Here is a 57,486-nt window from a genome sequence, read left to right as displayed (position 1 = left end):
GCGGCGTTGGTTATTGGCTTGATCGCCTTGATTTGGGCCTCGGCGTGGAAGGATGCGGTTCTCGCTGGAAATCAGGCCGGCGGGGTCGTGTTCTGCCTCTTGGCGCTGTTCTTCGTGTACCTCCCCGCAGGCAATCAGATCATGCAGATCGGTGATGGCTACGCGGCACTGATCGCATGGGTGCTGATCTGGCTCGCGTATAAGCTATTCATTGGGGTTGGGGTGCCAGTTCGACCCCGCTGACAGCGACTCCACCTCGCGGCCAAGCGTCGACTATCACCAGCAACATTTTCACGCTGGACCGTCATTCGACGAGACTTCGAAAATCTGCCACAGAGATCTGTATCGACACCAAAACTGCCGCTTAGGCATGGTGCCAACGGGCCTTCGCCGGCTGATCGTTCAAACCGGCTTCGAAGCGATCATCCGAAGCCGAAAACGGAGTGATTTGAAGTAGCGCGCGTGGGCATTTGATTTTGCGCGCTACAGGACCGGCTGTGAATTCCGCTCCGCCCTCGCTCTCACACGAAGTCGAAATCGCTGGCGGTGATGTCGACAGCATTGACGCCGGACAGGATGACGGTATCGCCACCGAAGGTGAGATAAGTCACCGTCCCATATTGGTTTACGGCGATATCGGCGAAGGTCAGTCCGCGGCCTGAAAGGTCGATAAGATCCTGCCCGCCTGCGGGATCGGCATCGAAATCGGTGATGAGATCAACACCCGAACCAGCGACGTCGTAGACGAAGCGGTCGTTGCCGCCGGCGCCGATCAGCACGTCGAAATCCCCTCCGCCGCCGGTCAGCAAATTGTTGCCGCCGGAGCCGGCGATGATGTCGTTGAACGCCGATCCAACGGCGTTCTCAATCGAATTCAGGAAATCCTGGCTCACCCCATCATAGGTTACGTTGCCAGTCAGATCGATCTGCACGCCGCGAACGGCGTTGCCGAGCGTGACCGTGTCGCTGCCGCCAAGTCCATAGAGAAAGTCCGTACCGGCTCCACCTTCGAAAATATTGTCGCCGTTCGTTCCGAAAAGCAGGTCGGTAAAATCGGTGCCGACGACGTTCTCGAACTCGTAAATGCGGTCTCGCGTGCTGCCGACATCCCCCACGCCGCCGAGAAGATCGACAAAGACGCCGGCGACGGCGCCGCCATAGGAGATCGTGTCGATGCCGCCGAGCCCGTTGATGAGGTCGGCACCGCCCAGACCGTTGAAGACGTTGTTGCCGGCCGAGCCGAACAAGGCATCGGCGAACTGCGAGCCGATGGCATTCTCGATCGAGAAGAGCGTGTCCTGCGCCACGCCGTCATAGGCCAATTGGGCCGTCAGATCGACCTGCGCGGTGAAGGGACCGACCGCCAGGGCGGTGAACAGGAAGGAGACCGTATCGGAGCCGCCATAGCCGTTGATGATATCCGCGCCGCCCATGCCGATAAGCACGTTGTCCTCGTTCGATCCGATGAGCAGGTCGGCGAAATTGGAGCCGATCGCGTTCTCGATCGAGATCAGCGTATCGAGGCCAAGGCCGTCGTTCGCAACGCCGCTGAACAGATCGACGACGACGCCTTGATTGGCGGAAATCAGGTAAACGGTATCGGAACCCCGGCCGCCGATCAAAGTGTCGGCACCGGCATTGCCCTGCAAGAGATCGTCCCCCCGCATGCCGAAGAGCGTGTTCTGCCCGGCACTACCCACAAGATAATCTGCGCCGTCGCCGCCGATCGCGTGTTCCACATTGAAGAGCTGCAACTCGATACCGTCGATCGTGCTCACAGCTCCGGTCAACTGAATGGTGGAGTTGGAGATGACCGCCGCCGCGTTCACAACGTCGCTGCCGCCATCGAGATCATTGAAGCTCGTGCGATGGCCCGCCACGCCAGCAAATTGGGAATACTCGCCCGTGAAGATGTAGCGATCGTCATTGGTGGCCGCCCGTCCGTAGAGATTGAGGTCGACGTCGCGGACGGTGAGGACGTCGGCGCTCGAGTCATCGACGATCCGCACGGTCCAGTCGCCGAGGCTCGACTCGCCGCGGAAGGCCTGGCTCTCGAAGGTATAGCGGCCATCAAAGGCGGCGCCGCCGGCCTGGTCATTGATCAGCACATGCTCCACCCCGCCCGGCGAGGTGAGGTAGATATCCATATCGGCGAGAAATGTCGTCGAAAAATCCAGCTCCAGCGTCAGCCGCTCGACGATGATGGCCTGCTCCTCGTTCAGCGTGAACGACGTGCCGGTCAGGTTGCCATCCGGGATCACCACAGGAGCGCCGGCGATCGCGTCCTCCGTCGTCATCACTTGATTGGCGCTTGTTCGCGCGGCATTGAAGAAATTCCAGGTTTCAGCCAACCGCACGGCCGCATGGGCGTCGACCAGCCCGTAGCCGTAATCATTGCTGAAATGCAGGCCGCCGCCGTTCCAGTTGTCGGCCTGGTTGAAGTGCCAGGGGGTGCGTTCGGAACCGGCCGTCGTCATGTCGTCGACGACGCTGCCGACGTGGCGGGCGGAATAGGCGAGGATGTCCTGCACGTCGCGCCAGCCGAGGCCGGCGTTGGCGTCGACCATCAGCGTCACCACGCCGGCCACCATCGGCGCGGCCGACGACGATCCGTTGAAGGTGCTGGTGTAATTGGTGGCGTTATAGCCCGCAGCGCCCGTCCGGTCCGTCGTCACCACCTGACCCGGCGTACCGAAGCCGGAGACCAGGTTGGCTGTGCCAAAGGACGAATAGGAGGAGACGAAGCCGTTCTGATTGACCGCCGCGACGACGATCTGCTGCGTGTTGTTCGTCCAGGGGTCCGAGTTGACGTCGTAGTTGTCCGAGCGGGAATTGCCGGCCGACTTGACGATGCTGGTGCCGAGCCCGCCCCGCCCGGTGCCGACCGCCAGATTGATCGAATTGTCGATCTCGGCGAAACGCAACGCGTTGTAGCCGAATCCGAACTCCGAATTGGCATCGTTGGCGATGCCCTGGCTGATATTGATGACGTCGCCGCCATTGGCCGAAGCGCTGTAAATGGAATCGCGAATGTCCTGCAGCCAGCCATCGTTGATGAACGCAGCGGTCTGGTACCCGACCATGGTCGCACCGTAGGCGATACCGGTGACACCGATACCGTTGTTGCCGACCGCGCCGATGATTCCCATGACGGCCGTGCCGTGGGAATTGTTGTTCAGCCCGAACGGATCGCCGTCGTTGTTGAACCAGTCGTAATCGAAGACGGTGTCGTAATTCGCGGCCAGATCCTCGTGCAGATAGTCGAAAGCATCATCGATCACGAAAACCTTGACGCCGGCGCCGGTGTAATCGTCCCAGAGCGAGTTGAGGCCGTTCGCATTGACGATGTTGAGATCGAGCAGGCCGGGGGTCGTGTTGCGCAGATGCCATTGCTGGCCGAACATCGGGTCGTTGGGGAGGGACATCGATCGGATTCCTTCTTCTGGTTCGGCAGGACGCGCATGACCTGCGGCGCCTGTCCCACTTCAGATCCGCGCGATCAGATCCTGACGGCTGGCGCGTGACCGCTCAAAGTTTCCGCAATTGCTCCGCATAGACGACCGGGCCGCGGCAGGTCGTCATGTTGACGTAATAGCCGGAGATCTCGACGCGCGCGCCCAGGGGCACGTCCGTCGCAACGTAGGAGACGCCGACAAGCTCGCCGTCGTCGGTTCTGATCTTGGGACATTCGACGCCGTCGCCGCGGGTTGCGTAGGTGCCCGTCACCGTCACGCGCTCCTGCGACCCGGCCGGCTTTTCCGCTTCCGCCACGCGGTCTCCCATTCTGTCGGCGCGCAGCCCGTCGATCTCCGCCAAGGGCAAATCTGGCGGAGGGCCACCGTTCTCCACCCCGCAGGCAGACAACATGGCGGCGAGACTAGTCACTGCCGCCGCCGGAATGAAGGCTTGAGAAAGTCGCACTCCATCCCCCTGGTTGATTCGTAAACTGGCAGGCGCGGAACGGGCCAAAGGCAGTTGTTACTATACCGCAGCCAATTTCTTTGAAGTATACCGTGCAAAATTCCATCGGACCGTGCCGCATAACGATGCTAGGGCCAAAACGACGTAGCGTCAAGATTTGCGGAAAAAGCGAGATGCGGGCGGATGAAGGAGGTTTCCGTTCACCAATTGGACTGGCCCTCGCCGGTTCAGCTGACAGTCAGAGGCTTGCAGACGCGGAAGCGGCCTGGGCACTCCTTTCGTAGTCGATCGAGGATCTGTAAGGGCCGATAACAAAACTGGAACGATGGGAACCCATCCGGCCGGCCATTCCGGCATCTCGGCGCCGAAGCGGGGCGGGGCGGATGCGGCGCTTCCGGCCGGACAAGCCCGTAGTGCAGCGCGATCGAACGGGTCGCTGTCGCCGCGGGTCGTATAAATGACGACGTCCGGGATTTCACTCGCGCTCGATGAAGTTGAGGACGTCCATGCGGGCATCGGCCCTGATTGCAGTGGGGTCCCGATCAAGCAGGTCCGCGCCTGACACAATGGCGACGATTAGCGCCCAGCTATACCGCTCCATGAGGCAGCACCCGTATTTGCCCCGGCATTGTCAGTAGGATAGTTGTGCGGGAATGGCTGCTTCCTCCGCTCCGATTCCTCTCACCGCCCCCGACCTCTCCGGCAAAGAGTGCCGATACGTGGCGGAGGCCGTAGCGGCGCGTCAGCTCGCGGGTGACGGCGGTTTCACGAAACGTTGCCATGCGTGGCTGGAACGGGAAACCGGAGCGGCAAAGGCGCTGCTGACCCATTCCTGTACGGCGGCGCTGGAAATGGCGGCGCTGCTGCTCGACATTATGCCGGGCGACGAGGTGATCATGCCGTCCTACACGTTCGTGTCGACGGCCAATGCCTTTGTCCTGCGCGGCGGTGTCCCGGTCTTCGTGGATATTCGGCGCGATACGCTGAATCTCGACGAGAGACTGATCGAAGCGGCGATCACACCCCGGACACGGGCAATCGCCGTCGTCCACTATGCGGGCATCGCCTGCGAGATGGATGCGATCATGGCGGCTGCGGCGCGACACGGTCTCGCGGTCGTCGAAGATGCGGCGCAGGGTTTGCTGGCGACCTATCGCGGGCAGGCGCTCGGGAGCATCGGTGCCCTCGGAGCCCTGAGCTTCCACGAGACCAAGAATGTGGTGTCGGGCGAGGGGGGGGCGTTGCTGGTCAACGACGCGTCGCTGGCGCACCGCGCCGAGATCGTGCGCGAGAAGGGAACCGATCGCAGCCGCTTCCTGCGCGGCGAGACCGACAAGTACACCTGGCAGGACATCGGATCGTCCTTTCTGCCTAGCGAGATCGTGGCGGCATTCCTGTTGGCGCAGCTTGAGGAAGCCCGGGCCATCACCGAGCGCCGCCTCCGGCTCTGGCGGATGTATGATGAACTCCTGGCGCCGCTTGAGGCTTCGGGGGCGCTGTCCCGTCCTGGCGTGCCGGCAGAGTGCACGCCCAACGGCCATATCTATTATGTGATGCTGGCGAGCGATCGGGACCGGCAGGCGGTGATCGATCATCTGGCCGCGGCCGGTGTGCGGTCCGCCTTCCACTATGTGCCGCTGCACAATTCGCCAGCCGGACAGCGCTTCGGTCGAGCGGTCGGGGACCTGCCGGTGACCGCCGAGGCGTCGCGGCAACTGCTGCGGCTGCCGCTTCACGCGGGGCTGGCCGAGACCGACCTTGCGCGGATCGCCGCACTGCTGCGTGAGGCGCTGGATTGATTGCGACGCAGGGGCAAGGGACAGCGCGACCCAGGCCCGCATCCCTCACCCATCGCCATCTGGACTGGATCGCGGCGCTCCTGATCGCTGCTGTCGGGGCGACGCTGGGCGTCCTCACGCTCCGGCAGGCCGGCTATCTTTTCTTCTATCAGAACTTCACGCCCGAGGTCGTCTATGCGGGGTGCGGGCTCGGCTTTGGCCATCCCGGCGCGGTCTCGGATGTGCTCAAGGAGTTCATCCTCGTGCGCGCGAGGGAGTTCGACTGCCAAGCTCTTGGTGCGGCTGCAGCGATAGGGCCGCCGGGCCTGTTCGCGCGCCTGCAGCTCTATCTCGCCTACGCGGTCGGCGCGCTCTGGCATCCGCCGCGATTGACCTATGCCGAGCTGTGGCCGCTGGTGGCCGTTGCGACCGGCGCCTATGCGGCCGGTGCCTTTGTCCTGCTTCGGCTGTTTTTCCCGCTGGTATTGGCGCTGGTAGGCGGCGGCGTGCTTGCCGCCTCGCCAGTGGCCCTGTCGCTGGTTACCTCGTTCCGCGACTATTCCAAGGCGCCCTTCTTCGTCTGGACACTTGTCTTCGTCATCCTGACGATGCGCGCCGGATCGCTGCGCGGGGCACTGGGATGGGGCATGCTCGCCGGCCTGGCGATCGGCATCGGTGTCGGCTTTCGCGGCGATGTCATCATCCTCGCGCCAATCGGTGTGCTGGCGCTCCTCGTGGCCCCAGGGCTGCGGGCCCTGGCGCGTCGCGGCGCGGGGGCGGCGGCGATGGTCGCGATGATGATGCTGTCGGCCTGGCCGATTTTGTCGGTCACGGGTTCGGGAGCAGCCGGGTCGCTGGTGCTCCAGGGCTTGAGCGAGCCGTTCCGATCCTACCTGGCGATCGAACCGGCCGTCTACGGATTGGGCGATCGCTATTCCGACGAGCTGTCGCTGTCCTCGATCGCCGCGGCCGAACGACCGCTTCATCCCGAGTGGGATAATCGCGAATCGCCGCCCTATTACGGTGTCTCGCAAGCCATGCGATACTCCGGAACCAACATGGTCCGGTGGCTGCCGTATTTCCTGGGCGACCTCGCCACACAGGGCCTCAAATCGGCGGCCTGGATCACGGCCTTTCCGGTCCTCGTGGCGACGGACCGCACCGGCCTCGACCCGGGCGGCCCGGTGCGCAACGGTCCAGCGGCGAGCCGCTATCTCGCCTTTTTCTACGATGCGCTGGGTAACGTGTGGCTTGTCCCCCTCGCCATCGCCGGCCTGGCGGTGTTTTTCTGGCGGGAGATGGCGATCCGGCCCAATGAGGCCCTGGGTGTTGCGGTGATCTTCGCGCTGGTTCTGGCCTTCCCGGTGGTGCAGTTCTCGGTCCGGCATGTGTTCCACCTGGAGTTCGTCTGGGTGACCTCGATCCTGGCCCTATTCGCCGCCCCGTCCGATGGGGGCGGTCTGAAGCGCGTCGGCAGGCGATTCGCGGCTTTCGCAGCCGGCGCCGTCGCTTTGGTCGCCATCACTTACGGTGCGCTTCTGCTGTATCAGCAGCAGGCACTGCGCGGCGAGCTGGAGGGGCTGCTGGCCGCGCCACGAGCGCCGGTCGCAGCCGATTGGCGGGTCGAGACGGTCGAAGAGCGGCGTCGGGGAGTCTTCACGGTGCCGGTGCCGCCGCGGCATCGCGACGTGGTTGCGGCGAGGCTGGACAGCATGACCGATGCGATGCCTACCATGGGTCTGCAGTGGGATGTTCGCGCAGCGGCGGATCGGCTCGTTCTCACCCTGCAAAACTGCCCGGCGGGCGACTATGTCGCTCAGGTCGGGTATGCGACGGCCGACAATGTCTGGCAGCCTTTCGACCATGACCTGCGGGCGTCGGTCGCGCGCGGCAGCAAGGGGTCCGTGACGTTTCTGCTGCCGGCCTTCTATCGCCCGACCCAGCACCTTGCCACGATCGCGGTCGATCCACTGCCGCAGGGCTGCGAGGCGACGCTCGAGCGAAGCGAGGGACGTTCGGTTCTGCCGCCGCTGCTGACCGCCTCGCTTCCGACCGGATGGCGCGACATGTGGCTTTTGCGCGGCTTCGGCGGCTTTCCCACCAGTCCCTGAGGGAGTGGAACGCCGTCCCGGGCGCGATCAGCGCAGACTGGCCGCGCCTTGTCATACCGCGCCGCATCCGGCATATGGGGGCGCAGCGTCAGGTATGCGCCGATCTTAACGAAAAGGACTATTGCAGCGCGCGATGACCATCCTTGTCACCGGCGGTGCCGGCTTCATTGGCGCGAATTTCATCCACGATTGGCTGGCCCGGTCTGACGAAGCCGTCGTCAATCTCGACCGGATGACCTATGCGGGCCATCCCGGCAATCTGTCCGCGCTTTCGGGCGATCCGCGCCATCGTTTCATCAAGGGCGACATCCGCGACGGTGAACAGATCGACACGATCCTGCGCGAGCACCGGCCGCGGGCGATCGTGCATTTCGCCGCCGAAAGTCATGTCGACCGGTCGATCGCCGGGCCGGAGGCCTTCGTCTTCACCAATGTCGTGGGGACCTTCAACCTCCTCGAGGCCGCCCGCGCCTACCACGGCACGCTGGCCGACGAGCCGGCCGCCGGCTTCCGCTTTCTGCACGTCTCGACCGACGAGGTCTACGGCGCCCTCCAGGCGGACGACCCCCCGTTCACCGAGGCTTCCATCGTGGCGCCCAACAGTCCCTATTCGGCCTCCAAGGCCGGCTCGGACCATCTTGTGCGGGCCTATTTCCACACCTACGGGTTGCCGGTGCTGACGTCCAACTGCACCAACAATTACGGGCCGCGGCAGTTTCCTGAGAAGTTCATTCCGGTGGTCATCGAGCGTGCCCTCGCGTTCGAGCCGGTGCCGATCTATGCCGATGGCAAGAACGTCCGAGACTGGATCCACGTCGCCGATCACTGTGCCGCGCTGCGCCTCATTCTGGAACGCGGGGAACCTGGAACGGTCTACAATGTCAGCGCCGAATGCGAGCGGCGCAACATCGACCTGGCCACCGCGATCTGCGACTGCGTGGACACGCTTGCTCCCGATCCGCAAGGCCGGATACGCCGGACCTTGCTGACGCGCGTGGCGGATCGGCCGGGGCATGATTTCCGCTACGCGATGAGTGCCGCCCGCCTGCGCGAAACACTGGGCTGGCGGCCGGAGCGGAGCTTCGCGGACGGGTTGCGTCAGACGGTGGCGTGGTATCTCGACAATCGCCAATGGGTCGCCGAGGCGCAGGCCCGGCTGGCTTGCGCACTTGCGGAGACGGCATGAAGCGCGTGGCGATCGTCCAGTCGAACTACATTCCGTGGAAGGGTTACTTCGACCTGATCGCCTCGGTCGACGAATTCGTGCTCTACGACGACGTGCAGTTCACCCGTCGCGACTGGCGCAACCGCAATCTGATCAAGACCCCCCAGGGCGTGCGTTGGCTGACGATTCCGGTCGCGAGCAAGGGGCGATACCATCAGACGATCCGCGAGACGGCGATCGAAGGGGGCGACTGGGCAGCGACGCATTTGCAGTCGCTGCGGTCGAACTACAGGCGGGCGCGCTTCTTTGACCAGGTGTCTGAGCTCGTCGAGCCGCTCTATGCAGCCCCGTCGTCCAGCCTGTCCGACCTCAACCGGGCATTTCTGGACGCAATCTGTAATTAACTCGGCATCACGACGCACTTCACACGTTCCGCCGATTATGAACTCGCAGAGGAACGCACCGAGCGACTGGCGTCCATCTGCTCCCAGGCTGGCGCGGACGTCTATGTCAGCGGCCCCGCCGCGAAGGACTACCTCGACGAGGCAGAATTCCGTCGGCGGGGCATGCGGGTGGAGTGGTTCGACTATTCCCGCTACCCTGAGTATCCGCAGTTGTGGGGAGAGTTTGTCCACGGTGTGACTATGCTCGATCTCCTGTTCAACTGCGGACCGGAGGCGCGTAACTTCATGAAGGCCAGGGGCTGATGCGACTGTCTATCGTTGCCACTCTCTACCGATCCGCAGACTATATCGGCGAGTTTCATCGCCGGGTGACGCAAGCGGCGCATGTATTCGTCGGCGACGACTACGAGATCGTCCTCGTCAACGACGGTTCGCCGGATCACAGCCTGCGGATTGCGTTGGAACTCGCCTACGAAGATCCGCGCGTCTGCGTCGTTGACCTGTCGCGCAACTTCGGCCACCACAAGGCGATGATGACCGGGCTCGCGCACGCCCGGGGCGACCTCGTCTTCCTCATCGACAGCGATCTGGAGGAGCAGCCGGAGTGGCTCGAAAGTTTCTCCCGGAAGCTGTGCGAAGACGGCTGCGATGTCGTCTTCGGCGTCCAGAAGAAGCGTAAGGGCAATATGTTCGAGCGTTGGTCCGGGGACTGGTTCTACCGCATCTTCCGGGCCATTACCGGGGTCGACCTGCCGCATAACATCGTCACGGCGCGGCTCATGCGCCGTATCTACGTGGACGCACTGCTGCAATATGATGAGCGAGAGCTCTTCCTGGCGGGAATTTGGCATATCGTCGGCTTCGACCAGCGGCCGATAAGGATCGACAAGCTCAGCCTGAGCCCGACCACCTATTCGGTAACCCGCAAGTTTCACATCCTGATCGATTCCATCACTTCCTTCAGCAATGCGCCTCTGATCGGGATATTCTACATCGGCCTCGCCATCTCCATGGTGGCAGCAGCCTATATCGTCTATCTCGTGTCGATCTGGGCGATCATCGGAACCATCGCAGACGGCTGGACGTCGGTAATGGCTTCCATCTGGCTGATAGGCGGCATGATCATCTCCTTCATGGGAGTCATCGGGATCTATCTCTCGAAGGTCTATACCGAAGCCAAACGGCGGCCTTACACGCTTGTCCGCAGCGTCCATCGCGGCGGACGGGCTGCGCGTTCCAACGGTCGCGAAGACATGGCGCCGGACTCTTCGTCCAGGGTCGACATGTGCGAGTCGAGGGCCGCCGAATGACGGACAACCTGGATGCCATCGCTCACTACTATGCCGGCAAGCTCGCTGCCCATGGCGAGCGCGCTCAGGGTGTGGACTGGAACGGTGAAACCAGTCAGGCTCTCCGGTTTGGCCAGTTGCTGAAGGTCGTGGACACCGAGGCTGCCTTTTCTCTGAACGATCTTGGCTGCGGCTACGGCGCGCTTCGAGATCAATTGTCGGAAAGCTGTCCCCGCTGCGATTATGCCGGATACGACATCGCACCCGAGATGGTGGCTGCCGCCCGCAATCGTTTCGCCGGGATGCCCGCGACGCGTTTCGAAGTCGCAGCCGTGCCAGACCGGATCGCCGACTTCACCGTTGCCAGCGGTATCTTCAACGTCCGTCTCGATCGGACGAATGAAGCTTGGACGCGCTACGTCGAGACCACGCTTGAACACATGGATCGCACGAGTGCTCGCGGCTTCGCCTTCAATTGCCTCACCTCCTATTCGGACGAGAACCGCAAACGCCCGGATCTCTACTATTGCGATCCCGGAACCGCATTCGACTGGTGCCGCAGCCGCTATTCGCGCAACGTCGCATTGCTGCACGACTACGATCTCTACGAATTCACGATCATCGTACGCAAATCGGGATCAGGGGCACGGTGAAGGATCTCCTCATCTTCGGCACCGGGCAAATCGCAGAGCTTGCCCATTATTACTTCACGAACGATACGCAGCGGCGTGTCGTCGCCTTCACTGTCGACGGCGCGCATATGGACGGCGACACCTTTCAGGGCCTGCCCGTCATTACCTTCGAGGAGATCGAGCAGCGGTTTTCGCCGGAGGACCACGACGCCTTCGTGGCGCTTAGTTATTCGAGACTCAACGCGCTTCGGCGCGAGAAATATCTGGCGTGCAAGGACAAGGGCTATGGCTGTGCGAGCTACATCAGTTCGCGCGCCACGGTGCTGAACGACGGCCGGATCGGCGAAAATTGCTTCGTTCTGGAAAGCAACGTCGTGCAGCCCTTTGTCACGATTGGCAATAACGTGACCTTATGGGGCGGTACTCATGTCGGTCACCATTCCATAGTCGAAAGTCACTGTTTCCTTGCTCCGTACTCAGTCGTGTCTGGCAACGTGTGCATCGGTGAATCCTGCTTTGTCGGCGTGAACGCAACGCTCCGCGACGGCGTCGCCATAGGGGCCAACTGCGTCATCGGGGCTGGGGCGCTGATCCTGGCGGACACCGAACCAGGAGGTGTCTACATGGCGGCGGGAACGGAACGGTCCCGCGTCCCGAGTAGCCGACTTCGGAAGATTTGAGAAAGGCCGTGCGCTGGACCAAACTCGGACGTCTGTTCACGCCGACGTCGCGTCACCCGAAGCTGGCAAGCCATGCCGCCAATCCCGTGGCAATGCACCTCGACGGCGACGTTTTCCGGGTCCTGTACAGCGGGAGGGACGTCAAGAACCGATCCTCCGTCGGCACGGTCGACGTCGATCTCCGCAAGCAACTGGTCGTGCATGCGCCGGACGAACCGCTCTTCGCGCATGGTCCCCCGGATAGCTTCTACGCGGCCGGCGTCAGCGCCGGCTGCGTGTACGAGGCGAACGGCCAGAGTTACATTCTCTTCATGGGCTGGCAGAATCCGCCCGGTGGCCACTGGCGGGGACATCGGGCGCCTCCGGCTGGAGAATGGTGCGTTGTTGCTGGCCGACGATGGTCCGCTGCTGGGGGCGAGCCCGCAGGATCCGATCAGCCTCTCCTATCCGTGGGTCGTCTCGACACGCGATGGCTTCATCATATGGTATGGTTCGACGGTTGCCTGGGACGCAGGCAACGGCGAGATGCTGCATGTCTTCAACCGGGCGACGTCCTCGGACGGCATGGTCTGGGCCCGCGAGGGGCAAGCGGTTACGCACAGCCTGGGCGATGCACAGGCGTTCTCTCGCCCGACCGTACTTCGGCGCGACTCCGGCGAGTGGGATATGTGGTTCTCCTATCGCGCGGCGCCCGGGCGAAGTTACCGGATCGGCCACGCGGCCAGCCGGGATGGCTGCGATTGGACGCTGGATCTTGTGGGTGCCGTCATAGACGTGTTCGAGACCGGTTGGGATTCACAGATGACCTGTTATCCGTTCGTGTTCGACCATGATGGCAAGCGATACATGCTCTACAATGGCAACGGCTATGGGCGGACGGGTTTCGGACTGGCCGTGCTGGACGGATAGAATGGGCTGGACCGATAGAATGGACTTGTGATGCGGATCGGACCTCCGATGCCTGAAACCGCCCTGAACCGGTTGTCCTCGACCGGCGAAATTTGGCGAACGCGGATTGCCGATATCGCATCGAAATTTTTGCGCTACGGTCTCGTCGGCATTGTCGCCAATGGGATCGGATACGGAACCTATCTGGTCATCACGGCGACGGGCCTGGAGCCGAAGCTTGCCATGTCTCTCCTGTATCTTCTGGGTGCGGGCATTGGCTTTCTCGGCAATCGGGCCTGGACGTTCCGGGACCGGGGACGCGTCTGGCCGGCACTTTGGCGTTACGGGGCGGTCCACGGAGTCGGATATGTCACCAACTTCATGCTTCTGTTCATCTTCGTCGATCGCCTGGGCTATCCGCACCAATTCGTGCAGGCGGCGGCGATTCTGATCGTCGCGTTGGTTCTGTTCATTTGCTTCAATCTCTTCGTGTTCCGCGCGCCGAAGGCCGAGGCGGACGCATGATCGCCTGCCCGCGTTGCAAAGCTCTCGGGCAGATGGATGACGGCGCCTGCCCGCAATGCGGATTTACGCCGGAGGTCATCGACGGTTTTCGCGCTTGGGCGCCCGCCATGGCCCGGGCCGGCGGCGGGTTCGAGGCAGAATATTTTGCGCTGCTCGCCGAGCTGGAGGATCGGAATTTCTGGTTCCGTTCCCGCAATCGGCTGCTCGTCTGGGCCTTGAAGACGTATTTTCCCGCCATGACCTCGTTTCTCGAGGTCGGCTGCGGCACGGGATATGTGCTCAGGGGGATCGCCGAAGCCTTTCCCGCGGCCCGGTTGACGGGCAGCGAGATTTTCGTTGACGGCCTCCAGCATGCCGCCGAGCGGGTGCCGCAGGCCGAGTTCGTACAGATGGACGCGCGCGCGATGCCCTATCGCGAGGCCTTCGACGTGGTCGGAGCTTTCGATGTCATCGAGCATATCGACGACGATGAGGGCGTTCTTTCGAACCTTTATAGCGCAGTGAAGCCGGGCGGCGGATTGATGGTGACGGTACCCCAGCATCGTTGGCTGTGGAGCGCCGCCGACGATTATGCCAGGCACGAGCGGCGTTATTCGGCGAGAGAACTTCGCAAGAAGGTGGAGGCGGCGGGCTTTTCGGTGGTGCGAAGTACGTCCTTCGTATCGCTGCTGTTGCCGCTGATGGCGTTGTCGCGCATCAAGCGGCAATCGGTCGAGGCGTATGATCCAACCGCCGAACTGCGGCTGCCGCCAGCCGTCAACCGGGGGCTGGAAGCGTTTCTAACGCTGGAGCGCGCCCTGCTGCGGGCCGGAGTCGATGCGCCGGCCGGAGGTTCGCGACTGATCATCGCACGCCGGCCCGGGTGATGGCTCGGCACGAAAATCCCCGTTTCGGCAGAACCGAGTGGGCTGGAAGGATATGACTCAGTGAAAGCCATCATTCTCGCGGGAGGCCGGGGCTCTCGCCTCTATCCGCTGACCCTCGTCGCCAGCAAGCAGCTGCAGGCCGTCTACGACAAGCCGATGATCTATTACCCGCTGACCGTGCTGATGGCGGCCGGCATACGGGAATTCTGCGTGATCACGACACCAGAGGACCAGCCGCGTTTCCAGGCGCTGCTCGGCGACGGCCGGCAATGGGGCATTTCGATCGAATACCGGGTGCAGGAACGCCCGGCCGGAATCGCCCAGGCGTTCCTCATCGCCGCTGACTTCATCGCCGGCGAGGCGGTGACGCTGGCGCTCGGAGACAACATCTTCGTCGGCGGCGACGCCATTCCGCGGGCGCTCGCGGAGTTTAGCGGCGGTGCCCTGATCTTTGCCTACCGCGTCACCAATCCGCGCGATTACGGCGTGGTGGAGTTCGATGCGGAGGGACGGGTCCTGTCGCTGGAGGAAAAGCCGCGCGAGCCGCGATCCCATTATGCCGTGCCGGGTCTCTACATCTTCGATAGCGATGTCGTCGGGATCGCCCGCGGGCTGAAGCCGTCGGCCCGCGGCGAGCTGGAGATCACCGACGTCAACCGCGCCTACATGGATGCGGGGCGTCTCAAGGTGCGTCGCCTGAGCCGCGGCTTCGCATGGCTCGACGCCGGTACGAGCGCCGCGCTGCAGGAGGCGGCCGCCTTCATCGAGACGGTGGAACGGCGCCAGGGAATCAAGTTCGGCTGTCCGGAGGAGGCGGCGCTGCAGCGGGGGTTCTTGAACCTGGAGGCGTTCGCGGCCCTCACGCAAATGATGCCCGACTGCGAATACCGCCACTATCTGGAGGCCGTCGCGGCCGAAGCGCGAGATCATGCGCTTGTCATGACAAGAGATGCGCCGGGAGAGCGGACAGGATAGGCTGTCGCTTTATCTACCCGCCCGATTTCTTCGGCAGGTCGATGCCGGCGAAGGTCTTGATGACGGCGCTGTCGGCTTCCTTGCCGTAGCCGGCGTTGCTGGCGTTGAGATACATCGCATAGGCGGTCGAAGCGAGCGGCAGCGGGAATTTGAGCGACCGGCCGGTTTCGGTCACCAGCCCCATGTCCTTGACGAAGATGTCGACCGCCGACATCGGCGTGTAATCGCCTTCCACGACGCCCTTCATGCGGTTCTCGAACATCCAGGAATTGCCGGCTGCGTTGGTGACGACGTCGTACATCAGATCGAGCGGGATGCCGGCGCGGGAGGCAAGCGCCATCGCCTCGGCGCCGGCCGCGATATGGACCCCGGCGAGCAGCTGGTGGACGATCTTCACCGTCGCGCCGAGCCCGATCGTCTCGCCGATATTGTAGACCTTGGCCGCGATCGCATCGAGCAACGGCTCCAGCGTGTCGAAGACGTCCTGCGGCCCGGCGGCCATGATCGTCATCTCGCCGGTCTCGGCCTTCGCCGCCCCGCCGGAGACTGGTGCATCCAGCATTTTCAGGCCGGCCGCGCGCAGATCCTCATCGAAGCGGCGGGCATCGTCGGGGGAGATCGTGGCGGACACCATGACCGGCGTTCCGGGTTTGAGCAGCGGCGCGATGCCGTTCGCGCCGAACAGCGCGTCGCGGCATTGGGCGGCGTTGACCACCAGAAGCACGACGGCGTCGAGGTCGCCGGCAAAGGCCGACGCATCCTGACCGACACCGGCGGCTCCCGCCTGTTCGAGCCGCTCTAAGGCGGCGGGGGACAAATCGACGCCGTAGACCGTCAGGCCGGCCCGCAGGGCGGACAGGGCCGCTCCCATCCCCATCGAGCCGAGGCCGATGAAACCTACCTTCATTGCCGCCAACGCGCCCTCCCATCACCTGTTTCATGCGCCTTGGCGGACAACACGTCCCGCCTTCGGCAATTCAGGACTGCCGCCTAACGCTCGCCAGATCCGCCGGCGCGATACGCCGCCATCCAGCCGAGCCCCTCGTCGGTCGAGCCGCGCGGCCGGTATTCCGCGCCGACAAAGCCTTCATAGCCGAGCGCCGCAAGAGCCGGCAGCAGCCGCTCGAAAGCGAGTTCGCCCTCGTCGGGCTCGGCGCGGGACGGGACGGCGGCAATCTGCACATGGCCGATCATGTCCCGGTGGCGCTCGAAGCGGCGGATCAGATCGCCCTGCATGATCTGGGTATGATAGCAGTCGAACATGATCTTCAGCTCGGGCCGGCCAAGACGCGCGACGATCTCCGCCGCCTGCTCGATTTCGAAGAGAAAATAGCCCGGCGCATCGCGGTGGTTGATCGGCTCGATCAGCACCGTCATGTCGTGTTTGGCGGCGCGGTCGCAGGCATAGGCGAGGTTCTTGTCGAACGTCTCGCCCGCTCCATCGACCCCTTGGGTTTTTCCGGCCATGACATGGACGGCCCGGACACCGATCTCGGCGCCGTAATCGAAGGCCTCGTCGATCGCCGCCCGGGCTTCCGTCTCGCGGCCGGGAACGGCGGCAAGCCCGAAATCGGTCGTGCCGCCCTTGCGGGTGTTGAGGCCGAGCATGGTCAGGCCGGTCTCCTCCAGCGCCCGCCGTACGGCTCCGGCGTCCTCGTCATAGGGCCAATGACATTCGACGGCGTCGAAGCCGGCCGATTTGGCGCGGGGGATCGCCGCGGGAAGCGACAGTTCGGTCCACAGGAAGCCGAGATTGGCGGACAGGCGGATCATCAGGACCACTCCACGTCGAAGGCGGTGACGACGCCGGCGATCTGTTCAGGCGTCAGCATACGCGGTTGCAGCCCGCGCGTGAGAAGCGCGAGCCGGGCCGTCTCTTCCAGTTCCTCGACGGCATAAACGGCGGATTCCAGATCCTTGCCGGCGACGACCGGACCGTGATTGGCCAGCATGACCGCCGAGCGGCGCCCCGCGAGGCCGCGGATGGCGTTGCCGATGGCCGCGTCGCCGGGCAAAAAATACGGCAATAGCTGCACCTTGCCGAGCCTTATGATCGAATAGGCGGTGAGGGGGGGCAACATGTTGTCCGGGTCGATGTCCGGCAGCATCGAAAGGGCGACGGAATGGGTCGAATGCAGATGCACCACCGCGCCGGCTGTGGATCGTGTTTCGTAGAAGGCCCGGTGCAGCGGCATCTCCTTAGTCGGCTTGTCGCCCGCGACGAGCGTACCGGCGGCATCGAACCGGCTGAGGCGGGCCGGATCGAGCCGGCCGAAGGAGGAGCCGGTCGGTGTCACCAGCAGGCCGCCATCGGGCATCCGGACCGAGATATTGCCCGAGGCGCCGTGGGTCAGGCCGCGATCGTAGATCGAGCGCGCCAGTTCGCAGACCGTCTCGCGAAGCTGTGCCTCAGCCGTCATGATGCTCGCCTTTCAGGACGCCCAGCGCGGTCTGGAAGAAATCCGCGTCGCCGAAATTGCCCGACTTCAGGGTCAGCCAGAGCGGCCGGTCCGACGCCTTGACGGCCGGAACGCCCGGCGCGATTTCCGGCCCGATAGAAAGGGCAGAGAGGCCGAGCCCCTCGACGACCGCGCCCGACGTCTCGCCGCCCGCCACGACCAACCGGGTAACGCCGGCGGCGCACAATCGGCGGGCAGTTTCGGCGAAGAATTCCTCGAGGCGAGCGGCGAGCTGGTCCCGGCCGAAACGCTGCTGCGCCGCCTTGACCGATTCCGGGTCGGCCGAGGAGTAGATGAGCGGAACACCGTCGGTCTGTTCGAGCGCCCAACCGACCGCGCCGTCAGGCGATTGCTCGCCCACCATCACCTTATCCGGTACGATTTCGAGGGCAGGGGCGGTCTCCGCATAGCGCGCGACCTGCGTCCGCGTCATCGTCGAGCACGAGCCGGACAGGATCGCCGCCGGGCCGTCAGAGCCGGTCCAGGCGGACGGCTCAGACGCCAGCAGATTCTCGGCGCGGAAATTGTCGGGCAGGCCGAGGGCGATGCCCGAGCCGCCGGTCAGAAGCCGCAGATCGCGCGCGGCGTGACCGATCGCAAGGAGATCCTCGTCGCGAATCGCGTCGACCACCACCACCGGACGCCCGGCTTTCGCTTCGCCGTCGATCGCGTCGAGGATCGCCGGGCCACCTTGGAACACCGTGGTCGCGGCGACGTGCCCGACGCCCTGTTTCGTCTGCGGCGCCAGCCAGCGGCGAAGATCGGCGTCGGTCATCGGCGTCAGCGGATGGTGTTCCATGCCGCTTTCGCTGAGCAGCCGGTCGCCGACGAACAGGTGTCCCTGATAGATGCTGCGCCCGGTTGCCGGGAAGGCAGGGCAGACGATGGTTCGATCGGCGCCGAGGCGCTGCATCAGGGCATCGATCACCGGGCCGATATTGCCCGCCGGTGTCGAATCGAAGGTCGAACAGTATTTGAACAGGAACTGCCGGCAACCCTGGCCGACCAGCCAGTCGAGCGCTTTGAGCGACAGCGCCACCGCCTCGGCCGGGGGGATCGTCCGCGATTTAAGCGCGACGATCCCGGCCTCGACGTCCGGCTCGCCGGGTCCGCCCGGCACCCCGCTATATTGCGTCACCCGCATGCCGCCCTTGGCGAGGGTGTTGGCGAGGTCGGACGAGCCGGTGAAGTCATCCCCTATGCAGCCGAGCAGCATCATCCCTCCCTGGGCGCGAATCCCGACAATGTATACCGCGTCGAAGTTTCCTACCGTGTCTTCGAGGTTCGTGCCAAGGCCATCAAGGAAAGAGGAGGCGAAGGTCGGATCGCTCGGCCTTTCCTATTCCGAACGCGGCCTACGGATTCATTGCCCGTAGAAGACATCCACGAGCGACAGCGAGACCGCCGGCACATAGGTCACCAGGATGAGGATCAGGACCAGCACGCCGATGAACGGCAGGTTGGTCTTGGTGGTCTTCCAGATGTCGGTGCGGGCGATCGAACAGGCCGTGACGAGCACGCTGGCGACCGGCGGTGTCTGCTGGCCGAGTGCGATGTTCAGCGTCAACAATATGCCGAACTGGATCGGGTCGATGCCGATCTCGTGGACCAGCGGCATGAAGATCGGCACCGTCAGGATGATCGCCGCCGCGCCGTGCAGGACCATGCCGACGAACAGGAGAAAGACGTTGATGATCATCAGGACTAGGAACTTGTCCGTCGTCAGGGTGGTGATGCTGGCGGCGAGGCGCTGCGGCATCTCGGTCTCGGTCAGATAGAGGCCGAGCACCGCGGATGTCGCGACCAGCAGCATGACGACCGCGGTCTGGATCACTCCGTCGACCAGCGAAAGATAGAGTTTGCGCAGATTGATCTCGCGATAGATGAAGCCGCCGATCAGCAGCGCCGCGACGACGGCGAGGCCCGCGCCTTCGGTCGCCGTGACGAAGCCGCCGAAGATTCCGCCGAGGATGATCACCGGCAGGACCAGCGCCCAGCCCGCGTTCTTCGTCGCCGTCCAGAGGCGGGGGAGGCTGAACGCCTCCTCGCGCGGCAGGTCGTAGCGAACGGCGAAATAATAGGAGAGCGCCATCATCGAAAAGCCGCCGAGCAGCCCCGGCACGATGCCGGCGACGAACAGCCGGACGATCGAGGTGTCCGACAGTGCGCCATAGAGGATCATCGGGATCGATGGCGGGATGATAATGGCCAGCGAGGCGGAGGACGAGGTGATCGCGGCGGCGAAGCGGGGCGAATAGCCCTTCTTCTTCATCGCCGGGATCAGCACCGAGCCGATCGCCGCGACATCGGCGACGGCCGAGCCGGAAATTTCGGCGAAGAACAGCGAGACCCCGACATTCACCATCGCCAGGCCACCGCGCAGAAAGCCGATCAAAGCGGAAACGAAGGTGATCAGGCGCTGCGAGATGCCGCCGGTGTTCATCAACGCGCCGGCCAGGATGAACAGCGGAATGGCGATCAGCGGGAAGCTGGTCGCGCCGTCGAAGATTGATAGCGCGGCGTTCAGGAAGCCAAGATGGCCGTTCAGGATGAACACGCCGACCAGCGCGCTGGCGAGGATTGCGACCGCGATCGGCAGACCGATGGCGATCAGTACGAACATCAACAGGAGTATCAGCGCCTCGGTCATTTCGGCTCTCCCGCGCGCATGGCGTTGAGTTCGGTTTCGGCGCGGGCGATCTCGGTCTCGATTTCGCGCTGCTCCGGATCGAGGCCTTCCTGAACGTCCCGGTAACGTTCGGGGAGGGTCAGGATACGCGCCAGGATGATCAGCCCGGCGCTGACCGGCAGAATCGCCTGCACGAAATCGCGGGGTATGAAACGCACGGAAATCAGCGTCTCATTGCCGAAGATATCGAGGATCGCCCAACCGCCCCAACCGATCACCACGAAGACGACCAGGAAGATCAGCTCGACCAACGCGAACAGGATCGTGCGGCTCGGCCGCGGCAAGGCGAAGAGGAGGCCGCTGAATCCGAGATGCGCATTGCGCATCGTCGCCAGCGCGGCCCCGGAAAAGGTGATCCAGGCGAGCAGCACCGACGCGATCTCGTCGTACCAGATCAGCGAGTTGCCGGAATAGCGGAAGCTTACGCCCAGAAGGACCACCCCCGTAAGGACGATCAGCAGAAACAGCGTCACTGCCTGAAGGGCGATGTCGAGCCAGCGGGCGAGCCGGGACATGGGCGGTTTTTCCAAAAGAAGGCACGTGAGGTGGTTGACGAGCGAAGGACGGGGGCCGGTTCGCCGGCCCCCGAATCCCTCTGGCGGTCTCAGGACCCGTCGGCGAGCGACTGGGCCTTCTCGATCATCTCCTGACCACCGTCCACTTCCGCCGCGAACTTCTCATAGAGCGGCTTGGAAGCGTCGACGAAGGCCTGACGGTCGGCCTCGTTGACCTCCATGCCGCCATCCTTCAGCTTCTGCAGGAGTTCGCCGTCGGCGCTGGCGCCCTGTTCGCGGGCCCATGTCGCGACCTCCCTGGCGGTCTCGGCGAGCACCGTCTGAACCTCCGGGTCGAGCTTTTCGAAGGTCGCGATCCCAACCGTCGGATAGGCCGGCGAATAAACGTGGCCGGACATCGACAGGTATTTCTGCACCTCGTCGAGCTTGCCGGCGGCGATGTTGGTCAGCGGATTTTCCTGACCGTCGATGACGCCGGTCTGCAGCGCAACGAAAACCTCGGAGAAGGACATCGGCGTTGGATTGGCGCCATAGGCCTCGAACATCGCCACCCGCCAGGACGAATTCGGGGTGCGGATCTTCAATCCGTCGAGATCGGCCGGCGTGTTGATCGGCCGGACATTGTTGGTGATCTGACGGAAGCCGTTCTCCCAGATCGCCAGCGGGCGATAGCCCTGGGCCTCGGCGGCGGGCACCAGCACGTCCTTGAACAGGGTTTCGTCGATCCGCGCCAGGTGGTCGCGATCCTTGACCATGAAGGGCAGGTCGAAAATCGCGTATTCCGGCGCGATCTCCGGCATGGTCGAGGACGGCAGCGTCAGGTGCATGGTGCCGAGCTTGATCTTCTGCAGCATGTCCTTGTCCTTGCCGAGCTGCGAGGAGTCGAACACCTTGACCACGGCCTTGTCGCCGAGCTTTTCGTTGGCGCGCTTGGCGAATTCGCTGGCGGTCCGCTCCTGCAGCGAACCATTGGCCGCGCTGATGCCGAAGATGATCTCTTCCTGGGCCTGAGCGGCGGCGCTGGTAGCCAGCAATGCGGCGCCGGCGAGAAGCGCCTTCAACGTGGTGTGCATCATAATCTTTCCTCCCATCTGCGTTGAAAAACTGTCGTTTGGTCTGGTCGTCCGGGGCGCGGCCTTTTCCGGCCGTTCTTGCGCGTGGAATTGGGCCGTGCGTCTCAGGCGGCGGCCGATGGTTCGAGAGCCTGGCGAAAAAGCGCGGCCAGGGTCTGATGCGGCGGCGGTGGATTCTCCTCCGCCTCATTCTTGCGGGCCGCGAGCATCAGCCCGAGCTCGATCGCCTTGCGGCCGGCGCCGGCATTGGCGATGCCTTGGCCGGCGATGTCGTAGGCGGTTCCGTGCGCCGGCGTGACGATCGGAAACGGGTAGCCGGCGATCAGCGTGACACCGCGATCGAAGCCGACCAGCTTCATCGCGATCTGTCCCTGGTCGTGATACATCGTCAGCACGGCGTCGAACTCGCCCTTCAGGGCCCGCACGAACACGGTGTCGGAGGGGATCGGTCCCGTCACCGCCATCTGGTGGGACACTGCCCGCTCGACGGCCGGCAGGATGATCGCGTCGTCCTCGGTGCCGAAATTGCCGCCGTCGCCGGCATGGGGATTGAGCGCCGCGACGCCGATCCGCGGCCGCGCGAACCCGGCTCCTTGCATGGTCTCGACGGTCAGGCGCAGGCTCTCGAAGATGCGCTCTTCGCTCAGCGCGCCGGCAACCTCGGACAGCGGGATATGCGAGGTGCAGCGGGCGTTCCAGACTTCGTCGAGAACGTTGAACTCGCTGCCGTTGCGCGTTGCGTGAATGGTGCGGTTCACGAAGCCGATCTCATCGACGTAATCGGATTCGGCCAGCCGCATGGCGTGCTTGTTGAAGGGCGTGAAGAACACCGCGTCGGCATGGCCGGCATGGGCCGCCAACAGCGCGCAGCGGAAATTCGCCAGTGCCGATCGCCCGCCATCGGCGCTGGCGGTGCCGAGCTCGATGGCGGCGGGGTCGCAGTTTTCGAGATCGACGAAGCACGAGCGCTCGGATCGATGCGTCCCCAACTCCTCCAGCGACAAGATCGGCAGATCGATGGCGACGCCAGCGTGTTCGGCTCCCATCTCCAGAACGCGGCGATCCCCGATGACCAGCATCACGGCCCTGGATGCCACGTCATCGGCGAGCAGCCGCGCGGCGAGTTCAGGACTGATGCCCGAGGGGTCACCAATCGCAAAGGCGATCACCAGATCGTTTCGCATTCGGCCTCCCGCCGGTTCTGGATATTGAATTTTGCATACGATATTTCTTTTGACGCGCGCAAGCGGTTTTTTTGCTATGAGAGGTCGTTGCCACCTGCTGGAGCCCATCGTGACTGAACTGCCGGCTGAAGCCGATATCGCCTATCCGGACGCTCCCCTGATCCAGAGGCAGACCCTGCACGAGCAGGTCGCGGGCCGAATCCGTGACCTCATCATCGAGGGACATCTGAAACCGGGCGCGCGCATCAACGAGGCGGCGCTGGTCGATTCCCTCGGCGTTTCCCGCACGCCGCTCCGCGAGGCGCTCCGCACACTCGCCGGCGAGGGCCTGATCGACATTCGGCCGGCCCGGGGCAGCGTCGTGCGGCGGCTGACCCCCGAGGACGTGTTCTCGATGCTGGAGGTTCTGGCGGAATTGGAAAAACTCGCCGGCCGGCTGGTGTGCGAACGCGCCAGCGACGCGGAGATCGCCGATCTTCTCGCGATCCACGACGAGATGATGGTGTATTACGCGGCGCGGGACCGACTACCCTATTACAAGGCCAATCAGGAGATACACGCGCGGATCGCGCGGCTTTCGGGCAACAACATGCTGAGCGACGTGCAGGCGAACATCCAGTCGCGCCTGAAGCGGATCCGCTTCATCGGCAATCGGCGGCCGGAGGCCTGGGCGAACGCCGTCGCCGAGCACGAGGAAATGGCCGAAGCGCTCCGGATTCGGGATGGCGCGCGCCTCGGCGACGTGCTCGCCCGGCACCTGATGAATACCTGGGACCGGGTCAAGGACGTCGTCTGACCGGTTCGCCCGCCGCACCCGCCGCATGGGAAGCGGGCGCGAAACGGGTCGGCCCGCGCGCTACTCCGCCGCTTCCTGATAGTCCTCGACGGGCGGGCAGGAGCAGACGAGGTGGCGGTCGCCATAGACATTGTCGACGCGGTTGACCGGCGCCCAGTATTTGTCGACGCGGAACGCCCCCGGCGGATAACACGCCTGTTCGCGGGTGTAGGGCCGATCCCATTCGCCGACGAGATCCTCCACCGTGTGCGGCGCGTTCTTCAGCGGATTGTTCTGGGCATCAATGCGACCTTCCTCGATGGCGCGCGCCTCCTCGCGTATCGCCAGCATGGCGTCACAGAAGCGGTCGAGCTCGGCCTTGGTCTCCGATTCCGTCGGCTCGATCATCAGCGTGCCGGCCACCGGCCAGCTCATCGTCGGGGCGTGGAAGCCGCAGTCGATCAGCCGCTTGGCCACATCGTCGACGCTGACGCCCGCGGTTTCCTGCAGGATGCGGGTGTCGACGATGCATTCATGCGCCACCCGGCCGTTCCTGGCCTTGTAGAGCACCGGATAGGCATCTTCGAGACGCTTGGCGATGTAATTGGCGTTGAGGATCGCGACCTTGGTCGCCTGGGTGAGGCCCGCGCCGCCCATCATCAGGCAGTAGCTCCACGAGATCGGCAGGATCGAGGGCGAGCCGAACGGCGCGGCCGAGACCGGTCCCTCGCTTCCCCCCGTCGCCGGATGACCCGGCAGATAGGGCGCCAGATGCGCCTTGACCCCGATCGGCCCCATGCCCGGACCGCCGCCGCCATGGGGGATGCAGAAGGTCTTGTGGAGGTTCAGATGACTGACATCGGCGCCGAAGTCGCCCGGCCGTGCGAGGCCGACGAGGGCGTTCATGTTGGCTCCGTCGAGATAGACCTGGCCGCCATGCTCGTGGACGATGGCGCAGAGTTCGGCGACGCTCGCCTCGAAGACCCCATGCGTCGAGGGATAGGTGATCATGCAGGCGGCGAGATTGGCCGCGTGGGCCTCGGCCTTGGCGCGGAAATCGTCGACATCGATGTCGCCGTTCTCATCCGATTTCACCACGACCACCTTCATTCCCGCCATCTGCGCCGAAGCCGGGTTGGTGCCGTGCGCCGAGGTCGGGATCAGGCAGATGTCGCGGTGATCCTCGCCATTGGCCTGGTGATAGGCGCGGATGGTGAGAAGACCCGCATATTCGCCCTGAGCGCCGGAATTCGGTTGCATGGACACGGCGTCGTAGCCGGTGATCTGGCACAGCTTGTCGGACAGATCGGCAATCAATGCCTTGTAGCCGAGCGCCTGATCCTGCGGCACGAAGGGATGCAGTTCGGCATATTCCGGCCACGTGATCGGCAGCATCTCGGCCGTGGCGTTCAGCTTCATGGTGCAGGAGCCGAGCGGGATCATCGACCGATCCAGCGCGAGATCGCGGTCCGCGAGACGCCGAATGTAACGCGTCATCTCGCTTTCGGCGCGATTCATATGGAAGACCGGATGGGTGAGGTAATCGGTCTTGCGCAGCAGCGGTTCCGGCAGCCGGTATTCGGTATCGAATTCCTCGACCTTGAACTCGCCGCCAAAGGCCCGCCACACCGCCTCGATCGTGACCGGCCGGGTCCGCTCGTCGATGCTGATGCCGATCCGGTCGGTGCCGACCTTGCGCAGATTGACGCCGTCGGCGACGGCCGATTTCAGGATGGCGCCCTGCAGCCGCCCGACCTCGACCGTCATGGTATCGAAGAAGGCATCCGGCTCGACCGTGTAGCCGAGCTTCTTCAGCCCATTGGCCAGAAGAACGGCGCGCCGGTGGACCCGCTGGGCGATGGCCCTGAGCCCTTCCGGCCCGTGGAACACGACGTACATCGCCGCCATGACGGCGAGCAGCACCTGCGCCGTGCAGATGTTCGACGTCGCCTTCTCACGGCGGATGTGCTGTTCGCGGGTCTGCAGCGCCAGACGGTAGGCACGGTTGCCGCGGGCATCGACGGAAACGCCGACGAGCCGGCCGGGCATCGCGCGTTTGTGCGCGTCCTTCACCGCCATATAGGCGGCGTGCGGCCCGCCATAGCCCATCGGCACGCCGAAGCGCTGGGTCGAGCCGACCGCGATGTCGGCGTTCATCTCGCCGGGTGTCTTCAAGAGCGCCAGCGACAGGGGATCGGCCGCCATCACCGCGAGGGCGTTCTCGCCATGCAGCGACGCGATCACCTCGGTGAAGTCGCGGACGTGGCCATAGGTGCCGGGGTACTGGAAGATCGCTCCGAACACCTTCTCCGGCCTCAGATCGGCAAAGGGGTCGCCGATTTCCACCCGCCAGCCGAGCGGCTCGGCGCGGGTCCGGATCACCGCGATCGTCTGGGCGTGGCAGTTCTCGTCGACGAAAAAGACCGTGCGTTTCGACTTCGACAGCCGCTGCGCCATCGCCATCGCCTCGGCCGCCGCGGTCGCTTCATCCAAGAGCGAGGCGTTGGCGACATCGAGGCCGGTGAGGTCCGAGACCATGGTCTGGAAATTCAGCAGCGCTTCCAGCCGACCCTGGCTGATCTCCGGCTGATAGGGCGTGTAGGCGGTGTACCAGGCCGGATTTTCCAGAATGTTGCGCTGGATGACCGGCGGCGTAATGGTGCCGTAATAGCCCTGGCCCAGCAAGGAGACGAGGTTCTGGTTGCGGTTGGCCGTCTCGCGCAGGGCGTCCAGCGCCTGGCGCTCGGTCATCGCCGCCCCCCATTCCAGCGGCTCTTTCTGCCGGATCGACGCGGGGACCGTTTCGTCGATGAAGGCATCCAGGCTATCGGCGCCCAGCAGGGCCAGCATCGCGCCCATCTCGGCCGGCGAGGGGCCGATATGGCGCCGGTTGGCGAAATCGTAAGGGTCGTAGTCGGTAAAATCGAAGCTCATGGGTGACGCCTCATCCGACCAGCGCCTTGTAGGCGTCCTCATCCATCAGGACATCGGCCGCCGACGGATCCTTCAGCTTCATCTTGAAGAACCAGCCGGCATCCATCGGGTCGTTGTTGACGACGGACGGATCGTCGGCGATCGCCGGGTTCACCACGGTGATCTCGCCATCGAGCGGCGCGTAGATTTCGGACGCAGCCTTGACGGATTCGACCACGGCGACGTCGTCGCCCTTGGCGAAGCTCGCGCCGACATCCGGCAATTCGACAAAAACGAGGTCGCCGAGCTGAATCGAGGCGTGGGTGGTGATCCCGACCGTGGCGATATCGCCGTCGAGCCGCAGCCACTCATGGTCTTCGGTGAATTTCAGCATCCAGGCTGTCCTTTAATGACGTTTGAAGTTGGCGGCGACGAACGGAAGCGGCGTGACGACAAGCGGAACACGCTTGCCCCGGACATCGGCGAAGAGCCGCGTTCCGCTCCCAGCGAGTTGCGAAGGGACATAGCCCATGGCGACCGGGCCTTCCATGCTGGGGCCGAAACCGCCGGAGGTCACGGCGCCAACAGGCGAGGCGGCCTGTTCGTCGGCGAACAGCGCCGCGCCGCCGCGGACCGGGGTCCGCGTTTCCGGCCGGAGCCCGACGCGGCGACGCGACGCGCCCTCGGCCAGTTCCGCCAGTATCCTGTCCGCGCCCGGAAAACCGCCGGCCCGCTCGCCGCCCGCGCGGCGCACCTTCTGGATCGCCCATTCGAGCGCGGCTTCCACCGGCGTCGTGGTCGTGTCGATATCGTTGCCATAAAGGCAGAGGCCCGCCTCCAGCCGCAGGGAATCGCGGGCCCCGAGACCGATCGGCTCCACCGCCTCGTCGGCGAGCAGCGCGGTCGCGAGCGCCTCGGCCCGGTCAGTCGGGACGGAGATCTCAAAGCCGTCCTCACCCGTGTAGCCGGAACGCGAAACGATGCATGACGCGCCGCAGAGCGTAACCTCCCTGACGTCCATGAAGCGCATCGCGGTGACATCGCCCGAAAGCGCGCTGAGCGCGGCTTCGGCCTTCGGGCCTTGCAGCGCGACCAGGGCGCGATCGGTCAGCGGCGAGATTTCGCAGCTCTCCGAAAGGGCGGCGCTGAGATGGGCGATGTCCTCGGCCTTGCAAGCCGCATTGACGACCAGGAACAAATGGTCGCCGCGATGGGCAACCATCAGATCGTCCAGAATGCCGCCGGCCGGGTTGGTGAACAGCGCGTAGCGCTGCCGCCCTTCCTTGAGGCCGGCGATGTCCACCGGCACCAGCGTTTCGAGCGCCAGCGCGGCGTCGCGGATGTCGCCCGACCGCGGCCTGATCGTCACCTGCCCCATGTGGGATACGTCGAACAGTCCGGCGGCGGCGCGCGTATGCAGATGCTCATTCATCACGCCGGCCGGATACTGCACCGGCATGTCGTAGCCGGCGAACGGCACCATCCGCGCGCCGAGCGACATGTGCAGGTCGAACAGCGGCGTCTTCAACAACTCTGCCGTCTTACTCAAACGCCTTGCCTCCGGCCCTTGGATCCGATCTCACTATAGTCAGGATCGGCGCCGCGTCACTAGCCGTTTCCTGGCCTTGTGGCGGGGCCGTCCAACCGGAAATGCTCCGTGTCACCGCATGTTGTCGGGGGCCTTGGATGCGGGGTGGGCGCGGGTGATTCATCGCGTGTGAACCGGACCGAAAGGGTGTATCTTAAGCATTATCGGTCTTCACTACGGCGTGAGATGCCGCGTGATCGCGTCTTTTCCCTTTGCGAATGGGCTGTGGCGCGCAATGTTGGCGCCAAAGACATGGCGTCGTCCGCAAATCGGTGGCCGGCGACGTGTCAGTCGTGTGCGTTTGGCAGGCGGCGCGAAAGAGGAGACGGAATGGAAACGGACGGCGGCGCAGGTTGGATATCCACACTCAAGCGCTACCTTCCTCTCGCGATCATCGCGGCCGGACTGCTGCTTGCCTATAGCCTCGGTCTGCATGGCTATCTTTCGCTCGAGTCCTTCCTCGCCAGCCGTGACCTTCTCGGCCGCTTCGTCTCGGAAAATACGGCCGTCGCCTCGGTCGGATATGTGGTCGGCTACGCCGTTCTTGTTGCTTTCGCCTTTCCCGCGGCGGCGATCTTCACCGTCGCAAGCGGCTTCCTGTTCGGGTGGTTGCTCGGCGGAATCCTCACCATCATCGGCGCCACGATCGGCGCGACGGTCATCTTCGTGGCCGCGCGTTACGCATTCGGGGATCTGCTGCGCAAGCGCGCTGGCGGTGCCATTGCGCGCTTCGCCGACGGTTTTCGCGACGACGCCTTCGCCTATCTTCTCGTCCTGCGGCTGACGCCGGTCATGCCCTTCGTCGCTGTCAACGTGGCGCCAGCCTTCTTCGACGTTCCGCTCAGAACCTATGTCATGGCGACGTTGATCGGCATCATCCCAGGTTCGATGGTCTATGCCTTCCTCGGCAGCGGCATCAATCAGGCGCTCGTCAATGTCGGCGAGGGGGATGTCGAGCTCGCCGATCTCTTGACGACGGAGATGACCATCGCATTGCTCGGGCTCGCCGCCTTCGCGATCCTCGGTCTGGTCCTGAAGAAGACCTATTTTCGTGGACGGCGCCCGGCCGCCGCCGAAGCGAAGCCACGCGGAGGCTGAGATGGCCGAGATCCTGACACCCGACATCTGCGTCATCGGAGGCGGGTCGGGCGGCCTGACCACGGCCGCGGCCGCCGCCGCATTCGGGGTGCCGGTCGTTCTCGTCGAGCGCGGCCTGATGGGCGGCGATTGCCTCAACTACGGCTGCGTCCCCTCAAAGGCGCTGCTCGCCGCCGGCAAGCACGCCGCCGCTATTCGCGCCGCGCCGCTGTTCGGCGTGTCGGCCGGCGAGCCGGCGGTCGATTTTGCCGCCGTGAAGGCGCATGTCGACGGGGTGATCGGGGCGATCGCACCCAATGATTCGGTCGAGCGCTTCGAAGGTCTCGGCGTCCGGGTGATCAAGGCCGATGCGCACTTCACCGACCCCAACACCGTCAATGCCGGCGGCCAGCTGATCCGCGCCCGACGCTTCGTCGTCGCCGCCGGTTCGTCGCCGCTGGTTCCGCCCATCGACGGGTTGGCCCAGACGCCGCATCTCACCAATGAGACGATCTTCTCCCTCACCGAGCGGCCGGACCATCTCCTGGTCATCGGAGGCGGCCCGATCGGCATGGAAATGGCGCAGGCGCATCGCCGGCTCGGCGCCAAGGTCACCGTGGTGGAAGGCGAGACCGCGCTTGGCAACGACGATCCGGAACTCGCCGCCGTTGTCCTTGAGGCCTTACGCGCGGAAGGCGTCGTCGTCGAGGAACATACCAAGGTGGTCGGGGTCGAAGGAGGCGGGGAAGTGGTCCGGCTTTCCGTCGGGCGCAAGAACGGCGAGAAAGCGACGATCGAGGGGAGCCATCTCCTGGTCGCGGTCGGCCGGGCGGCGAATGTCGAGGGCCTCGGCCTCGAAGCCGCCGGCATCGAACACGACCGGCGCGGCATCAAGGTCGGCTCCGATCTGCGCAGCTCGAACCGGCGGGTCTACGCCGTCGGCGACATCGCCGGCGGCCCGCAATTCACCCATGTCGCCAATTACCACGCCGGGCTGGTCATAAGAGCCATCCTGTTTCGCCTGCCGATCAAGACGGATCACGACAAGATTCCGCATGTGACCTTCACCGATCCGGAACTCGGCCAGGTCGGCCTGACCGAGGCGCAGGCCACGACGCGCGGGCTCACTGTGGACGTGCTGCGCTGGCCTTTCGAGGAAAACGATCGCGCCCAGACCGAACGGCGCACCCACGGGCTGGCCAAGCTCGTCGTCGGCCGCGGCGGACGGCTGCTCGGGGCCGGTGTCGTCGGCGCCGAGGCGGGCGAACTCACCAATCTGTTCTCGCTGGCGATCGGTCGGGGCCTGAAGATTTCCGATCTGCGCGATTTCGTCTCGCCCTATCCGACGTTTTCCGAAATTGGCAAACGGGCGGCCACCTCCTACTATCATCCCTATACGCGACGTCCGCTGGTGCGCCGCGCTATCGGCTTCTTGAGCCGGTTCGGCTGACCGGGCGCATGGATAGCGTCGAGCCGGTCGAATCCCCAGGCCTCAAGACTGCAACCGAAGGGACGAGCGCCGCATTGCCGCAGGACCCGAAGCGACCCGCCGATCGTCGATCGAAGGATGCCGCGCGCGTGCCGCTCGTCCGCCGGCGTATTTCGACGCGGCTCCTGCTCATCACCATGCTGGCGGTGATGCTCGCCGAGGTGCTCATCTTCGTTCCCTCGATCGCCAATTTCCGCGAGGAGTGGCTGTCGGCCAAGATCGAAACCGCGGCCGTCGCAGGCCTCGCCTCGCGGCAGAACAATCCGCAGGGCGACGCGGTGCTGGGCCCCGACCAGGAGGCGAGCCTGCTCAAGGCCCTCGACGCCAAGCTCGTTGCGATCGTCGAGGACGACGTCTCGCGGCTGCTCGCCCGTGACGACACGCTCGATGTCGTCGATCTGCAGATCGATCTGAGCCGTCAGAACCCGTTCCGGATGGTCACGGGCGCGCTCAACACGCTTCTGTCCGGCGACGACCGGACGATGCGGGTGTTCGGCCCGGTCGGCGACGGATCGCTGGTCGGCGAGGTGGTGATGTCGGAATATCCGTTGCGTCGCGACATGCTGATCTATTCGCGCAACATCCTGTTTCTGTCCCTGGCGATCGCCTCCTTCGCCGCGCTTCTCGTCTACGGCTCGATCAGCGCTTATCTGATCCGCCCGATCCAGGCGATGACGGGCTCGATGATCCGGTTCGGCGAGAAGCCGGCGGATGTCTCCAGAATCATCCGGCCGACCGGGCGCGACGACGAGATCGGCGTGGCGGAGGCTGAGCTGGCCGCCATGCAGACGCGCCTGGCCGATACTTTGCGCGAACAACGCCATCTGGCGGATCTCGGCCTCGCCGTTTCCAAGATCAATCACGACCTGCGCAACATCCTCGCCTCGGCGCAGATGATCTCGGATCGCCTGGCCACCCTCAACGATCCGCGCGTCCAGCGGGTCGCGCCCATGTTGCTGCGGAGCCTCGACCGGGCCCTGAACTACACCCAATCGGTGTTGGCCTACGGGAGCGCGGTCGAAAACGCGCCGGTCAAGCGCAGGGTACGGCTGAAACAGCTGGTCAAGCACGTCTTCGAGATGGTCGCGGTTTCGCCGGAGTCCAAGATCGACTGCGTCAATGCGGTGGGCGGGGGTTTGGAGGTGGAGGTCGATCCGGACCAGTTCCACCGGGTGCTCGTCAATCTTTGCCGCAACGCCGTGCAGGCGCTGGAGGGCAACGAGGCAGAGGAGCCCTCGCTGGTGCGGCGGATCACCATCGCCGCGCGGCAGGAGGCCGATGGCGAGACGCTGATCGTCGTGGAGGATACCGGACCGGGGCTTCCCGAACGGGCCCGGGAAAACCTGTTCAAGGCGTTCACGGGGTCGGTGCGTTCCGGCGGTACCGGCCTCGGCCTCGCCATCGCGGCGGAGATCGTCGAGGCGCATGGCGGCCGCATCGCGCTCGCCGACAGCGCGACGCCGGGAGCCCGCTTCGAAATCCGGCTGCCGGCGGGTTCGTCGCACGGCGCGACCGCAGGGCCGGTTGACTGAGGGTGGGACCTCTGGCTGAAAATTTGCGGCCGATGCCGACTTGCATTCCAAAGCCCGAGCGGCTACCTAGCGGCTCACGAGCGAGCCGCCTTTCCGGACGTCCTCGTATGCGCGCCCGTAGCTCAGCTGGATAGAGCACCAGACTACGAATCTGGGGGTCAGAGGTTCGAATCCTTTCGGGCGCGCCATCTCACATTTTTGCATGGTCAGGCCTCCTAACATATTGAACGGTATAGTGGTTTTTGGTGTTCGAAATCCGCTTTTCCGGTGATACGGCAAACGGTCGGCAAAGGTCAGTTTGAGGGCAGTTCTCTTGTCCTCCAGCCGCTCGGAATTCCAGAGATTCCAAGGGTTTGAGAGAAAGGCCATGGCGAGTTCGAACAAATCCTCAAAGCTCCGCTTCGGCCCGACCCCTCTGGCCAGTTTTTCGGTGGCCAGCAGCTTTGCCTTCTCCAGTTTTGCGATCCGACGCTCATAGGCTGAAACGGCTGTCGCGCTGTCAGAATCGACGATGCGGTCGACCAACTGTTCGATCTGTTTTTCCACCTTGATAATGTCGCGCTGTAGCGTGGTCTTGAGCGTTTCGGCCTGAGCCAGCCGCGCATCCCATGCTTTGCGGAACATGGCTTTGGTGATGTCGAACAGTGTCGGCGACGGTTGCAGGCGGCACAACAGCGACTCAAATTCGCCTTCGAGACGGTCGCGGGGTATCGACTTGCGATGGCTTTCGCAGGCACGGTTGTAGCAGAGGTAATAAGGATGCTTCGCACCCGACTTGCTGGTTGACCAGCAGGCCGTCAACGGTTGCTCGCAATCGCCGCACAGGACAAACCCCCGTAGCGGAAAGTCGGCGTTGATATTCTTTCGTGCCGGCGCCCGCGCGCCGCCTTTGAGACGATCAAGAATCTTCTGGTGCGTTTCGAGGGTGATCAGGCCGTCGTGCCGTCCCTTGCGCAGGGAGATGTCCCATTTGGGCACTTCGAGATAGCCGGCATAGGTGACACGTGTCAGGATGTCGGTGATCCGCTGATTGCGAATTTGGCCATCAGGCAGGTCTTTGGGAAAGTCGGGCTGTGCTTCGAGGAAGCGCTTCACTTCGACCTGCGTGTCGAAGCGTCCGGAGGCATAGCCTTCCAATGCTTCCTGAACAATCGAGGCTAGCGGTTCATTGCGTACAAGCAATTTCCCATGCCCATCAGCCTTCTGGTAGCGGTAGCCGATCGGCGGCTGGAATACCCAATAGCCGTTGAGGCAACGCGATTGCATTCGGTTCAGCGTCTGCTCGGCATTCTTTCGGCTTTGATGCTGGGAGACAGAAGCGAGAATATACTCGTGGAGTTCACCGTCAGCATCGTCGCGTAGTTCGACGGAGGGTGATTCCAGAATGCCGCCGGCCTCAACAATGGCCTGGCGCAGATCAAAATGAATGCGGACATTGCGCGCGAAGCGCGTCAAATCATCGATGATGACAACATGCGGATTTTTGCGGTCGGCTTTGAGAAAGGCGAGCATGGATAGGAGGCCGGGCCGGTCGGCGCGCTGCCCCGTCAGATCGTCAGTGAAGACCCGCACCACATCATAGGCGCGGTATTTCGCGTACTCGCGGCAGCGGGTTTCCTGTGAGTTGAGCCCGTCACCGCGTTTGGTCTGGGCCTTGCTCGACACGCGGCAATAGATGATCGCCTGCGTGACATTATGGCTTGGCCCATTGTCAAATCTCATGCTTTCCTGCCTTTCTGGCCTCTCTCCTTATTATTCATTTGGTCGTTTGCGCCCTCAAATCGCTGACGGAGCGACGAATCCTTCTCCAACCGCAAAACCTGAGCGCCAGGTTCTGACTGGGGTTGGCGGCTGTTGAAGGCATAACTCACGGAGTCGATGCCAAAGCCAAGATCAACGAAGGAGACAACAATATACCATAGCGTTTCTATGAATTCACGCTTTTCATCATCGGTAAGGTCGGACTGATCGAGAGCGTCCGCATATAATTGCCAGTCAACAGAAAGACGCAGTGCTTTTGCATTACTGACGCTGTTGTCCTCTTCGATTTTAGCCATTTTTCGACTTCGCCTTTCTGGATAAATTCGTGTGTATTTGTCAGAATAATTTTCTTGGAACTTTGGAAAATATGAAGAGATAACCTCTGCAAAATCAGCTTCGATGTGGTATGCAAATTGTGCAGTGCAGCTTCAAATATTTCCGATATCCGTTGGTGTTCATGTTCTACCGCTCCGTTTTCGCTGCGGCTGTGCTGGTGAAAAACATGCATATGTGTGCAGCCAGATAGCGGACCATCTTTGGCTCGCGACTCATTCTAGAACCGGTATGCCGGGTCGAAATACGGCGGATCGGCTGGTAGATTGGGTAGAATAGCAGGGGGCAGAATTTGGCGGTGAACTGGCTGAAGGCGTCAATCGGAGAGCGCAAGGCGCTACACCGCGTCACCAGCACGATCCTCAAAACCCAAGGCGTAAGCTGGCAGCAGTTCTTTCTCGAAGAACTCAAGCCGGCGCTGCACGTTGCCGCCACCTATCATCAAAGCAATTTCGCCAAGGGCACCATCGCCAGAGATCGCGCCTTGCGCATCTTTGAATGGATCGTCGCCAACCATCTCGATCTGGCGATCCGGCTTGATCCGGTTCTGTTCGACCCGTCCCTCAAAAGCGACTGGCAGCAGTTTCTCGAAACCCGCGGTCGCTATGGCGACGCCCTGCTAGTACGGCCGAAGCAAGGTCGTGGCCTCGTGGAGCGGGCCGACAAGAATCCCGTCGCCGACAAGCCCGTTCCCCTTGGCCAACGCTTCTGCTTCCTGATCCGCAACGCGGTCCCCGGTTTCGTCCTCGGGCTGGAGGAATATGAGGGCGATTGGTTTCCGATGGCGCTCGGCCATGACGACGTTACGATGGCGATTCCATGCTCTCTCGGAACGCAGCCGTTGCCCTATAACATCGACACTGGACAGCCGGTCATGCTCAGCGAAAGAGCCGATGCCGGACTACACGGCTTTGTCTTTCTAGTCGGGCCGGAGAGCGTCATCCGACCGTTCGGAAAACAGCTAACGCTTGGCCATGCCGTCTTGCCGGAAACCCTGGACGCGATTGCGCACGACCTTGGTGAGGCCGAAGCGAGGACAGTGGCGGTGCATCGCCTCAATGTGATCTTCGTCAATGGCTGAGTCTCGGCTGCGTGGCCATTTCACGTGGACAAAACCGGAACATTGATTGACTCCGATCACCGAATCTCTGCTTGTTGGTCATCCCGCCTGGCAGACGGTGTTTTCGATGAGCATTGCTGACGATTTCAAGACGTTCCTTAGCAACATCCAGGTTACCAACGCTGACATTATCGCTCTTCGGTACGGCGAGATCACATCGGTGTTGAACAAAGAATTTCGCGACACGGAGTCGAAGACGACCAACAGCCTTCAAGTCGGCTCTTACGGTCGTTGGACGGCTATCAAGGGCATATCTGATCTGGATATGATCTACATCGTTCCTGCATCGAAGTGGGAGACGTACAAGAACGGGGGGCAATACGCGCTTCTTCGCGACACCAGGGACGCGATCAAGGCGCGTTACCCTGCCACCACCGTCAAGGTGGACCGCCTTGTCGTTCGGGTGCTCTACAAGGATTTCCACATCGAGGTGATGCCGGCGTTCAGGCAGGACGACGGCAGCTACAAGTATCCGGACACGAAAAACGGCGGATCGTGGAAGATCACGAAGCCCCAGGCCGAACTCGATGAAATGCGCGCGGCAAATGCACGGAAGAACCGGAACCTCCGCCGCCTCTGCAAAATGACCCGCGCCTGGAAGAACAAGCATGGCGTCGCTATGGGCGGGTTGCTCATCGACACTCTGGCCTACAACTTCCTCGAATCGACCGAGGAATATGATACGAAGAGCTATCTCTGGTACGATTATATGTGCCGCGATTTCTTCAAGTATCTGGCGGATCAGCCGAGGCAATCGGAATATGCGGCACTTGGCAGCCGTCAACGCGTCCGGGTGAAAAAGCGCTTCGAGAAGAAGGCAGCGGAGGCGCATGAGCTTTGCGAGAAAGCGATCGCGGCGAGCGGACAAAAGAGCGAGCGCCAGAAATGGCGGGCGGTGTTCGGCAACGGCTATCCCGCTCCCGAAGCCGTGTCGGAAGATGCCGCCGCGACATCGGTTGCCAAAGCAGCATTCCGCTATACTGAGGAGTTTATCGAAAACCGCTTTCCCGTCGATATCCGCTACGATCTTCAGATCAACTGTGAAGTCACGCAGAATGGTTTTCGGCCGACCATGCTGCTCGATCTCCTCGCACGGCACGGCATCCTTCTGCAAAAGAAGAGCCTCCGCTTTTTCGTAGCTGACGGGAGTGACCTTCCTGACGATGTCGACCTGTATTGGAAGGTGCTGAACCGAGGCGAGGAAGCCGAGCGGCGCGATGAAATTCGGGGACAAATTCTAAAAGACGACGGTCACTGGGAACGTCAAGAGCGCACCAGTTTTCGCGGCAACCATCTTGTCGAGTGCTACGCTGTACAAAATGGGGTGGTCGTGGCACGCGACAACGTCCTTGTTCCGATCAGCGCCGAAGTTGCGGCAGCGGCCTAGGAGACTAGCTTGGAAAACACTGTCACACTGGAAGAGCAAGTTCGCGAATGCTTCGGGCGTGTTGTCTACTCGCACAAAACGCACGAACAGATGGCCGATCAATGCACGGCACGGCTCAACCAGTTTAAGGTGGCCCAGATTGTCCTGACGGCGCTAACAAGTACGGGCGCCGTGGGAGTCATATTCACCAACGCGCTATGGGTCGAGATCGGCACCGTCGTGCTATCGTTTTCGACGCTCTTCGTATCCATCTACCTGAAGAATTTTGATCTAGGTGCGATTGCGCAAAAGCACCGTGATGCCGCATCGAAGCTTTGGAACGTGCGCGAGTGCTATCTGTCATTGCTGACGGACCTACCGATGTTGAGTCCCGAGGCCGCGATAGCCCGGCGCGACGAGCTTCAGACGATGCTCGCAGCTATATATCAATCGGCCCCGCAAACCAACGGAAAGGCCTACAGGGCTGCCCAGGATCGCTTGAAGAACAAGGAAGACCTGACGTTCAGGCCTGAAGAAATCGACTGCTTCCTTCCGCTCTCATTGAGGCGAGCGAGCAGACCGACGGTCTGAGTGGTGCAACGACGTATCACGGCTCACGGCGACAGCCCGCGCTCGCCCATCATCGCCATGATCGCGGCGTTGAGCGGCATGAGGGTCACCAGTTCTTTCGCACCGGCCGTCCGCAATTCCGCTTCTGACTCTGCCGCACCCGCCTGAACAGTTCCGATATCGGCAAAGAAGTCGGCCGGATCACCAAGATCGTGTGCCACGCTATCTGCCGTCGCGGCGCGCGCCAGCACAGCCGCATCGGTAAAGGCGGGGATGATGACTGTCCTTTGATAGGCCTCGATCTCGGCGTCGGGAGGCAGGTCTTCTGCGCGCACTTCCGATAGCCCGAGTTCCTGCGCCTTGATCTGTGCCGGAACCGACCACAGGCTCGCCAGATGCCCGAGCAGTTGGAATATCCGCGTAGCCGCTTTCGGATGCGTCGAGTTGTCCGAGCCGCTTGCTTCATCCTCACGCTCGATCAGCACCATCACCGCCATGACGGCAGCGGTACGCACGCGTAGGACATCCCATTCTTCGTCCGAATAGCCTTCAAGCAAGAATTCGATCGCTTCATGGTCGGCCTGCAATTCAAGACAGCGTTCAGCCGCCGAACGGTTCTTGTAGCCGAATTCATCGATAGGTCCCGCTTCCTGCGCTGCGCGTGACAGCAATCCGCGTGTGCGCGAAGTGCCGGCTTCGGAAATCCCGCCGCCGGTGAACCGGAAATGGTCAAGATCTGAATGGGCCATTTCATGCAGCAGCAGGAAAACCAGGCTGACTTCAGTCATGAACGCGATATCGTCGGTGATCCGCTTGCCGTCATTCACCAAAAGCCCGTCATCCTGAAAGGCCGCAGACCATAGATCGTGCAGACCGCTGACGACCCCGGTGCTGATGGTAAGATGCAGGCCATCACCGTCCGGTTCGGCCACGGCCCAAAATGCTGCGTCATCTTCGACGCTCAATCGGACTTCAAGCGCGTAAGGTTCCTCCATCACTTCCGCGACATGGCGGAGTGCGCGGTCGAGCGCGTCGTTCAGACGGGTAGCAGCGCTCACACGGATTCCCCGATCATCTCGGAAGGCCAGATCAGCGATCGCCACGGTGTCCGCCGCGTCGCCCGATCGAACTGACGAGCGATGTCGGGAAGCAGCTCTTCCTGTGTCGTCCCGCATCCGGCGTTGCTCCCACCAATCCAATGACCGAGCCATCGCAAACTGCCATCCGGGCGCGTCTCGATCCGTGCGATCACACCGCGATCGTTGAGAATGTACGAGAGCAGGTTCTTCGGACCGACCGTCGCCGGCGCGATCCGCAAACCCAACCCCTCAGCCAGCGCTTCCAGCCCCTGGGAACCGGATGTCGTGCGATTACTCAAAGCACGGTCAGCGACCTTGCGGTCGATCATCAATCCCCCTTCGGAATGGGCTTCAGAAGTTTCCGGATCAAGGTACAGGCCGAGCCGGAAGGGTCAAGTTGAGGGAAGCCTCCCTTGGCCTTTCCCGCACGCCATCAGACATTCCGATTGCCGCAGCGGCCGATCGAACAGCTTTTCCGATCAGTGTCCGATGACATTCAGACTTTCCGAAACCGGCGATCGGAAGGTTTCCGATCAGTCAAATCCTTGTCTGTTCAAAACGGTCACGCCGGCAGCGACCTGATTACCCGGCTGTCCTGACAGAACGCCCCATCCGCACGCAACGGCATGCGCCGTCTTTCCGCTTTGCCCGCCCCTTCGGGGTGCGTGGGCTGTGTCGCCCTGTCGGTCGGACGCCATCAGGCCGCGATAGGCGCGGCCGTAACAGAAAGGAAAAACCATGACTGACAGAAACCAGAAACACGACCGTCCGCTATTCCGGGTGACATTCTCCCGCATCGTCGGACAGGACCAAAGAGGCAACGACATTCTCGGCCGTCCGAAAGAGATCGGCGCCGTCTGGCCCCGCAAGAAAGGCAAGACCGGCGGCATCCTCAGCCTCGACATCATCCCCGTCGAATTGACCCAGCGCCAGGGCGTCATCTTCGTCCTTCCGGTGGGCGGCGATGATGACGCAGGCGCGCAATGAGCGCCCGGATCGCAGAGCTGAATGATCTGCTGCGCAACACCTTCCTTACCGGGAAGGTGGTGTTGACCGAAGGGATCAGCGCCTTGCCGGATGACAAGCGCGAGGCGGTCATCACCGCCGTGCGAACATTCACCGCCTTTGCCGAAGGCGATGACCCTTACGGCGAGCACGACTTCGGGGCATTCGAAATCGATGATGTCGGGACGGTCTTCTGGAAGATCGATTATTATGACGCCGACTATCAGTACCTCAGCCCCGATCCGGCTGATCCTGCAGTCACGCGCCGCGTCCTCACCATCATGCTGGCCGAGGAGTATTAGTGCGAATTACGAGATGCCTCTCATCTCGTCATGCGCGCCGGTACACATCGAGCTTGAGGCCGCGCTACGCGCGCGGTCTCGCGAAGGCATCAAGATCAACTATGTGCCTGAGGACTGTCGGTGATTTTCTGGAATTCCATCAGCAGTTCAGGATAATACTGCGCCAAGAAGCGGACGAGCCGCGCATTCTCAATGAGCCGCTTGATGTAACCGGTCGCGAGAACCAGATCGAGGTGATCATCACCATAGGTCTCTTCAAGCAGCCGGAATTCGCGGTCGAGATTAGCGGACTCCTGTTCCATCAGTGCGATCTGTTCGTCGCTCAGCCCGTCAATCTTTTTGGGCTTGGCGGTATCGATCAACTGTGACTGTGGCGTCGCGCCGAGGAGCGATTTTGCGTAGGATACCGAATATTTGTTCATCGCGACCATCAGCTGCGCCGCCTCGATCTGGCGCAGCGGCTTCATTTTGCGCAGTTCGGTGAAGGTGTTGATCGGCACATGCTTGTCTTTCAGCATCTCGACCGCTTCCGGACAGATGCCGGAGAGCAGGCGACGCTTGAGCCGGATGTGCTGGACATTGACGTTCAGCACCTTGGCGATGACCTCTTCCGACACACCCCGCTCGATTGCGTTCAGGATCATCTGATGTTCCTGAACGATGGCGAGACGGCTGATGCGCTTGTTATAGGTGTAGGCTTCGTCATCGGTGGCGATCAGGCAGTTCACCTCCGTCGTGCCCATTTCGGCCAGCACCGCCAGCCGAAGGTGTCCGTCGAGCAAAAGGTATTTGCCGGCGCTACCGCGTTCCGGCGCCACGACGGGCGGCTCAACGAGACCGGATTGCTGGATCGATGAACGGATCTGACCGAATTTTTGCGTCTTCTTGAGATCGTCCGATACAAGCCGTAGCGGTGTGATGTCCGCGAGCGGGATCACGCGCGTCTCCCGCTCGAAGGCAATCGCGACGGACTGCGGCGGCGACATGCGGTTCATCTCGCCAGCTCCTGTCGATCCATCCGCGCCGCAAGCTTCTTCGGCAGACTGTCGAGCCCTTCGGTTTTGAGAAGATCGGCAAAGCGGTCGTCATGCAGCAACTCCCGCATCGCATGCGCGATAAAGATGAGACGGCTGCGCGTTGCATCGGCCTTGCGGATAAGAAAGCGCTTCCGGTCGGTATCTTCCTGGTACGCCTTGACCAAAGCGTCCGATGACATACGTGGCCGCGGCTTGGCGTTGTTGGACAGACTTTTGCCGCGCCGCCGACGGCTCTCGACAAGGCGCTTGGCCGCAATCAGTTTCCGGCCGCGAAGGAGGTTCTTCTCATAAGCCTGATGCAGGGCTTCCTGTACGCCTTCGTCATCCGCCTCAGCGATCTCGACCGCAACGCTGACAGGAATGTGCCCGGACTCAACGGCCCGCAGTAGCCGTTGTTCGCCGCGTGAGAGCAGTCGCGCAACGCCCTTCACATATTCAAGCGAGAGACCCGTCTTGCGCGCGATATCGGCATCAGCATAGCCGCGCTCCTTCATACCGCCGATGTCGTGGACGAGATCGATGGCGCGATGCTGGCGCCGCGCGCAATTCTCGACAAGGCTCTTGACCAAACAGGCCTGCTGGTCAGCTTCGATGACAAAGGCCGGAATGTCGCGTTGGCCGAGTTGCTGAAATGCTTCGAGACGTCCTTGCCCGCAGACCAGATCGTAATGCAGTCCTTCCGGACCATCCCGCCGCGTCACGGTGATGGGGCGCTTGAGACCGACCGCTGCGATATTCGCGACGATTTCCCGGAATATCTTTTTGTTGCGGGCACGCGGATTGAGCACGGTAATCCGATCGACCGGAACGAGGTCGACATGGCGTGACTGTTGGGCGGTATTCATCAGGCCACCTCCTGGATGGGAACCCGCTCCGCCAGTTCGAACAGCGGGGCGAGCGAGTCAAAGCGATAGGCGTCGATCCAGATGCCGTTCTCTTCGCCGAGGCGCAGCACATCGGCATCCATATCGAGGCTTGGAAGCAGCAGGTAATCCTGCGGCTCGGTGTTCATCCGATTCATGCGCACGGCGATGGTGATGTCAGGTAGAAGGCTGCGGTCCAGTCGCACCTTCCATCGCAGTGATCCGGCGCCGGTTTCAAAGCACCGGACGATCGTCAGGGACGCCGTGAACTCGCGATTGATGGTGAGCAGTTCCGTGAGCGGGTCTTTCTCGACACGGCCGCCGATCCGTTCGATGCCGGCGATGGTATCGGCAACAACCTGCGGATGCCGACGGCGCAATGCGCGGTTCACCTCGACATAGCGATAGTCGCGATCCGGCGAGAAGCCCACCAGCGCATAGGCCTTGAGCAACCCGCCGAAGCGACTTTGGAAGGCGCTGCTTGACGGGTAATTCTCGGCCTCATCAATGATGAGGCCGGAGAGCAGGCCATTGGCCTCGAACAGGGTGCGGAGAAGTGTCAGCATCTCCTCATCGGAAAGATGGCGCGATCGCGCTTCAATAATTTCGTGCGCGGCAGCGAAGAGCGCCCGATCAACAATGCCTTCAAAAACACCGTCAGCCCGAACCCACATCGAGGGATCATTGGAAGTCCGCCGGTGCTTCAGCTTGGAGGAGACGCGATTCCAGACATTGTTGCCGACATATTTCTCATTGATCAGGATCTGGTGGACCGTGCCCTTCGTCCACGAACGACCGAGATCAGTTACGACGCCACGGTCGTTCAACTCAGCCGCGATTGCACCCTCATCCTTCCGATCATTGACGAAATGCCGATACATCCAGCGGACGATCGCTACTTCGTCCGGCGGACCCGGAACAAGAACGACGCGATCGGTCTGGATGCTTTTGTGTTCGCCCGCACCGAGCAAGCCCTTCGGATGGCCTTGCTCGTCACGCAGTTCGCGACGCAGACCAAATCCTGCCGGCCCGCCCTGACGAAACCCAAGTTCGATCAGCCGGCACTGTCCCTGAAAGACCTTGACCGATAGTTCGCGGCTGTACTCGGCAGCCATCCGCCGCTTGACGACCTTTTGCACGTCAGAGCCAATGCTGCCGTCATTATCGAATTGCTCGGCGCAGTATTCGACACGGACACCGGCGCGGCGGCAACGATACTCATAAAAGGCGCTTTCATCCGCATCCTGAAATCGCCCCCAGCGGCTGATGTCGTAGACCAGAACGACCGAGAAATCGGCGCCGCCACTTTCGATATCGGCAATGAGCTTTTGAAGGCCGGAACGTCCTTCGATGTTCAGTCCGCTACGGCCGGCATCCACATAGGTGCGGACGATCTCGATACCGCGCTGTGCGGCATAGCGCCGGATGACATCAGACTGGTTCTCGGTGGAGTAGCGTTGATGCTCCGTCGACATGCGCACGTATTCTGCCGCCCGGAGGGGACCGGCCCCACGTCCGCCATTGGAGTTCCGCTCGCCACTTCGATTTGCCACCTCGTCCAGCCATCAATTCGACGCGCTCAAAGCACACAAACCCGTCGCGACGTCTCGCGCCGGGCAACGAAACACGGCCGGGACTATAGCTGTATGGAGGATGCAATATGTTGCCGAAAACCGGCATGTCTTTGCATGATGGCCCAACCGGCCAATACGACGCTGCGGCCTACTCTGCGGTGATCGCAGCTGCGCTTCATGGCGAACTTGGCAGTACCCACCGTGCTGTAAAAACAATCCGGCGCTGGACAGGCGCCGGAGAGCGAACGGTCGTCAATTGGCTGGCCGCCGATAACGGACCAAGCGGACCGCATCTTGTGATGCTGGCGCACCATTCGGACGCGGTCTTAAAGGCGTTCTTGGTGATGGCGGCACGGGAACACGTTGTCGTCGACCTCGACCTTGTCCATGCGCGAGCCGAGCTTGTAGCAGCCGTTGCGGCGATCGACAGATTGCTGGCGACAGATGAGGCGGCCGGCACGCATCATTGAAGGCAAGGATTGAGCGCTTGCGTTCAAACTGCACCGTTTGGTGACCCGGACATAGCAGGGCACCGTTCACTTAAGTCGTTCCGCAAGATGTGTGCTGTAATACAGCACCATCTTGGCAAGGGAGGCCCGCTGCGCGCCTCCCGTTGCATCCCTCCCGACCTTTGACACTCTCCAGACGTTGAGCCTGTGGCGTGCCAGTGAAACGTTCCGGCGTTTCATCCCGGCCAACATCGGGTTGTTGGAACACCCTGCTGGTGTCGAGGTGTATACGCCTAAGACCGCCCTTAGAAAGCACTACTTTCCTTCTTGAGGTTGCGTCCCATTTCACGGCCTCCTGTCGGAGGATCTACATATTGATCTGTAGACGCAGAGAATTCTATATCTAGCTCATACTTAAGAAATGAGCTGCTCTTTCCAAGTTTTATCTTGTGCTTTTCGTGTGATGATGGCAAAAAAGAGCAGCTCATTTTTGAATGAATATCGAAGGAAAGCATGCGTGGCAGACGGCGACATTGCACTCAAACCGGAAGAAGGCGTTCGGCAAACGATCATCAGGGAACTCGCGCGCATGGGGTGGCGGCAGGACCAGCTTCTCTGGAAGCCCGAATGGCCCATTCCGAATGCTCCCCATGACCTGACGAAGCGCGAGCGCGGGCAAAAATACAATATCTGTGGCACCGCCGATCTCGTCGCTTTCGCCGATGACAGCCAGAAGCCGCACGCCATTCAGGTCATCTTCGAGTTCAAGGCACCGGACATTGAGGCGGGGAAGGACCAGCTCACGCGATATCTCTCCAGCGAACCGCTGGCGAAGATGGGCTTTTGGACCAACGGCTCAGAAACCCTGGCGATTTACAAGCGGCACTCCGCAGATTGGGTCGAGATCAAAGGCGCGAAGCTTCCGGCTCCGGGCGACGACCTCACCCAGCCCCCGGATGAACCGCCGACTTGGAATGATCTGAAAGAACCGGGAGAAGCCGAGCTTTCTGCTGTTTTGCGGCGGATTGTGGCCACAGTCGTAGCAGGTGACAGCCGCGTCAATCGGCGAGAGGAGCAGCTTCGCGAAATCCTTCACCTTGTCCTCGTTAAGCTCGAAAGCGACGCCGTTTATAGCCGCTCCACGAACCGCGACACCCCCGTTGATTTTCGCATCTACGGGGATAATCTTTCCAAAATAACGCTCACCGCCCACCGCATGAGAGAGCTTTTTCAGGACTATTTCACGCGGCAGCGGACCCGCATCTTTCACCCGGACGACCGCGCTGAGCTTCTGTTGAGCGATGAGACGATTTACGCCGTCGTGGCCGAACTCTGGCCCTATCGCATTCTGGGCGACGACATTGAAATTCTCTCGAAGGCATTCCAGATTTTCCGAACCTCCGCGCTGAAGAGCGGTGAAGGCCAGTATCTGACGCCGCTGAGGATCATCCGACCCGCCATCATGGCTCTTGAGATCACCTCGCAGGACAAGGTGATCGACCCGGCCTGCGGAACAGGCGGCTTCCTGATCGAAGCACTGCGGCAGGTTTCTGCGCGGGAATTCCCTGAAGAGGCCGAGGCCTGGACCCTCGTCAAATGGGCAAACGACAACCTGTACGGCATCGATAAGGATGACATAGGCGTCAAGCTCACGCGCGCGGAAATGGTCGCGATGCGCGACGGCTCGACCCATGTGCTTATGGGCGATGCCGTGCGTGTCAATCAGTGGCCAACGAAATACTCGAAACTGGCTGATGAGCTGGGCTCGAAAGAGACCTTTATCCATGAAGGCTTCTCGGTCGTGGTCACCAATCCGCCCTTTGGTGAAGACCTGAAGGTCTCCGCTTCGGATTGCCGGGACGCGGGCTACACTATCTCTCGCGCTGCGTCGAAGAAGCCCGGCAAACATGCCGACCTTGAGATCGGTCTTGTCTACCTTGAACTCGCCTACCGCCTGCTGCGTGTAGGCGGGCGCGTAGGCATCATTCTCCCGGAAACGTATTTCTTCAGCAAGAAATACAGCTGGCTTCCCACCTGGCTGCAGACCCGCTTCAAGCTTCGCGGAATGCTCAATATCCCGATGGAAGCCTTCGAGGAGTTCTGCCGGGCCAAAACCAATTTTTACATTTTCGAAAAGATCGAGCAGCCGAAGAAACCGGCAAGGAAGGATAAATGAAGATGCACCGTCCAAGCTGGTTTTCCGATGATCATGTCATGGTCTCGACGGCACCAACATGCGGGCTGTCGAAAAAAGGCAGGCTGCGGCGCAAGATCGACCCGGTCACGGGCGAGCGCCTGAAGGCTATCGATTCGGAAACCGGGGAGCAGGTTGACCAGATCGACGACCAGCTGCGCGACGACATGGAAGCGCTTGTCGCCGCGAAGGGCGATCCGGCGAAGATCGACGAGGCGTCTTCCGAGACGCTGCGCTTTGTGCCAAGCGATCTCGTTCAGACCAGCTGCGCGGTGCCGATCTACTACGACAAGCGGCTCCTCCGGCATTTTTGGACTGAACTCGAAAAGCCCTGTTTTGAAGGTTTTACGGCCAAGAGCCTGGGCGACATGCAAGCTGGCGGAGAGATCACCATCCGGGGCGGTCACGGCTCACCGTCACAGGAAGAGCGTGTGGGCGATGTGCCCTACATCAAGGTGTCCGATCTGCGCGCCGGTTTCGTCAACATCAACCCGACGAACCGGGTTCCGCGCGCGGTCGCCCGGCGCTTCTGGCGCGGCGAAAGCTCCGGGCTGAAAGCCTTCGACCTTCTGTGCCCGGAGCGGACCTCCAAGAACATTGGCGACTTCTGCGTCCTGCTGCCCGGCCAAGAGCAGGTCCTTTGCACCAAGGAGATCATTGTCCTGCGGCCCGGCCCCGAGGCTGATTTCGATGCGTTCTACCTGTTGTGGGCGATGACGCTGAAGGTTGTGCGCGATCAGTGGAAGCGCGTCGTCTTCATGCAGACCAACCGCGAAGACGTCGGAAACCGTTATCTCGAAATCGAAATCCCGGTTCCTCCGTCACGCAAAGAAGCTGACCGGGTCTCCAAGCCGTTCCGGGACTATTACACGTCGCTTGCAGCCGCCAAAGAGAGAATACAGGACTACCTGCATGGCGCTGAAAGCGCGCATCACTTCTTTGTCGGCGCGGCGGCAGACCTCGAAGACGACACCGAAGACGATGATACGGAAGACTAATACTTAATGCGATTGACCGATGACCGAGACGAAAATCAATACCGAAGCTGATGCCCTTCGCGATGTCCTTGCGTGGTCCATAGAACGCCCGGCCTGGCAGCGCGATGCCCTCCGACGGCTGGTCGCCCAGGGCGAACTGGCTGATGGCGACCTTGCTGAACTGACCGCTCTTTGCAAGGACAAGACCCTTGCCGTCCAGCCGCTCGCGGAAGGAGATATCAATGCCCAGCAAACGGGTGCCCCTGCCGTCGCGCTGAAGAGCATTCGCGGCGTACAGAATGTGAACGCTCTTGCGGAGGGCCAGACGCTGACCTTCCTCCCGACGGGCGTCACTATCGTCTACGGTGACAACGGCGCGGGCAAGTCCGGTTACGTCCGCATCCTGAAGCGCGCCTGCCGCGCACGCACAACGCGTGGCAAAGAGGAAACCCTGCTTCCGAATATTTACGAACGGCAGACCGGCCCGCAGCGGGCCGATCTCGAATATTGTGCAGGCTCGCAGGTCCAGAAGGCGGAATGGAAGAACGGCGAAGCCACCGATGCTCTGCTCTCAGAGATCAGCGTTTTCGACTCTCGCACCGCCAATGTGCATGTCGAAGAAACGAACGATTTAGCCTACACGCCCTATCCGATGAAGCTGCTCGAACGGCTTGTGAACGCATGCAAGGCGGTCAAGCAAAAGCTCGACGAGGAGATTGCCACCATCAAGGCTCAGACCCCCAAGAGCATATCCGACCCGTCTTGCTCAGCAAGCACGGCGACCGGAGCGCTCATGGAAGCGCTGAGCAAGAATACCAAGGACGAGGCGCTCGATGCGCTGGCGACGCTCACCGACGAAGAGATCGCCCGGTTTGGCGAACTGACGTCCGATTTTGCCAACGACCCTAAGGTCACGGCCCGGCGACTGCGCGCGCAAAGGCACCGGCTGGAAACCCTACGTTCAGGGCTGCAAACGCTCGCATTGGCAATAGCGCCTGTGAACGGCGCACGGCTTGCCGCGCTGACCTCAGACCTTGCGACGAAGAAAGCCGCCGCCGTCCTTGCCGCTCAGGACTTGTCCAAGGATGAACCACTCGCCGGGGTGGGATCTGAAACATGGCGCGCGCTCTGGGAAGCGGCACGGGCATACTCTGTGGCCGAAGCCTATCCGGAGAAGGCATTTCCCCATACCGACGAAGCCGCGCATTGCGTCCTGTGCCAGCAGCCGCTGGGCGAGAACGCGGCGGCGCGGCTGACGCGTTTCGAGACTTTTGTACAGGACCGGACACAGCAGGAAGCGGGGTCGGCACGGCAGACGCTGAAGGACTTCAGGGAAGGACTCAAAGGCAAGGCCGTCCCGCGCGTCGATTTTATAGAAGAGCGGCAATTCCTGGATGATGAGCTGGGGAACACCGCGCTCGCCGCCGCTGTGCGCGACTTCACCGTCCGGGCGCATTGGCGGCTGCGTGCGATGCTGAAGGCGAATGCCGATGTGGACATTCCGGCTCCTTCGCTTGCCAAGTGCGGACTCGACACCGTCATCGACGCTCTGGAGACCCGCGCGGGGGCTCTTCTGGCCGATGATGAAAGCGAAGAGCGCAAGAAGCTGCGTAGCGAACTGGACGAGCTGAAGGATCGGCAGTGGCTGTCCGGGATCAAGGACGACGTGCTGGCCGAGATCGAGCGGCTGAAATCCATCGCGAAGCTGGAAAACGCGCTCAAGGATACGCGCCCCAACACCATCACCGCCAAAAACACTAGTCTCTCCGAAGCCCTGATTACGGAAAGGCTTCGTGCCCGGTTTGCCAGGGAAATTGATCACCTGAATCTGGCCGGTCTCGCCATCGAGCTGACGCAAGCAGGCTCGCAGCATGGTGTTTCGCGCTTCAAACTCAGCCTGATCCAGAGCGCGTCAAGGAACGCAGGCGACATTCTGAGCGAAGGCGAATATCGCTGCGTTGCCCTCGCGGGTTTCATGGCGGAACTGGCGACGAACAACAGCGGCTCCGGCATCATATTCGACGACCCGGTTTCCTCTCTCGATCACTTGCACCGCGAAGCGATAGCCGGACGCCTAGCTGAAGAAGGCCGGACACGGCAGGTGATTGTTTTCACCCACGATCTGCCGTTTCTGTTCCTGCTGCGTAACGCCTGCACGCAGGTGGACGATGCCACACAGAAAACCGAGATCGCGCTGCGCCATGTTCAGAAGCGTCAGAACAGGCCTGGTCATTGCCGGAACGAAGCACCGGATAAAGCGCAGAGTGCCGCCGCCCGGCTGAAAACTATGCGCACTCATCTCGCGAACACGCGCATTCAGCACGATCAGGACCCGGACGGGACCAACTGGCTCATCATAGCCCGCGGCCTGATTGACAGCCTCAGGCAGACATGGGAAACGGCGGTTGAGGACGCGATTTCCCCGGTCCTGCGCACCTTCGCTAGCAAGGTCGACACCAAGGGATTCGCCAAACTCTCAGCCATCACCCAAGAAGATGCCGACACCATGCGTAAGCACTATGGGCAGTGTTCGGTCCTCCTCCATAAGACCTCGGATGCGATGAGTCCGTCGGCACCGACGCCGGAAAGAATCGAAGAAGAACTTGACGCGCTCGAGACGTGGCTTGCAGGCGTCACAGACCGACAAAGCAAGATCAAGCCCTAGGTGGCTAGGCTATGCTCATGGGCTTTTTGTCGGACGATTTTCCTGATGCTACCATGAAGTGAAGAACATCGCGCTGATCGACGCCAAGGCTCGGGACAAGGCGTCGCGGCATCTTTAATCGGGCGCTGCGAGCCAGGCGAGCCTCCTGAAGTTCAGCAATACGAGAAAAGCGTTTCTATCAATCCTCAGGAAACAGCCCCGGCATCCATCGGTCGGCGAACTTCGCCGGAAACGCTAGATAGAGTGGAGCGCGCGTACTTTCGGATGTCAGGGCGCCGATATCAACCAGAGCCGATGTGATCCGCCGCGCCGCGCGATCGCTCATCCCCAGGATCGAGGCGACCTCGCTACGCTGAATTTCGCCTTGGTACAGTACTGTCTTGAGAATGATGTCGGATTTAGGCGGCAGAACATCGGCCCGCATCTGCTCTTCCGTCCAGATCATGATGCGGTCGCGCAATTTCTCCGGCTTCATTAGGCCTTCCATAAACGCGACTTGATCGATGCACGTCTTTAGGAAAAACCCTGTGAAATCTGCCAGCGCCTCTTCGCTGAGCGTACCGCGGCCGTCGAGATCATTGCGACGCGGCATGTCGCATGCCGCCAGATGCTGCTTATAGGCGGTTTCTTGGCGTGCCAGACCTCGTGCAACGGACCACAACCCGCGCGTATCGAGTGAGTTTCGCAGCATGGCGTAGGACATCAACCGCGCCACTCGCCCGTTTCCGTCAATAAAGGGGTGAACCCAAAGCAGACGATGGTGCGCACAGGCGGCTGAGAGAATCGCGTCCGTGCGGCCGAGCTTTCGATAACCATCATGCAGACGGTCCAGAAAGCGGGGAACGGCGCCCGGGCTGATCGCAATGTGCCGCCCGACCTTCACATCTCTCTCGCGCAATGCGCCGGGGACGACGTCAACGTCCTCGCCCGTCGTCGGATCTTGCACGACCAGCAATTCCTTGGGCAACAGCTCGCAAAAGCGCCGGTGGATTTCGATGATCATGCGCGGGTCTGTCGGAGCGTCTTCCAATCCCTCATCGTCGATCCATTTCTGGACCGTGATGTGGGCTTTCGCTTCGAGCTGGAGATTGCGCTTCTGCGGATCAGCGCTGTAATCGTCCTGCAGCGCCCGCTCGATGTCGACCGGATGCGTGTTATGCCCTTCTATGAGATTGCTGTAGTAGCAATTCATCGAGCGTACGAGGTCGGCCAGGGCCTCGGCAATCGAAGGCGGCAGGCTTCGCCGGAAGCCTTCGGACTGGGTGGCGAGTTCGAGCGCCATGTCCCCCAATGCGCCGCGATGTCTCGAACTCTCCGAAACCATCAGCGGTTCGAATAATCCGGTTGATTCGTTGTCATCGCGTATGCTCAATGCAGGTCACTTTTCTGGCCGGTTTGTTGGCCACTTTCATATTCATTATAAATATAAACATATCATAGTGATAGAGGAATTGATACGGGAAACTGAGCCGCTATTTTGGCCGGTTTTCTGGCCGGTTTGTATCGGCCATTCAAAGTGCTGCCCCGGCTGCGCCGGACGGGCTCTATGGCGTTGCTACCGAACTCCTGCTTGGCAGGGATTTCGGCCCATTCGGGTAACGATCCCTGGCAGGAAAAGAACGGCGGCGGCTGAAGGTCAGCCGCCCGGTCTGATGTTGGCGCGCCGATGGCGCGCTTGGCACCTTTTTGTCCAGCTTACACCGACGCCGGGGCCGTGACCCAATAGCCCTGATCCGGCCTGCCCGCTCCATTCGCTTCTCGCTTCGCTCGGCTCCCGTGTTGGCCGGACCGGCTGCGCCGCCGCAAGCGGCAGGGCTTTGGCGTCCCCGGACTTTCGGCACCTTCCGTCCATGCCCGCCTGCGGCGGGCTTTGAAGATGGACGCTCGGCGCTGGCCAGAGGTGCAAGCGCGGCTCTCCGTCTGGAGGGCTTCGCCTGCTCACTTCAACGGCTCACGAAAGGATAAGCCCATGCAACTCACACATTTGAATCTCCATGACCTCAAACCCTCATCCGTCAATGTCAGGAAGAAGGACGGCAAGGCCGTCGGCGATCTTCTCCCGTCAATCCGCAGTCTCGGCATCCTGCAACCGCTTTTGGTGCGGCCGAACTGCGAAGGCTACGAGATCATCGCGGGACAACGCCGCTATCACGCGCTGACGGTCTTGGCCGAAGACGGCGCAATCGATCCCGTTCCCTGTATCGTCATGGATGACGGCGATGATGCCAAGGCCATCGAGGCCTCACTGGCCGAGAACATCGCCCGCTTGCCGATGGACGAGATCGACCAGTACAAGGCCTTTGCCACACTAGCCGCCAAGGGCGAAACGGTTGCCGATATCGCCACGCGGTTCGGTGTGACCGAGAGGCTGGTCAATCAGCGTCTGGCGATTGCCAACATCATCGACCCGATCCTCAATGCCTATCGGCGGGACGAGATCAGACCCGACACGCTTCGCATTCTGACCATGGCGACACCGCGACAGCAGAAGGCGTGGTGGAAGCTCCACAAGAGCGAGGACAATAACGCCCCGCTTGGCCGTGCGCTCAAGGACTGGCTGTTTGGCGGTACGCATATTCCCGTGGGCAATGCCCTGTTCGATATCGCCGATTACACCGCACCCATCATCTCCGATCTGTTCGGCGAGGATCGGTATTTCAGCGACAGCGACCTGTTCTGGCAGTTGCAAAGTACCGCCGTTGCCGAAGCGCGCGAGGCCTTCAAACAAGACGGCTGGACGGATGTCGTGCTGATGGAGGTCGGCAATTATTGGCCGTCATGGGACTATCGTAATGTCGCCAAGGAGGATGGCGGCAAGGTGTTCATCACCTGCACCAGAGACGGCGAGGTCACCTTCCATGAAGGCTATCTCACCGCCAAGGAAGCCGACCGCCGCGACAATCAGGCCGAGACGGGCGATGCCAAGACCGAACGGTCTGAACTGACCAAGGCCATGCAGACTTATCTGGGCTTGCACCGGCATGCCGTCGTACGAACCGAATTGCTGTCCCATCCCGATGTCGCCCTGCGCTTGTCGGTTGCCCATATGATCGCAGGATCAGGCTTATGGGCGGTGGAGGCTGAGCCGCAGCGCGCACCGAGCGAGGCGATCGCCGAGAGCGTCACCACCGCCAAAGCCAATGAGGCCTTTGCCGCCGAGCGTCAGGCCATTTGGGGAATGCTTGGCCTCGGGAACGGCGATGATGACGACGCATCCGACAACACCATCGTGCCGCGTCGTCAGGACTATGGATCACGGCGTTCGCCGTCCGACATCTTCGCCGCATTGATGGAACTGGATGATGCGGCGGTGATGCGGGTTCTCACCTTCGTCATGGCCGAATCCCTCGAAGCGCACACGCCGATGATTGAGGCATTGGGTCTGCAGTTCAATACCGATATGCGTGACTGGTGGACGCCCGATGAGACCTTCTTTGACCTCCTGCGCGACAAGGAGGCGATCAACGCTATGGTCGCGGAAGTGGCGGGCGAAACCACGGCCAAGGCTTATGTGACGGCGACCGCCAAAGTGCAAAAATCAATTATCACGGCTTGTCTGGGCGGGATACGCGAGGCGCAAATCGCCAATTGGTTGCCGCGCTATATGTTGTTTCCTGCACAAAGCTACAAACCGCACGCCGCTTGATCGTTATCCGGTTCGACTCCGTCCGCTTAGGCGGGCGGGGATTCTTTCGCCTTTTGAAAGGCGCGCCGCATGTTATCATCCCGGAATGCCTGAGCATCGGCCATATAGGCAAAGATGGGCTTCGCACTGACCCAATAGGGATCACGTTCGACCCGACCGTCGAATGGCCAAATCACCGCTTCCAGTTCGGATAGCGATACATTGCCGAAATCGGGATAGCCAAGATCGACTATGCCGTGGGCAATGTCGGAATTGGCCGGATCGAGATGCGTCAATAACCACGTACCCAGCCCTTGCGGGTTGTTCAGCTTGACCACGGGGTAAAGAGACAAGGTGCAGTCCGGATCGGACTGCACCTTACGGCCATTGGCAAGAAGGCGCTCGTGTTCATCGGCGGATATAAGCGTCATGGCTCTATCGTGAGTCGTCGGACCTGTCGCGTCAACCATTCAGGATCACGTGTGCAGACCGCGCCGCTCCATCATAAAAAACACCTTCCAGTACCACGCCACACAATCGCGGTGACGGCATCCGAACAGTGCGCCGAAGGTTACGAAGTCTTGCCAGTTGATTTCCGGCATCTCACCGCCGCGCGCTTGCGCCATGAAGGGATGCTCCTGACAGAACGCGGCGGTCAGATCCTCATCGAGTTCGTCATAATGCTCGTCAATACCGAGGACATGCTCGTAGGCACCCCAGACCACCCCGATCCGCTTCACCGTGTTCGGCACCAATGCGAACACCAGTTCCTCATGCTCATTGACCTGCCACCACTCGGTCCCGCTGAAGTCCTCATCGGGCAGCGCCGCATTGTGGCTGACGCGGTCCTCTATCAGCGCGCCGACACGGGACGTCGCGGTCATGAGTTAAGCTCCGGTGTTTCGGTCAGTCGGTCATACCGTTAGCGTGGAGGGCGCGGCGCAAGGTTAGGGCGCTGACCTTGAAATGCGCGGCAATGGCATTGCGCGTCCGGCCGTCTTTGACCATGCGGATCGCCTCGTTAATTTCCTGCTGGCTCAATTTGAACGGCCTCCCGAGTTGCACACCGCGTCTTTTGGCGGCGGCCATGCCCGCCTTGGTGCGCTCTCTGATCATTTCGCGCTCGAATTCCGCCAGGGCGGCAAGGATATGGAGATAGAAGCGGCCACCGGCGCTGGTGGTGTCGATTTGTTCCTGGAGTGATAAGAATCCGATACCGCGATCGCGCAAGGCGGTGATGGTGTCGATTAGATGCGGCAGGGAGCGCCCCAAGCGGTCAAGCTTCCACACCACCAGCACATCGCCGGGCTTGAGCGCCTTGATCGCGCGATTTAACCCGCGCCGATCTGCGACCGATCCCGATATGCCCTGATCCTTGAAGACGCGGTCACAGGCAACCGCTTCCAACGCCTGTAATTGCAGGTCGAGATTCTGTTCGTCCGTGGAAACGCGCGCATAGCCGATTTTCATGTGCGCAGTGTGATGAGTCGCTGGTCGGGCGGCTATCGTCATTCTTGGCCGCCTCCCTTTTACCCACAACAAAGTTCACAATGCGTCCATTGATTATATATTATCATATATGAGAATATTACTGCAATTGTATAATATAATTACTTCGTTTTATTGAGCTCTATTCGAAAAGAATCGGAAATGCTCCGATCCGAAGGCCGTTCAAAAGGGACGAATTTATTATCACGGAAAAACGGGTTTAGTATTTTGAATCGCGTCTCAATTATATATAGCGCGGCGGTTCTGCTATGCGGTTCGTTAACGGCAGCATCTGCTGCGGAAGGCGCGCCGACCTGCTCGAGCACGATAAAAACCCAAATCGAAATCATGTCTACGACACGTGGACAAACAATCAGCGCTGCCGAATTGTTGCCGTTGCTTGCTAAGGTGGCAGACTGCCTCCACGCGCTTGAGACAACATCGCCCAAGATCGAAATCGTCCACGACGCCCCCGCACCAAAAACGTTTGAGGGGGCACCATGAAGGCTTTCGTTTTCTTTATTGCAGCGCTGCTTTGGGTAATCCCGCACACATCACAGGCTGCGTGCCTCGGCCCCACGGCCGCCGAAGGCTCTATTGTATACAACGGAGTACACAAAGTCGCACAGTTTTGCAACGGCACTGATTGGGTCGGCATGGCCGGTGGCACAACATCCATCATGGAAAATGATACGATAATCGATGGCTGGCCTGATGCTATTGTCTGTAACGTGACGAGCCCGAATTGGGGGAAAATAATCCTTCCGTTGATTAACGCAGCTTACCCTGCCGATGGTAATTTTTATTATCGCTTTAATGATGATAGTAGCTCTTTGAACTCCAATGTTATATATGGTTCGGACGGATCGTTTTCTGGTTACTCAGGAGCGTTTACAACAACAGATTGTAACAAAAATATCAGTGATCTCTACGCCGACGGTCAAGCTTTCAACTTCGTCGGCGGGCAACCTTCCCAAGCTGACACTTTGTCGTCCCTAAATTGCTCTGACAGTCAGATCGCGGCCTGGAACGACACCACTTCCTCGTGGGGTTGCACCGATGCGCCGACAGGCGGCGTAGACAGTGCCACGGGCATGATTGCCGCGTTCTCGGCATCAAGCTGTCCCGCGGGATGGACGGAATACACGGCCGCGCGCGGGCGTTTCCTTCGCGGTATCGACCCCACAGGCACGATCGACCCTGACGGCGTGAGAACGGCTGGAAGCGTGCAAGCCGATGCATTTCAATCGCACACCCACGATATTGAAGGACAGTCGGGGGGTGTAAATAATATTGTTGCGTTCCAAGATTCAAATCCGGATAGCACTTATAGTGGTGGAGCAGGCACAAGTCGCGGAGATTCATATATTTCTGTTGGTAATCCAAATTCAGGTAGAGTATCAGTGGAAACCCGACCTAAAAATATTGCCGTTATCTTCTGCGAATACACTGGCGCGGGCGGTCTGGGTGGAGGTGGCGCCGCTGACAATCTAGGCGATCACACTGCCACGCAGAACATTGACCTTGGGTCAAACGCACTGGTGGGAGAAGGTGGAATGGCCGGCGTGTATGTCGATGCGGAGGGCAGTGTCGGGATCGGGACGACAGAGCCAGGCGGGGTGCTCGACCTCACAGAAAATGGAAACCTCGTGCGCATAAGTAAAAATGCCGGCTCCCCACGGATAACATTTCGTCACGCAGATTTTGCTACCAGATGGACTATCGATGTCTTTCGCTCACCTACCGCTGAAAATCCTACCCCTTCTGATGCCGATTTTCGCATTTTCTCATCCAATAGCGACGATGGTGTAGGTGGCGACGTACGTCTAACCGTTACCTCAACCGGAGATGTCGGGATTGGCGAAAACGCCACCAGTCCTCGTCAGGAACTGCATGTTGCCAATGGTAATGAAGCGGGCGGCGGGAATCAAACGGTTGCACAGTTTGGCACGGGTTCCGGCTCGCTATTTCTCACACACAATGCTCCATATATTTCCGGCAATCTTCGATATGATGATGGCAATTGGCGCTATGAGGCAGATGGAAATGGCAATGCCATAGGCTTTTGGGGTGGTGGCATTAGTTTTTATACGACTGAAAGCGGTATTGCAGGTGAAATAGCTTCCAGTATGTCACGGAGAATAGCGATATTTAGCGACGGACACGTTGTCATGACGGGAAGCATTGGGGCGCAACCTACACTAACTGTCGAGCCAACTAGCGGAATAACAAGCTTAACGGGTTGGCCGACCGGATGGGGCGGCGGAATACACACATTTGACCTTTACGCGGAAGGGAGTGTGGCTCTTGGTACAAATGGAAATCAAGTTATAGCGCTAAATAAAAATGGTTCCGCTTCGAAGCCGGGAGGTGGTGATTGGGCAGCCTCTTCGGATGAACGATTAAAAGATATAGACGGGGTTTATAAATCCGGACTTGATGAAATCGTCCGTCTCAAACCAAAGCGGTTTCACTACAAGGCCGATAATCCGCGTGGCGAGCCGAGTGACCGCGAATTCATCGGGCTTGTGGCTCAGGAGGCCCAAGAGG

49 protein-coding genes, 1 tRNA gene and 3 pseudogenes are annotated in these 57,486 nt (G+C 61.6%); 28 read left to right on the top strand and 25 right to left on the bottom strand.

Features of this window, described 5'->3' with window-relative positions; translation table 11 throughout:
- A partial coding sequence (locus tag MJ956_RS07470; RefSeq protein ID WP_253963854.1) for a hypothetical protein occupies positions 1 to 243 on the top strand: 243 nt, incomplete at its 5' end.
- A gap of 278 nt (positions 244 to 521) precedes the next feature.
- Here the strand turns inward: MJ956_RS07470 and MJ956_RS07465 are convergent.
- Together MJ956_RS07465 and MJ956_RS07460 are read right to left on the bottom strand one after the other, a co-directional pair.
- Positions 522 to 3,425: a S8 family serine peptidase gene (locus MJ956_RS07465; protein WP_253963853.1), complete on the bottom strand. Its 2,904-nt coding sequence runs from the start codon at positions 3,423 to 3,425 to the stop codon at positions 522 to 524.
- Positions 3,426 to 3,528: 103 nt separating this feature from the next.
- A complete protein-coding gene (locus MJ956_RS07460) occupies positions 3,529 to 3,921 on the bottom strand; it encodes a hypothetical protein (RefSeq protein ID WP_253963852.1) in 393 nt (130 codons plus the stop codon).
- Between the two features lie 653 nt (positions 3,922 to 4,574).
- On the opposite strand from MJ956_RS07460, the gene rffA reads away from it, so the two are divergent.
- From rffA to rfbA, 11 genes and pseudogenes are all read left to right on the top strand, one after another.
- Positions 4,575 to 5,720: a dTDP-4-amino-4,6-dideoxygalactose transaminase gene (gene rffA, locus MJ956_RS07455; protein WP_253963851.1), complete on the top strand. Its 1,146-nt coding sequence runs from the start codon at positions 4,575 to 4,577 to the stop codon at positions 5,718 to 5,720.
- Positions 5,717 to 7,810 carry a hypothetical protein gene (locus tag MJ956_RS07450; RefSeq protein WP_253963850.1) on the top strand — a complete coding sequence of 698 codons (2,094 nt, stop codon included), beginning with the start codon at positions 5,717 to 5,719 and terminating at the stop codon, positions 7,808 to 7,810. The genes rffA and MJ956_RS07450 overlap by 4 nt, the downstream gene beginning before the upstream one ends.
- A gap of 133 nt (positions 7,811 to 7,943) precedes the next feature.
- The gene (rfbB, locus tag MJ956_RS07445) at positions 7,944 to 8,996 is read left to right on the top strand and encodes a dTDP-glucose 4,6-dehydratase (RefSeq protein ID WP_253963849.1); all 1,053 of its coding nucleotides are present in this window, start codon (positions 7,944 to 7,946) and stop codon (positions 8,994 to 8,996) included.
- Positions 8,942 to 9,682, top strand: a pseudogene (locus MJ956_RS07440) (WbqC family protein). Before rfbB ends, MJ956_RS07440 begins: the two are co-directional and overlap by 55 nt.
- Positions 9,682 to 10,689: a glycosyltransferase family 2 protein gene (locus MJ956_RS07435; protein WP_253963848.1), complete on the top strand. Its 1,008-nt coding sequence runs from the start codon at positions 9,682 to 9,684 to the stop codon at positions 10,687 to 10,689. Before MJ956_RS07440 ends, MJ956_RS07435 begins: the two are co-directional and overlap by 1 nt.
- Positions 10,686 to 11,321 (top strand): class I SAM-dependent methyltransferase, encoded by a 636-nt coding sequence (locus tag MJ956_RS07430; protein ID WP_253963847.1) that lies wholly within the window; start codon positions 10,686 to 10,688, stop codon positions 11,319 to 11,321. Before MJ956_RS07435 ends, MJ956_RS07430 begins: the two co-directional genes overlap by 4 nt.
- On the top strand, positions 11,318 to 11,980 hold the full coding sequence (locus MJ956_RS07425) for an acetyltransferase (protein ID WP_253963846.1): 663 nt from the start codon (positions 11,318 to 11,320) through the stop codon (positions 11,978 to 11,980). The genes MJ956_RS07430 and MJ956_RS07425 overlap by 4 nt, the downstream gene beginning before the upstream one ends.
- 381 nt (positions 11,981 to 12,361) lie before the next feature.
- Entirely contained in the window at positions 12,362 to 12,889 is a 528-nt protein-coding gene (locus tag MJ956_RS07420) for a glycoside hydrolase family protein (RefSeq protein ID WP_253963845.1), read from the top strand.
- Positions 12,890 to 12,937: 48 nt separating this feature from the next.
- Positions 12,938 to 13,393: a GtrA family protein gene (locus MJ956_RS07415; protein WP_253963844.1), complete on the top strand. Its 456-nt coding sequence runs from the start codon at positions 12,938 to 12,940 to the stop codon at positions 13,391 to 13,393.
- A gap of 32 nt (positions 13,394 to 13,425) precedes the next feature.
- Positions 13,426 to 14,259 carry a class I SAM-dependent methyltransferase gene (locus MJ956_RS07410; protein ID WP_253963843.1) on the top strand — a complete coding sequence of 278 codons (834 nt, stop codon included), beginning with the start codon at positions 13,426 to 13,428 and terminating at the stop codon, positions 14,257 to 14,259.
- 60 nt (positions 14,260 to 14,319) lie between these two features.
- A complete protein-coding gene (gene rfbA, locus MJ956_RS07405) occupies positions 14,320 to 15,234 on the top strand; it encodes a glucose-1-phosphate thymidylyltransferase RfbA (protein WP_253963842.1) in 915 nt (304 codons plus the stop codon).
- A gap of 13 nt (positions 15,235 to 15,247) precedes the next feature.
- Here rfbA and ltnD read toward each other — a convergent pair whose 3' ends face one another.
- The 8 genes from ltnD to MJ956_RS07365 all read right to left on the bottom strand — a co-directional run bounded on the left by ltnD (position 15,248) and on the right by MJ956_RS07365 (position 23,154).
- Positions 15,248 to 16,141, bottom strand: coding sequence for an L-threonate dehydrogenase (ltnD, locus tag MJ956_RS07400; RefSeq protein WP_253963841.1), 894 nt, complete (start codon positions 16,139 to 16,141; stop codon positions 15,248 to 15,250).
- Between the two features lie 83 nt (positions 16,142 to 16,224).
- Positions 16,225 to 17,007 (bottom strand): hydroxypyruvate isomerase family protein, encoded by a 783-nt coding sequence (locus MJ956_RS07395; RefSeq protein ID WP_253963840.1) that lies wholly within the window; start codon positions 17,005 to 17,007, stop codon positions 16,225 to 16,227.
- Positions 17,007 to 17,654 carry a 3-oxo-tetronate 4-phosphate decarboxylase gene (otnC, locus tag MJ956_RS07390; protein WP_253963839.1) on the bottom strand — a complete coding sequence of 216 codons (648 nt, stop codon included), beginning with the start codon at positions 17,652 to 17,654 and terminating at the stop codon, positions 17,007 to 17,009. Before otnC ends, MJ956_RS07395 begins: the two co-directional genes overlap by 1 nt.
- On the bottom strand, positions 17,644 to 18,909 hold the full coding sequence (otnK, locus tag MJ956_RS07385; RefSeq protein WP_253963838.1) for a 3-oxo-tetronate kinase: 1,266 nt from the start codon (positions 18,907 to 18,909) through the stop codon (positions 17,644 to 17,646). The genes otnC and otnK overlap by 11 nt, the downstream gene beginning before the upstream one ends.
- A gap of 147 nt (positions 18,910 to 19,056) precedes the next feature.
- Positions 19,057 to 20,343 (bottom strand): TRAP transporter large permease, encoded by a 1,287-nt coding sequence (locus MJ956_RS07380; protein ID WP_253963837.1) that lies wholly within the window; start codon positions 20,341 to 20,343, stop codon positions 19,057 to 19,059.
- On the bottom strand, positions 20,340 to 20,897 hold the full coding sequence (locus MJ956_RS07375) for a TRAP transporter small permease (RefSeq protein WP_253963836.1): 558 nt from the start codon (positions 20,895 to 20,897) through the stop codon (positions 20,340 to 20,342). Before MJ956_RS07375 ends, MJ956_RS07380 begins: the two co-directional genes overlap by 4 nt.
- An 89-nt stretch (positions 20,898 to 20,986) precedes the next feature.
- Complete coding sequence (locus MJ956_RS07370; protein ID WP_253963835.1) at positions 20,987 to 21,970, bottom strand: TRAP transporter substrate-binding protein; 984 nt, start codon at positions 21,968 to 21,970, stop codon at positions 20,987 to 20,989.
- A 104-nt stretch (positions 21,971 to 22,074) separates the two neighbouring features.
- On the bottom strand, positions 22,075 to 23,154 hold the full coding sequence (locus MJ956_RS07365; RefSeq protein ID WP_253963834.1) for a 4-hydroxythreonine-4-phosphate dehydrogenase PdxA: 1,080 nt from the start codon (positions 23,152 to 23,154) through the stop codon (positions 22,075 to 22,077).
- Between the two features lie 109 nt (positions 23,155 to 23,263).
- Here MJ956_RS07365 and MJ956_RS07360 point away from each other — a divergent pair, with 109 nt between their 5' ends.
- Positions 23,264 to 23,950 (top strand): GntR family transcriptional regulator, encoded by a 687-nt coding sequence (locus tag MJ956_RS07360; RefSeq protein WP_423724814.1) that lies wholly within the window; start codon positions 23,264 to 23,266, stop codon positions 23,948 to 23,950.
- Positions 23,951 to 24,010: 60 nt separating this feature from the next.
- On the opposite strand, the gene gcvP is transcribed toward MJ956_RS07360, so the two are convergent.
- The 3 genes from gcvP to gcvT are packed head-to-tail and all read right to left on the bottom strand — an operon-like array spanning position 24,011 to position 28,391.
- Positions 24,011 to 26,905, bottom strand: a complete 2,895-nt coding sequence (gene gcvP, locus MJ956_RS07355) for an aminomethyl-transferring glycine dehydrogenase (RefSeq protein ID WP_423724813.1) — start codon at positions 26,903 to 26,905, stop codon at positions 24,011 to 24,013.
- A complete protein-coding gene (gene gcvH / locus MJ956_RS07350; RefSeq protein WP_253963832.1) occupies positions 26,874 to 27,236 on the bottom strand; it encodes a glycine cleavage system protein GcvH in 363 nt (120 codons plus the stop codon). The genes gcvP and gcvH overlap by 32 nt, the downstream gene beginning before the upstream one ends.
- A gap of 12 nt (positions 27,237 to 27,248) precedes the next feature.
- On the bottom strand, positions 27,249 to 28,391 hold the full coding sequence (gene gcvT, locus MJ956_RS07345; protein WP_256477766.1) for a glycine cleavage system aminomethyltransferase GcvT: 1,143 nt from the start codon (positions 28,389 to 28,391) through the stop codon (positions 27,249 to 27,251).
- A gap of 369 nt (positions 28,392 to 28,760) precedes the next feature.
- Here gcvT and MJ956_RS07340 point away from each other — a divergent pair, with 369 nt between their 5' ends.
- The 4 genes from MJ956_RS07340 (at position 28,761) to MJ956_RS07325 (ending at position 32,716) form a co-directional block, all read left to right on the top strand.
- Complete coding sequence (locus MJ956_RS07340) at positions 28,761 to 29,528, top strand: TVP38/TMEM64 family protein (RefSeq protein WP_253963831.1); 768 nt, start codon at positions 28,761 to 28,763, stop codon at positions 29,526 to 29,528.
- A 1-nt stretch (position 29,529) separates the two neighbouring features.
- Complete coding sequence (locus MJ956_RS07335; protein ID WP_253963830.1) at positions 29,530 to 30,957, top strand: dihydrolipoyl dehydrogenase family protein; 1,428 nt, start codon at positions 29,530 to 29,532, stop codon at positions 30,955 to 30,957.
- A gap of 128 nt (positions 30,958 to 31,085) precedes the next feature.
- Positions 31,086 to 32,528 (top strand): sensor histidine kinase, encoded by a 1,443-nt coding sequence (locus MJ956_RS07330; protein WP_253963829.1) that lies wholly within the window; start codon positions 31,086 to 31,088, stop codon positions 32,526 to 32,528.
- 111 nt (positions 32,529 to 32,639) lie between these two features.
- Positions 32,640 to 32,716: transfer RNA gene (locus MJ956_RS07325), tRNA-Arg, on the top strand.
- Positions 32,717 to 33,215: 499 nt separating this feature from the next.
- Here MJ956_RS07325 and MJ956_RS18980 read toward each other — a convergent pair.
- A pseudogene (locus MJ956_RS18980) lies at positions 33,216 to 34,250 on the bottom strand (recombinase family protein); the annotation flags it as partial.
- On the bottom strand, positions 34,247 to 34,585 hold the full coding sequence (locus MJ956_RS07320; RefSeq protein WP_253963828.1) for a hypothetical protein: 339 nt from the start codon (positions 34,583 to 34,585) through the stop codon (positions 34,247 to 34,249). The gene MJ956_RS07320 and the pseudogene MJ956_RS18980, both read right to left, overlap by 4 nt.
- 335 nt (positions 34,586 to 34,920) lie before the next feature.
- Here MJ956_RS07320 and MJ956_RS07315 point away from each other — a divergent pair, with 335 nt between their 5' ends.
- Genes MJ956_RS07315 through MJ956_RS07305 form a run of 3 tightly spaced genes read left to right on the top strand, consistent with a single transcriptional unit; the run spans position 34,921 to position 37,699 of the window.
- Positions 34,921 to 35,703, top strand: coding sequence for a hypothetical protein (locus tag MJ956_RS07315; RefSeq protein WP_253963827.1), 783 nt, complete (start codon positions 34,921 to 34,923; stop codon positions 35,701 to 35,703).
- Positions 35,704 to 35,749: 46 nt separating this feature from the next.
- Positions 35,750 to 37,129, top strand: coding sequence for an SMODS domain-containing nucleotidyltransferase (locus MJ956_RS07310; RefSeq protein ID WP_253963826.1), 1,380 nt, complete (start codon positions 35,750 to 35,752; stop codon positions 37,127 to 37,129).
- Positions 37,130 to 37,138: 9 nt separating this feature from the next.
- A complete protein-coding gene (locus MJ956_RS07305) occupies positions 37,139 to 37,699 on the top strand; it encodes an SLATT domain-containing protein (protein ID WP_253963825.1) in 561 nt (186 codons plus the stop codon).
- Between the two features lie 23 nt (positions 37,700 to 37,722).
- Here MJ956_RS07305 and MJ956_RS07300 read toward each other — a convergent pair whose 3' ends face one another.
- Together MJ956_RS07300 and MJ956_RS07295 are read right to left on the bottom strand one after the other, a co-directional pair.
- On the bottom strand, positions 37,723 to 38,736 hold the full coding sequence (locus MJ956_RS07300; RefSeq protein ID WP_253963824.1) for a hypothetical protein: 1,014 nt from the start codon (positions 38,734 to 38,736) through the stop codon (positions 37,723 to 37,725).
- The gene (locus MJ956_RS07295; protein WP_253963823.1) at positions 38,733 to 39,086 is read right to left on the bottom strand and encodes a hypothetical protein; all 354 of its coding nucleotides are present in this window, start codon (positions 39,084 to 39,086) and stop codon (positions 38,733 to 38,735) included. The genes MJ956_RS07300 and MJ956_RS07295 overlap by 4 nt, the downstream gene beginning before the upstream one ends.
- Positions 39,087 to 39,495: 409 nt before the next feature.
- Between MJ956_RS07295 and MJ956_RS07290 the strand changes: the two genes are divergently transcribed.
- Complete coding sequence (locus MJ956_RS07290) at positions 39,496 to 39,744, top strand: hypothetical protein (RefSeq protein WP_253963822.1); 249 nt, start codon at positions 39,496 to 39,498, stop codon at positions 39,742 to 39,744.
- Positions 39,741 to 40,064 carry a DUF3768 domain-containing protein gene (locus tag MJ956_RS07285; RefSeq protein WP_253963821.1) on the top strand — a complete coding sequence of 108 codons (324 nt, stop codon included), beginning with the start codon at positions 39,741 to 39,743 and terminating at the stop codon, positions 40,062 to 40,064. Before MJ956_RS07290 ends, MJ956_RS07285 begins: the two co-directional genes overlap by 4 nt.
- A 95-nt stretch (positions 40,065 to 40,159) precedes the next feature.
- On the opposite strand, the gene MJ956_RS07280 is transcribed toward MJ956_RS07285, so the two are convergent.
- From MJ956_RS07280 to MJ956_RS07270, 4 genes and pseudogenes are all read right to left on the bottom strand, one after another.
- Positions 40,160 to 41,050, bottom strand: a complete 891-nt coding sequence (locus tag MJ956_RS07280; RefSeq protein WP_253963855.1) for a plasmid partitioning protein RepB C-terminal domain-containing protein — start codon at positions 41,048 to 41,050, stop codon at positions 40,160 to 40,162.
- A 5-nt stretch (positions 41,051 to 41,055) separates the two neighbouring features.
- Complete coding sequence (locus MJ956_RS18890) at positions 41,056 to 41,595, bottom strand: plasmid partitioning protein RepB C-terminal domain-containing protein (protein ID WP_341482704.1); 540 nt, start codon at positions 41,593 to 41,595, stop codon at positions 41,056 to 41,058.
- 111 nt (positions 41,596 to 41,706) lie between these two features.
- A pseudogene (locus MJ956_RS18885) lies at positions 41,707 to 41,946 on the bottom strand (ParB N-terminal domain-containing protein); the annotation flags it as partial.
- Positions 41,946 to 43,517: a recombinase family protein gene (locus MJ956_RS07270; RefSeq protein ID WP_341482703.1), complete on the bottom strand. Its 1,572-nt coding sequence runs from the start codon at positions 43,515 to 43,517 to the stop codon at positions 41,946 to 41,948. The pseudogene MJ956_RS18885 and the gene MJ956_RS07270, both read right to left, overlap by 1 nt.
- Positions 43,518 to 43,624: 107 nt before the next feature.
- Between MJ956_RS07270 and MJ956_RS07265 the strand changes: the two genes are divergently transcribed.
- From MJ956_RS07265 to MJ956_RS07250, 4 genes are all read left to right on the top strand, one after another.
- The gene (locus MJ956_RS07265; RefSeq protein WP_253963818.1) at positions 43,625 to 44,008 is read left to right on the top strand and encodes a hypothetical protein; all 384 of its coding nucleotides are present in this window, start codon (positions 43,625 to 43,627) and stop codon (positions 44,006 to 44,008) included.
- Between the two features lie 496 nt (positions 44,009 to 44,504).
- Positions 44,505 to 46,163: a type I restriction-modification system subunit M gene (locus MJ956_RS18880; protein ID WP_253963817.1), complete on the top strand. Its 1,659-nt coding sequence runs from the start codon at positions 44,505 to 44,507 to the stop codon at positions 46,161 to 46,163.
- A gap of 38 nt (positions 46,164 to 46,201) precedes the next feature.
- Positions 46,202 to 47,179, top strand: coding sequence for a hypothetical protein (locus MJ956_RS07255; protein ID WP_253963816.1), 978 nt, complete (start codon positions 46,202 to 46,204; stop codon positions 47,177 to 47,179).
- 19 nt (positions 47,180 to 47,198) lie between these two features.
- Positions 47,199 to 49,823 carry an AAA family ATPase gene (locus MJ956_RS07250; protein ID WP_253963815.1) on the top strand — a complete coding sequence of 875 codons (2,625 nt, stop codon included), beginning with the start codon at positions 47,199 to 47,201 and terminating at the stop codon, positions 49,821 to 49,823.
- Positions 49,824 to 50,001: 178 nt separating this feature from the next.
- Here the strand turns inward: MJ956_RS07250 and MJ956_RS07245 are convergent, their stop codons facing one another.
- Positions 50,002 to 51,105, bottom strand: a complete 1,104-nt coding sequence (locus MJ956_RS07245) for a Fic family protein (RefSeq protein ID WP_253963814.1) — start codon at positions 51,103 to 51,105, stop codon at positions 50,002 to 50,004.
- A 594-nt stretch (positions 51,106 to 51,699) separates the two neighbouring features.
- Between MJ956_RS07245 and MJ956_RS07240 the strand changes: the two genes are divergently transcribed.
- The gene (locus tag MJ956_RS07240) at positions 51,700 to 53,469 is read left to right on the top strand and encodes a ParB/RepB/Spo0J family partition protein (RefSeq protein WP_253963813.1); all 1,770 of its coding nucleotides are present in this window, start codon (positions 51,700 to 51,702) and stop codon (positions 53,467 to 53,469) included.
- Between the two features lie 26 nt (positions 53,470 to 53,495).
- On the opposite strand, the gene MJ956_RS07235 is transcribed toward MJ956_RS07240, so the two are convergent.
- The 3 genes from MJ956_RS07235 to MJ956_RS07225 are packed head-to-tail and all read right to left on the bottom strand — an operon-like array spanning position 53,496 to position 54,960.
- Positions 53,496 to 53,879 carry a DUF2958 domain-containing protein gene (locus MJ956_RS07235; protein ID WP_253963812.1) on the bottom strand — a complete coding sequence of 128 codons (384 nt, stop codon included), beginning with the start codon at positions 53,877 to 53,879 and terminating at the stop codon, positions 53,496 to 53,498.
- A gap of 45 nt (positions 53,880 to 53,924) precedes the next feature.
- Complete coding sequence (locus MJ956_RS07230; RefSeq protein ID WP_253963811.1) at positions 53,925 to 54,332, bottom strand: hypothetical protein; 408 nt, start codon at positions 54,330 to 54,332, stop codon at positions 53,925 to 53,927.
- Positions 54,333 to 54,354: 22 nt separating this feature from the next.
- The gene (locus MJ956_RS07225; RefSeq protein ID WP_253963810.1) at positions 54,355 to 54,960 is read right to left on the bottom strand and encodes a recombinase family protein; all 606 of its coding nucleotides are present in this window, start codon (positions 54,958 to 54,960) and stop codon (positions 54,355 to 54,357) included.
- 476 nt (positions 54,961 to 55,436) lie between these two features.
- On the opposite strand from MJ956_RS07225, the gene MJ956_RS07220 reads away from it, so the two are divergent.
- Positions 55,437 to 57,486, top strand: a 2,050-nt coding sequence (locus MJ956_RS07220; protein WP_253963809.1) for a tail fiber domain-containing protein, incomplete at its 3' end; no start/stop codon positions are given.

This window comes from Aurantimonas marianensis, from assembly GCF_024195285.1.
GTDB classification, from domain to species: Bacteria; Pseudomonadota; Alphaproteobacteria; order Rhizobiales; family Rhizobiaceae; genus Aurantimonas; species Aurantimonas marianensis.
The sequence above is the reverse complement of the archived record's forward strand: the minus strand, read 5'-3'. Positions and strand labels throughout refer to the sequence as shown.

Coding starts and splice junctions, on each gene's coding strand:
- MJ956_RS07465 (WP_253963853.1), bottom strand. CDS start 3,425: ATGTCCCTCCCCAACGACCCGATGTTCGGCCAGCAATGGCATCTGCGC.
- rffA (WP_253963851.1), top strand. CDS start 4,575: ATGGCTGCTTCCTCCGCTCCGATTCCTCTCACCGCCCCCGACCTCTCC.
- rfbB (WP_253963849.1), top strand. CDS start 7,944: ATGACCATCCTTGTCACCGGCGGTGCCGGCTTCATTGGCGCGAATTTC.
- MJ956_RS07435 (WP_253963848.1), top strand. CDS start 9,682: ATGCGACTGTCTATCGTTGCCACTCTCTACCGATCCGCAGACTATATC.
- MJ956_RS07430 (WP_253963847.1), top strand. CDS start 10,686: ATGACGGACAACCTGGATGCCATCGCTCACTACTATGCCGGCAAGCTC.
- MJ956_RS07415 (WP_253963844.1), top strand. CDS start 12,938: ATGCCTGAAACCGCCCTGAACCGGTTGTCCTCGACCGGCGAAATTTGG.
- MJ956_RS07410 (WP_253963843.1), top strand. CDS start 13,426: ATGGATGACGGCGCCTGCCCGCAATGCGGATTTACGCCGGAGGTCATC.
- ltnD (WP_253963841.1), bottom strand. CDS start 16,141: ATGAAGGTAGGTTTCATCGGCCTCGGCTCGATGGGGATGGGAGCGGCC.
- MJ956_RS07395 (WP_253963840.1), bottom strand. CDS start 17,007: ATGATCCGCCTGTCCGCCAATCTCGGCTTCCTGTGGACCGAACTGTCG.
- otnC (WP_253963839.1), bottom strand. CDS start 17,654: ATGACGGCTGAGGCACAGCTTCGCGAGACGGTCTGCGAACTGGCGCGC.
- otnK (WP_253963838.1), bottom strand. CDS start 18,909: ATGCTGCTCGGCTGCATAGGGGATGACTTCACCGGCTCGTCCGACCTC.
- MJ956_RS07380 (WP_253963837.1), bottom strand. CDS start 20,343: ATGACCGAGGCGCTGATACTCCTGTTGATGTTCGTACTGATCGCCATC.
- MJ956_RS07375 (WP_253963836.1), bottom strand. CDS start 20,897: ATGTCCCGGCTCGCCCGCTGGCTCGACATCGCCCTTCAGGCAGTGACG.
- MJ956_RS07370 (WP_253963835.1), bottom strand. CDS start 21,970: ATGCACACCACGTTGAAGGCGCTTCTCGCCGGCGCCGCATTGCTGGCT.
- MJ956_RS07365 (WP_253963834.1), bottom strand. CDS start 23,154: ATGCGAAACGATCTGGTGATCGCCTTTGCGATTGGTGACCCCTCGGGC.
- gcvP (WP_423724813.1), bottom strand. CDS start 26,905: ATGAGGACGCCTACAAGGCGCTGGTCGGATGAGGCGTCACCCATGAGC.
- gcvH (WP_253963832.1), bottom strand. CDS start 27,236: ATGCTGAAATTCACCGAAGACCATGAGTGGCTGCGGCTCGACGGCGAT.
- MJ956_RS07340 (WP_253963831.1), top strand. CDS start 28,761: ATGGAAACGGACGGCGGCGCAGGTTGGATATCCACACTCAAGCGCTAC.
- MJ956_RS07335 (WP_253963830.1), top strand. CDS start 29,530: ATGGCCGAGATCCTGACACCCGACATCTGCGTCATCGGAGGCGGGTCG.
- MJ956_RS07320 (WP_253963828.1), bottom strand. CDS start 34,585: ATGGCTAAAATCGAAGAGGACAACAGCGTCAGTAATGCAAAAGCACTG.
- MJ956_RS07295 (WP_253963823.1), bottom strand. CDS start 39,086: ATGATCGACCGCAAGGTCGCTGACCGTGCTTTGAGTAATCGCACGACA.
- MJ956_RS07290 (WP_253963822.1), top strand. CDS start 39,496: ATGACTGACAGAAACCAGAAACACGACCGTCCGCTATTCCGGGTGACA.
- MJ956_RS07285 (WP_253963821.1), top strand. CDS start 39,741: ATGAGCGCCCGGATCGCAGAGCTGAATGATCTGCTGCGCAACACCTTC.
- MJ956_RS07280 (WP_253963855.1), bottom strand. CDS start 41,050: ATGTCGCCGCCGCAGTCCGTCGCGATTGCCTTCGAGCGGGAGACGCGC.
- MJ956_RS18890 (WP_341482704.1), bottom strand. CDS start 41,595: ATGAAGGAGCGCGGCTATGCTGATGCCGATATCGCGCGCAAGACGGGT.
- MJ956_RS07265 (WP_253963818.1), top strand. CDS start 43,625: ATGTTGCCGAAAACCGGCATGTCTTTGCATGATGGCCCAACCGGCCAA.
- MJ956_RS07255 (WP_253963816.1), top strand. CDS start 46,202: ATGGTCTCGACGGCACCAACATGCGGGCTGTCGAAAAAAGGCAGGCTG.
- MJ956_RS07250 (WP_253963815.1), top strand. CDS start 47,199: ATGACCGAGACGAAAATCAATACCGAAGCTGATGCCCTTCGCGATGTC.
- MJ956_RS07245 (WP_253963814.1), bottom strand. CDS start 51,105: ATGGCGCTCGAACTCGCCACCCAGTCCGAAGGCTTCCGGCGAAGCCTG.
- MJ956_RS07240 (WP_253963813.1), top strand. CDS start 51,700: ATGGACGCTCGGCGCTGGCCAGAGGTGCAAGCGCGGCTCTCCGTCTGG.
- MJ956_RS07235 (WP_253963812.1), bottom strand. CDS start 53,879: ATGACGCTTATATCCGCCGATGAACACGAGCGCCTTCTTGCCAATGGC.
- MJ956_RS07230 (WP_253963811.1), bottom strand. CDS start 54,332: ATGACCGCGACGTCCCGTGTCGGCGCGCTGATAGAGGACCGCGTCAGC.
- MJ956_RS07225 (WP_253963810.1), bottom strand. CDS start 54,960: ATGACGATAGCCGCCCGACCAGCGACTCATCACACTGCGCACATGAAA.